The organism is Arthrobacter sp. SD76, assembly GCF_049726125.1.
Taxonomy (GTDB): domain Bacteria; phylum Actinomycetota; class Actinomycetes; order Actinomycetales; family Micrococcaceae; genus Arthrobacter; species Arthrobacter nitrophenolicus.
In genome coordinates this window covers 1,198,562-1,256,232 of record NZ_JBNBLR010000001.1, presented here as the reverse complement: position 1 = coordinate 1,256,232, position 57,671 = coordinate 1,198,562, and the positions used below count along the sequence as shown (strand labels likewise).

Sequence of the window (57,671 nt, the reverse complement as noted above, 5' to 3'; positions counted from 1 at the left end):
GAAGCCCTGGACCACGGTATCCGGCGAGTACGCAACGTAGCAGTCCTTGCCTGCCGCGATGTCCGCCAGGAGTTCGAACACTGCCGGGTTGGCTTCCTGGATGTCGTCCACCACCACGAGCTGCAGCCGGTCCCGTTCGGCTGCGAGGAATTCCGGCGCGTCCTGGAAGATGTGGCGTGCCGCCGTGATGATTCCGGCGGGGTCGAAGGCCTCCGGCATCCTCAGGTCCAGGACGTCCCGGTACTCGTTGTAGAGGGCAGCCGCGGCGATCCAGTCGGGCCTGCCGCACTCGCGGCCAAGCATTTCAAGGTCCTCCGCAGTACGGCCGGACTCGATGATCCGGTCGAAGAGCTGCCGCACCTCCTGGCGGAACCCGCGCGTTTCGAGCGCGCCGTTGAGATCCTCAGGCCACGGCAGTTCCAGGCCGGGAAGGCGGTGCCCATCGAGGAGCTCCTTGATGATGAGGTCCTGTTCGGGGCCTGACAGGAGCCGCGGCGGCCTGGCCAGCGGGATGACGCCCTCGGCCTTGGCGCGCCTGATGAGGTCGAAGGCATAGGAAGCCCAGGTGCGCGCTGGGGTGGTGCTGAGGCTTCGGTCCAGCCGGGCTGTGAAGCGGTCCCGCAGGAAATCAGCGGCGAGGCGGCTCGGGGCAAGGATCAGCATGCGCTCGGGATCGATACCATCGCGCTGGACACGTTCCACGGCAGCCTCAATGAGAACGGTGGTTTTGCCGGTCCCTGGGGCGCCTGGAACCAGAACCGGCCCGGTTCCCTGGGGAACACTGACGGCGGACTGCTGGTCGGCGGTCAGGGACGGCGCAGCCGCATGTACCTGGCGCGGCGCGAGCAGCCGCAAAGCGGCAGCCGGAGACCTTCCTGCACTGGCGTTCGAGCTGCTTCCTGCGGTGGCGGCGCCTTGCCCGAAAGCGGGCTCCTGACCCGCTTGGGGGTCAGGCCGGTATTCGTCGCGTGGTTCCGTGAAGGGAAGAGTTACTGTCACACCGACATTCCATCATCAGCCACCGACAATCCATGGAGCCGACGCTCCAGCGCCGCGGCGATGGTGTCCACCCTGTCCAGTTCCCCGTCGGTCGGCTGCCAGCGTGCCGCGGACAGATCGACGCGCCAGCGGCCCTCTCCGGTGCGGAGGAAGGACCCGTAGTCGCCGCGGAGCGGGGTTGCCTCATCAAGGTAGCGGCGGAGGGCCCCCGCTTCGTGCCCCTCGGGAGCATGTCCGCTCGCCTTCAGCACACGCCACCAGGGGACGCCGCTGCCATAATGGCTGAGTACGGCCCCCACCTGCCGCGGGCCCCCGGAGCCGAGCAGTTCGGAAACGTCACCGTAAGACACAGCGGACCCGGCCGGTACCAGCTCAACAACGGCCAGCACCGCCTCCACATACTCCATCCGCATTGATCCAATGTATCCGCAGTGGCGCTCCCCGGAATTGTCCGGGTTCCCCTTAGCGTTGAAGCATGAGCACCTGGAATACCCTTCCCCGAGCAGCCTTCGACCTCGAAACCACCGGACGGAACTCCCGCGCGGCCCGGATTGTCACAGCGTCGGTGACGGTCGTGGACCACCAGGGCGAGGTCATCAAGGAGCATGAGTGGCTTGCGGATCCGGGGGTGGAAATTCCCATTGAAGCCAGCGATGTGCACGGAATCACCACGGAACAGGCCCGGCGTGACGGGCGCCCCGCCCATGAAGTCACCAGGGAACTTGCGGGGGTCCTGCAGGAGTTGTTCGACGACGGCGTCCCCGTCATTGCCTTCAATGCCAGCTACGACTTCACAGTGCTGGCGGCGGAGTCGGCCCGGTACGGGTCCCGCAGCTGACGAGGTTCCCGGTGCTTGATCCCTACATCATGAACAAGCAGGTGGACCGCTACCGGAAGGGCAAGCGGACCCTTACGGCCCTGTGCGAGGAGTACGGCGTGGTCCTGGACAACGCCCACACGTCTGCCGCTGACGCCCTGGCCACGCTGAAGGTACTGGATGCGATGGCCGGCAAATTTCCCAAGCTCATGATGCCGGCGAGCCAGCTCCACCAGCTCCAGGTAGATTGGGCCGTCAGCCAGGCCGCGGACTTCCAGGGCTACCTCCGCAAGACCAAGCCCACCGCCGTGATCGAGGGCGATTGGCCGGTCCTGCCTCCGCAGGATGCCACGGCCGGGGGATTTTAGGCTTCAGCAGGCCCTCCCCCGCCGCAATGCGAGGCAAGTCACAGTTCGTTCACCGCGCATTTCGGCCTTGCCGGGGCATCGTGAATTCGTTGGATTACCCGGCGCCCTCCCTGTCGCGCGCACAGAACGGCTAACTGGCCGAATTAAATGCGGCAATGGCATCGCCTGCCCGTCCTTGGATTTCCTTAACAGCGCATTTTCGATGAAGTGAGACAATAAAGTTTTGCGGTCACCCCTGCCCTGGCCATGCTCGACCAGCACGGGGCAGGTGCCAGGCGCCATCAGCGCAGCCTTGCGGCCCGGTTGACTTATGACTCAATGAAAGTGACAACCTGATGAAAATCAAAGCGATGAAGTGGCTGACTACCGCTCCCGTTGCTCTGGCCCTGGCGGTTTCCCTGGCCGCCTGCGGTTCAGGGGCCTCGGAGCCCGCGGGCACCCCCACCGATGCCCTCGCCGGCAGCGACCAGCAGACGCTGGACAAGTACACCACTGCCGATGTCACCCCGATCGACCAGATCGACAAGACCAAGCTCGGCCTCAACACCGAAGGCAAGCTCGAAGTGGGCACGCTCTCGGACGCGCCGCCGAACATCTTCATTGACCCCTCCGGCAAGTTCACCGGCTACGACAACGAGCTCCTGCGTGCCATCGCCGCCAAGCTCGGCCTCGAGGTTGAATTTGTTGCCACGGACTTCTCGGCGCTCCTGTCCCAGGTGCAGACCAAGCAGTTCGACGTCGGATCCTCCTCGATCTCCACCACCGAAGCCCGCCGCGAGAACGTCGGCTTCACCAACGGTTACGACTTCGGCTACATGGCCGTTGTCGCCAAGACCGACGGCGACGTCAAGAGCTTCGACGACCTCACCTCCGACCTGCGCATCGGCGTGGTCCAGGGCACCGTCCAGGACGACTACGTCACCAACACGCTGAAGATGGAACCGATCCGCTTCCCGGATTACGCCACCGTCTACGCGAACGTGCGCAACGGCCAGGTGGACGCCTGGGTGGCTCCGTCCCAGCAGGCTGAAGGCCAGGTCAAGGAAGGCGACGGCACCGCCATCGTCGAGTCCAAAATCAACACCGAGAACTTCACCGCCTACGCCGTGGCCAAGGACAACCAGCCGCTGATCGACGCGCTGAACTCGGGCCTGGACGCCGTGATCGAGGACGGGACCTGGTCCAAGCTGACCAAGGAGTGGTACCCGGACCGCGAAATGCCGACTGACTGGAAGCCGGGCAGCAAGGCCGCCACGGTTCCCCAGAGCTGATTGAGCCGGGACGTTTATGGATCTCCTGGACCAGCTTGCCGACACCTTTTTCAACTGGGAGGAAATGGCCAAAGTCATTCCCGCCCTGTTCATGGTGGGCCTGCCCAACACCCTGATGCTGGCCGTCGCCTCAGGCATCTTCGGATCCCTGCTGGGGCTGCTGCTCGCCATGATGGGTATCTCCCGCAACGCGGGGGCACGGTGGGCGGCGCGCATTTACACCGACATCTTCCGCGGCCTGCCGGCCATCCTGGTGATCCTGGTGATCGGCATCGGCCTGAGCCCGATCGCCAGGGAAATCACCGGTTCGCGGAACCCCTATCCCCTGGGCATCCTGGCCCTGACGCTGATCGCCGCCGCCTACATCGGCGAGATCTTCCGGTCGGGCATCCAGAGCGTTGAGAAGGGACAGCTGGAGGCCTCGCGGGCCCTCGGGTTCAGCTACGGCAGTTCCATGCGGCTGGTGGTGGTGCCCCAGGGCATCCGCCGGGTCCTTCCGGCCCTGGTGAACCAGTTCATCTCGCTGCTGAAGGACTCCTCGCTGGTGTTCATGCTGGGCCTGGCCGCCTCGGACCGGGAGATCTTCCGGATCGGAAATGACGCCATGGCCAACACCGGCAACCTGTCACCGCTGGTCGCGGCGGGTGTCCTGTACCTGATCCTGACCGTTCCGCTCACCCACTTCGTGAACTTCATCGACCACCGGCTGCGCACTGGCAAGCCGGAGAAGAAGGAGCCGGACGAACTGGCAGCACCTATCGGCAAGGGGGCACAGGCATGACGGAATTCGCTTCCGGAACCCTGACCGGCAAGAACCTGCACCTGTCCTTCGGGCATAACCACGTCCTCCGCGGCATCGACCTGCACGTGGAGAAGGGCACCACGGCCTCGGTGATCGGCCCGTCCGGGTCCGGCAAGTCCACGCTCCTGCGTGTCATGAACCGCCTGATCGAGCCTGACCAGGGCGACATCCTGCTGGATGGACGTTCGGTCCTGAAGGACAACCCGGACGAGCTCCGGCAGCGGATCGGCATGGTGTTCCAGCAGTTCAACCTGTTCCCGCACAAGACCGTGGTGGACAACGTGTCGCTGGCCCTCCGCAAGCTCCGGAAGCTGCCCAAGGACCAGGCCCGCGCCGAAGCCCTGGAGCAGCTGGACCTGGTGGGCCTGAAGCACAAGGCAGATTCCCGTCCGGCCAACCTGTCCGGCGGCCAGCAGCAGCGCGTGGCGATTGCCCGGGCGCTGGCCATGAAGCCCGAGGTCATGTTCTTCGACGAGGCCACGTCCGCCCTTGACCCCGAACTGGTCAAGGGTGTCCTGGCCCTCATGACGGACCTTGCGAAGGGCGGCATGACCATGGTGGTGGTGACCCACGAGATGGGTTTCTCCCGCAACGTCTCGGACACCGTCACGTTCATGGACGCGGGCGTGGTGGTGGAGTCCGGTCCGCCGGAGCAGATCTTCACGGCACCGCGCACTGACCGGCTCAAGGGCTTCCTCTCGGACGTCCTCTAGCCGAAAGACAAAAAATCCCCGCGTCCCGGGCCTTCTCCCACACATGGTGGGTGGGTTGGTCCGGGACGCGGGGATTTGTCGTTAAGCCGGCGCCGGAACTACGGGCGGGCCGCAGCAGCCGCCTGCGCCGCGGCGGGCAGGGCATCGAAGATCCGGTTCATGGCGGCGTCGTCGTGCGCGGCGGAGAGGAACCAGGCCTCGAACACCGACGGCGGCAGGTAGACGCCGGACTCCAGCATGGAGTGGAAGAACGGCGCGTACCGGAAGGCCTCCTGGGCCTGGGCGTCGGCGTAGTTGTGGACGCCGTGCGCGGAGGTTCCGAAGGCCACCGAGAACAGGTTGCCGGCGAACTGGATGGAGTGGTCCACCCCGGCGGCATCCAGGGCGCTGGACAGGGCCGAGGACAGCTCCAGGGAGCGGGCGTCGATGTAGGAGTAGACATCGCGGGTGGCGTTGGTCAGCGTGGCAACTCCGGCGGCCATGGCCACGGGGTTTCCGGACAGCGTTCCGGCCTGGTACACGGGCCCGGTGGGAGCCAGGTGGTCCATGACATCGGCACGTCCGCCAAGTGCCGCCGTCGGCATGCCGCCGCCAATGACCTTGCCGAAGGTAAGCAGGTCCGGGTCCAGGGGTCGGCGGCGTCGGGCGCTCCGCCGGTCAGGCCCCAGTAGCCCGAGTAGCCGGTGCGGAAGCCCGTCAGCACCTCGTCCACGATGAGCAGGGCACCGTGTTCCCGGGTGATCCTGGAAAGGCCGAGGTTGAAGCCCTCTTCCGGGGTCACCACGCCCATGTTGGCGGGCGCGGCCTCGGTAATGACGGCTGCAATGTTGGGGCCGTGCGCGGCGAATGCTTCCTTGACCGCGGTGAGGTCGTTGTAGGGCAGGACCAGGGTTTCAGCGGCGGTCGCCTCCGTGACGCCGGCGGAACCGGGCAGGGCGAGGGTGGCAACGCCGGACCCTGCGGATGCCAGCAGCCCGTCCAGGTGGCCGTGGTAGCAGCCCGCGAACTTGATGATCAGGTTGCGCCCCGTGAAGCCGCGGGCCAGCCGGACGGCGGTCATGGTGGCTTCGGTGCCGGTAGACACCATCCGGAGGCGTTCGACAGCGGGCACGCGTTCCTTGACGATTTCGGCCAGGTTGGCCTCGTCAGGGGTGGAGGCGCCGAAGGACAGCCCCCGGTCGACGGCGGCGTGGACCGCATCCAGCACGGCCGGGTGTGCATGGCCCAGCAGGGCAGGGCCCCAGGAGCAGACCAGGTCCACGTATTCCTTGCCGTCCGCGTCCGTCAGGTAGGCGCCCTTGGCGGCCACCATGAAGCGGGGCGTTCCGCCCACGGAGCCGAAGGCGCGGACGGGCGAGTTGACGCCGCCCGGCATCAACTGGCGGGCGCGGTCGAATAATGCCTCGTTGCGAGGATTGCTGGAAGTCATGGTTCCTATTCTCTCAGTTGGCCGGCATGTCAGCTGCCGAGCAGTTCCGCCACCTTGGGCGCCACTGCCGTTCCCATCAGTTCAATCGAGCGCATCATTGCCGAATGCGGCAGGGGCCCGCTGCTGTACTTCAGGTCGAAGCGGTCCACCCCCAGGTTCTGCTTGAGCAGGGCAATCTTCCGGGCCACCGTCTCCGGCGATCCGACGTACAGGGCGCCCTCAGGCGCGCACATCGCATCGAACTCGGGCCTGCCGGCAGGGCCCCAGCCGCGTTCGGCGCCCAGTCTGTTCCGGAGCGTGAGCCAGTGCGGATAGAACTCCTCGCGGGCCTCCTCGTCCGTGGGAGCGACGTGCCCCGGCGAATGCGTCGCCATCTGCTGCATTGGATGCCCGTACTTGGCCATGGCCTCGCGGTACAGGTCAGCCAGCGGACGGAAAGCACGCGGCTGGCCGCCGATGATGGCGAAGATGATCGGGTAGCCGTAGTGGGCGCAGCGGAGCACCGATTCGGGAGTGCCGCCGACGCCGATCCAGGTGGGCAACAGGTGGTGCTCCATGGGTGGGTAGACGCTCAGTCCGGCCAGGGCCGGCCGGGTCTCGCCCTTCCCAGTGGACCGGCTGCTGCAGCCGCACCTTGCTGAACAGCTCCAGCTTCTCCTCGAAGAGGACTTCGTAGTCGGCCAGGTCGAATCCGAAGAGGGGGAACGATTCCACGAACGAGCCGCGGCCCAGCATGACCTCGGCGCGGCCGTTGGAGATGGCGTCCACCGTGGAGAAGCGCTGGAAGACCCTGATCGGATCGTCCGAGCTGAGGACGGTGACGGCCGAGCCCAAGCGGATCCTGGTGGTGCGGGCCGCCGCTGCAGCCAGGAAGACTTCAGGGGCGGACACCGCATAGTCCTTCCGGTGGTGCTCCCCCACGCCGAACGCGTGAAGTCCGACGGCGTCGGCAAGTTGGGCCTGTTCCAGCAGCTGCCGCAGGACTTCGGCATGCGCCTGCGGGTGCCGTCCGGTTTCACGCCCACATCACCGAAGGTGTTGAGACCAAGCAGGATGCGGTCCTCCCCCACGGGTTCGGTGGGTCCCAACGGCAGCTCGGTCATCAGGATTCCTTCAGCCAGCCGGCCAGCTCCGCGGCCCAGTAGGTTAGCACCATGCCCGCACCGGCCCGGCGGATGCCCAGCACGGACTCGGTGATGGCGGCCCTCCGGTCGATCCATCCGTTGGCTGCAGCGGCCTCGATCATCGCGTACTCGCCGGAGATCTGGTAAGCCGCCACCGGCACCGGGCTCATGGCGGCGACGTCCGCCACGATGTCCAGGTAGCTCATGGCCGGTTTGACCATGACGATGTCGGCGCCCTCGGCCAGGTCCAGTTCCACTTCGCGCAGCGCCTCGGTGCGGTTTCCTGCATCCATCTGGTAGGTCCGCCGGTCGCCCTTCAGCTGGGAATCCACCGCCTCGCGGAACGGGCCGTAGAAAGCGGACGCGTATTTGGCCGAGTAGGCGATGACTGACGTGCCGGTGTGGCCGGCTTCATCCAGGGCGGTCCTGATGGCGGCGATCTGTCCGTCCATCATGCCCGAGGGGCCCAGCATGTGGGCGCCGGCATCGGCCTGTGCCACGGCCATCCGGGCGTAGATTCCCACGGTGCGGTCGTTGTCGACGTACCCGTCGTCGTCGAGCACCCCGCAGTGGCCGTGGTCGGTGAACTCGTCCAGGCACACGTCGCTCATGATCACCAGACTGTCCCCCACCTCGGCGCGAACGTCGCGGATGGCCTTGTTCAGGACACCGTCGGGGTCGAGAGAGGCCGAGCCTTCGGCGTCACGGATTTCCGGGATGCCGAACAGCATGATGCCGCCCAACCCCAGTTCGGCAGCCTCTGCTGCGGCACGCTTCAGGGTGTCCGTGGTGTGCTGCACCACGCCCGGCATGGACGTGATGGGGTTCGGTTCGGTGAGCCCTTCCCGGATGAAGGCGGGAAGGATGAGCCCGGCCGGCGCCAGGCGGGTTTCGGCGGTCAGCCGGCGCATGGCGGGCGTGGTCCGAAGGCGGCGGGGGCGTTGGCTGGGAAAGTCATGGTCCTGTCCTTCACGTTGTTCCGGGTAGGTTCGGGTTCGGCGCCCCGGCGGGACCTGCGGTCCCCAGGGCAGCCCCGACGGCATCCGCGAGGCCCTCGGGCGTCGGCTCAGCTGCCACCGCAGCCACCTGCAGGCCGAGCGCTGCGGCCTGTTCCGCCGTCGAACGCCCGATGGCCACAAGCCGGCAGCCGTGCAGCGGCGCCAGGTCGGCGATCCGGCGCACGGCGCTGGGTGAGGCTGCCAGGACGGCGTCGATGCTTCCGTCAGCGATGCCTGCCCGGGCCGCGGCCGGCGAGAGCAGGGAGTACGACGGCGGCACCTGGCCGGGCCCCCGTCCTCCACCGGAACGGCGAGCCTGCGTTCGGCTGCCGCCGGGTAGTCGACCGTCCGGTAGGCGGCCACCACGGTGACTTTGCTGCCTGCGGCCCCGAGCCCCTCTGCAAGCGCGGGCGCCGCAATGTCAGCCTGCGGCAGCAGGACCCGTCCGCCGCCGGGCCATACCTCGAGCAGCCCGGCGGCGGACTGCTCGCCGCGGGGCGTCAGATCCACGCCGAGGCCGTTGGACTCGAGCAGCCTGCGGGTGGCCGGTCCCACGGCGGCGATCCGGATGCCGGCCGGGATCCACTGGCGCAGGGAAAGCCCGCGGTCCCGCGCCTTGCCGAGGAGCACATGGCCGGTGGTTGCGCTGGTGAGGACCAGCCAGTCGAACGCCCCGGCTCCCAGTGCGTCACAGGCCACATCCAGGGAATGCTGGTCCGGTGCCCGTTCGAAGTCGATGAGCGGCAGGAGCATGGCGGTGGCGCCGGCCTTTTCCAGCGCAGCCACCAGTTCCAGTGACCGCTCCGGGCTGCGCGTGATCAGGACCCGGGCCCCTGCCAGCGGCTTGCCCTGCCCCGATGCGCCCGTTGGCATTCCCATGGGCAAGGTCAGGATGCCTGGAGGTCTGCGATGTCGGCAGCACCGGCGGCCAGGAGGACCTCGGCCAGTTCGATGCCCAGAAGGGTGGCGCCCACTTCGGTCAGCCCGTCAGTTGCCCGCTTGTCACGGACGGATGCGGTGCCGTCCACCGCGCAGACAACGCCTTCGAGGTGCAGCATGCTGCCCTTCCGGTAGGCGTATGCGCCCACCGGGGCCGCGCAGCCGGCTTCCAGCCGGGCCAGCATGGCCCGCTCCGCCGTGACTGCGAGCCGGGTGTCCGGGTCGTCCAGCGCCGCGAGGGCCTGGGCCAGCACCGCCTGGGATCCTTCGGTTGAGCCGGGCTTCCGCGGAGCGTCGGCGGTGCGGCACTCGATGGCCAGGGATCCCTGCCCGGCGGCCGGGAGCATGACGTCGGTTTCCAGGAATTCGCTGACGGCATCCAGCCTGTTGATGCGCTCCAGGCCTGCGGCAGCAAGCACCACGGCGTCGAGGTCGCAGGACTTGCCGGGCACTACCTGGTCCGTGGTGTTGCCCGGAAGCCCGGGAACCCGGCCCAGGCGGGTGTCCACGTTGCCGCGGATGTCCAGGATCTCCAGGTCGGGCCGGGCAGCCCGGAGCTGTGCTGCACGGCGCGGCGAACCGGTGCCCACCGTGGCGCCGGCCGGGAGATCCGCCAGTTTCAGCCCGTCCCGTGCGCAGAGGACGTCGCGGACGTCAACGCGGCGCGGGGTGGCCGCCAGGCCAGCCCCACGGCTGCCCCGGTGGGAAGGTCCTTCAGGGAATGGACGGCCACATCGCATTCGTTCCGCAGCAGCGCGTCCCGCAGCGCTGCCACGAAGACACCGGTGCCGCCCATCTGGGACAGCGAGCCGGTGAGGACGTCGCCGTCGGTCCTGATGTGGACGAGTTCGACGGGGAAGCCCCCGACGGCGGCCAGCTGGTCGGCGGTCTGCTGCGTTTGTGTCAAAGCCAGTTTGCTGGCGCGGGTTCCGATCCGGACAGTCACTGCTGTGCTGCTCCTTGTGCTTCCGGCTGCCCCGGCGACGCGGGGTAGGGGTCATGGCCCGTCCCCACAGTGGTGTCGGCGCCGGCGATGGTGGGTTTTTCGCCGCGGAAGTTCGCGCAGCAGCCCGGCCGGCAGACGTCGTACCAGGGGCCGAGATCCGTCACTGCCGGACGGTCGCTGATGTTGTTAGCCTCGGTGCGTTCGCAGATGAGGTCCACCATGCCGTTGACGAACTTGCGGTGGGTGCCGGGCGTGGGAACGCGGGTGGCGGCCAGGCCCAGGTTGGCGCACGTCTCCAGCGCTTCGGTGTCGAGGTCCCAGACAACCTCCATGTGGTCGCTGACGAAACCGAGCGGCACGATGACGATGCCCTTGGTCCCCTTGCCGGCGAGTTCCTCGATGGCGTCGTTGATGTCGGGTTCAAGCCACGGCACGTGCGGGGCGCCGGAGCGTGACTGGTAGACCAGCGACCACGGCGCCGTGAGGCCGGATTCCTCCTCCACCCGCTGCATGACGGCCGCGGCGGTGGCGAGGTGCTGCGCCACGTAGGCCGAGCCCTCCTCGAATTCGCGGGGCTCGCCCTCCGAGCGGCCGGCGGCCTCGGCGTCCCGGGTGGGAATGGAGTGGGTGGCAAAGAGGATCTGGACGGGAGCGTCCGGGGTGCCGGCTTCGGCCAGCTTCGCACGGACCTCGGCGAGGCCGGCGGCGGTGCCTTCAACGAACGGCTCCACGAATCCGGGGTGGTCGAAGTACTGGCGGACCTTGTCCACTTCCAGGCGTCCGTCCAATCCGGTCTCTGTCAGTGCCATGCCGATGTCCTCGCGGTACTGGCGGCAGCTGGAGTAACAGGAGTAGGCACTCGTGGTGATCATCAGCAGGCGGCGGTGGCCGGCGTCGTACGCGTCCTGCAGTGTCTCCGGGATGTAGGGGGCCCAGTTGCGGTTGCCCCACAGCACGGGGAGGCTGATGCCGCGGGCGGCCAGTTCAGCTTCCAGTGCCGCCTTGAGTTCGCGGTTCTGCTGGTTGATGGGGCTGATGCCGCCGTTTGCGCGGTAGTGGTGCGAGACCTCCTCCAGGCGCTCGTCCGGGATTCCGCGGCCGCGGGTGACGTTGCGGAGGAAGGGAATCACATCATCCTGGCCCTCGGGACCGCCGAAGGAGGCGAGGAGGACGGCGTCGTAGTTCTTGGGGGCCATCCGGCCCGCCTCCGTCACCGGATTGACGGCGGTGCTGCCTTGGGGATCGCGGGGGCTCATGCCAGCACCTCGGCTACCTCGTCGGCGGAAATTCGGCGGCCGGTGTAGAACGGGACTTCCTCGCGGACATGGTTGCGTGCCTCAGTGGCGCGCAGGTGGCGCATGAGGTCCACCAGGTCAACGAGTTCGGGAGCCTCCAGGCCGAGGATCCATTCCCAGTCGCCGAGCGCGAAGGAGGACACGGTGTTGGAGATGACCTGCGGGAATTCGCGGCCGAGCAGGCCATGCTCGCGGAGCATCGCGCCGCGCTCCTCCTCGGGCAGGATGTACCACTCGTAGGAGCGGACGAACGGGTAGACGCACAGCCACTCTGCCGGCGTGACGCCGCGCGAGAACGCAGGCGTGTGGTTCTTGGCGAACTCCGCCTCGCGGTGCACGCCCATGGCGGACCAGACGATTTCGGTTCCGGCGAAGAGCGAGCTGCGGCGGATGTCGCGGATGGCCTGCTGGAGGGCCTCCGGCTTGGGGCCGTGGAGCCACACCATGACGTCGGCATCGGCGCGCATTGCGGAGACGTCGTAGCTGCCGCGGTGGGTAACGTGCCCCTCAGCGAGGCGCTGCAGCAGGGCCTCGAAATCGGCGGCAGCATCGGCGCTGCGGACTACTGCCTCCGACCGTTTGAAGACAGTCCAGAGGGTGAAAAACTGCTCGGCTGATTCCTCGGTTTTAGTGACAGATTCGGCAGAAGTGTGGCTCATGGTTACAAGTTTGCCCTTTAGTACCCGCCAAGTCGAAACCAACAACTTCTACAACGCGTAGAAGTCGCCAAGATCACACCGACCGGCGTTTCCCGGCGGTCCGGGTGCTCCGGCGCTAGAGGTTGCGCAGCCGGAAGAGCACCAGGCCGGCCGCACCTGCGACGCCCACCAGTCCGGACCCGAGCCACACCATGGCACTGCGCGGCTCCGGCTGCGAGTTGAGCGTGGCGCTGCTCCGCAGGCCGGTGCCGGTGCTGTACGGCGTCCACGCCGGGTGGGCCTGGTATGCGCTGTACAGCGGCGCGCCGCCGGCCTGGCTTTCCGCTGGTGCAGCTGCCGCCGGGCTTGCGGCTGGCGTAGTGGAAAGGGGCCGTTCCGCGGCCGGAACTTCGCTGGATTCACCGGACGCGGCGGCGCCGGAATCTGCGGGCGTCTGGCCGGCATCCGCAGCGGCGGGGGCCTCTGCGGTTGCCGGAGCCGTAACCGCCGGAGCAGTGGGGACTGCCGTGGTTGCGGCAGCGGCGGGCGACGGCGCCGCGCCGGTCTGCGATGCGGCACTATATGTCGTCGGCGTCTGCGCCGGAGCCGGTGCGGCGCCGGTGGATGCCGCTGAAGTGGGGTACTGCCCGTCGGAGCAGGGGAAGCTGACGGCGTCGGGGTGGGTACCGCCGTCGCTGTCGGGGAAAGGGTGGCCGTTACCGCCGGAAAGAGGGCCGGCGGCAAAGACAGCAGCAGGGCAGGGGCTGAAGCGGACGCAACCGGGCCAGCCGTTTCCCGGATGGATGCGCCCGTTCCCTTGCTGCCCGGCTCTTCACGGTCCTGCCCGGGCGCCGCCTGCAGGCCATCCCCGGGGTTGTCCCGGGATGGCTCGGTCGGCAGGGAGCCTGTTTCCTGCGCCAGCGGAATTGTCGGGCTGCCGGGATCAGCCAGCCCTTCGTCTGCTTGGGACGCTGTGGCGCCTGTGGCTAGAACCAGTACCGCTCCGATTGCCGCTGCATAACCGCCGCGCCGGATTCCCCCATGGATACCAGTCCGGGACATTGAAAGCTCGGACCTGTGTTGAACCATAGTCATCGACCCTAGCCATGGAGCAGAGGGAATTGAAAGCTGGTGAAACGGGGCTGGGACACCCGCCGGAACCGCTGCCGGCACCCAACCCCGTCCTGACCAGCGAAGACGTTCAGCCTGCCAGATTCCGGATCTGTTGCTGCGTGTCGGACACCACGGCGGCCAGGCCGTTGCCAGCAGCCCAGCCACCCACCACGGCAAGGCCGCCCGCACTGTCGCAGGCCTCGCGGATGGCAGCCACCCTCGCACGATGGCCGACGGCGGCGAACGGCAGGGCCCCGCGCCAGCGGACCACGTCCCAATCCACGATGCTTTCCCGGCTGATGTCCACGCCCAGCAGGGCTGAGGCGTCCCGCAGTGAGGCAGCCAGGAGTTCATCGTCCGTCCCGGGGCCGGCTGGCAGTCCCCCAACGCCGTCCACCCGGCCGTAGGACAGCCGCAGGACGTGCCGGCCCGGGCCGGCGGCTGCGGCCAGCCAGTCCCATTTGCCGGTGGCGTGCGTCAGCGCCTTCGCTTCAATTCCCGGGGTCTGCGGCGCCACCAGGATGCCCGTGCCGCGGGGGCGGCGGTCCAAGGCGGGATTGTCCAGGACCAGTGTGACCAGCTTGACGTCGGGCCCGGCTGCCGGCTTCCTGCCGGCGACGGCGGGCACCGGCCCGGCCAGGAGGTCGACGGCGGCCGGACCGTCCACCGCGACCACGAGCAGGGCGGCGTCGAAGTCAGCACCGCCGGCCGCAACGCGCCAGCCTTCCGGTGTGCGGCGGACGGCGACGGCGGTTGTCCCGGACAGGAGCGTGACATCCCGTTGACGGAGGTCCTCCAGGAGCGCGCCCACCAGGGTGTGCATGCCGCCTTCCAGGCCAGCGACGGCGGATCCTGCCTTGGCGGGTCTGCTATTGACGGTTGCCGTGCCCTGCGCGGGAGGTGCACCGGATCCCTTCCGCTGGGCGGCGACGGCTCCGGCGAGGGACCCGTGTTGCCGGAGCCGGGTGCGGAGGCCGGGGGCCACCATGTCGACGTCCAGCAGCCCGGGATCGGCCGAATGGACGCCTCCCACTACGGGGGCCACCAGCCGGTCCAGGACGCGGGCGCCCATCCGGGCCTTGACCAGGGCTGACACGCTGGTGACTTCCTGCCCGGTACCCACCGAGGCCGGCAGGATCCGGTCCAGGGACGCCCGGAGCGAGCCGAGCAGCCCGAGGGAACGGCGTACTTCCGGGTCCCAGGGATTGGCGGGAATGCCCAGCACGCCGGTCCGGGGCAGTTCCCGTGGACCCTCCGGCAACTGGACCCAGGCGCCTCCCGGCCGGGGCGACACAATCTTTGCCGCCAGCCCAAGCTCGGAGGCCAGCTTCGAAACCGCGTCGGACCGGGTGGCGAAGGACTCTGCGCCGCTGTCGAGCACCAGGCCGGCCACCACGTGGCTCCCTACACAGCCGCCCCAGGCATCGCCGGCTTCAAGGACGGTGACCCTGTAGCCGGCCGCTGCCAGCCCGCGCGCGGAGAGCAGCCCGGAAATCCCGCCGCCCACCACCAGCGCGGTCTGTGCCGAAGCCGGCGCGCTCTCCACGGACTACTCCGGGGAGATGGAGTGGATGAGTTCCACCACCCGGGTCAGGACATCGGGGTCCGTCTCGGGCGGCACGCCGTGGCCCAGGTTGAGGACGTGTCCGGGTGCCGACGAGCCTGCCGCGATGACCTCACGGACGTGGGCTTCAAGGATTTCCCAGGGGCCGGAAGCAGGGCGGGGTCAATGTTGCCCTGCAGCGGTACTGTTCCGCCCAGGCGGCGGTTGGCTTCGTCAAGGGGCAGCCGGTAGTCGACGCCCACCACATCGACGCCGACATCCTTCATGGCCACCAGGAGCTCCGAGGTGCCGGTGCCGAAGTGGACCAGCGGGGCACCGAGGTGGCGGACGTGGTCCAGCGCGCGGGTCGAGGCAGGCGCGACGTACCGGGTGTAATCGGCCAGGCCCAGGGATCCGGCCCAGGAATCGAACAGCTGGCCGGCGGAGGCACCTGCCTCGAGCTGTGCCTGGAGGAACATCCCGGACGCGTCGGCAGCCCAGTTGGCCAGGGCAGACCAGGTTTCCGGGTCGGCGTGCATCATGGTGCGCGGCCCGAGGTGGTCGCGGGAAGGCTTGCCCTCCACCATGTAGGCAGCCAGCGTGAACGGGGCGCCGGCGAAACCGATCAGCGGGGTCTTGCCAAGCTCGGCCACCGTCAGCCGGACCGCTTCCCGGATCGGTTCCAGCGCCTCCCAGGTCAGCTGCGGCAGCGCCGCGACATCGGCTGCCGTCCGGACGGGCTTGTCCAGGACGGGGCCCACTCCGGGAACGATGTCCACGCCCACGCCAGCAAGCTTCAGCGGAATGACGATATCGGAGAAGAAAATGCCTGCGTCAACGTCGTGCCGGCGGACCGGCTGGAGGGTGATCTCGGACGCCAGCTCCGGCCGCAGGCAGGAGTCCAGCATCGCAATGCCCTCACGGACCTTGAGGTACTCGGGCAGGGAACGCCCCGCCTGCCGCATGAACCAGACAGGACGGCGGGAGGGTTTGCCGCCGCGGTAGGCAGTGATCAGCGGAGAGTCCGCGGTGCGGCCGTCCAGCAGCGGATGGTCAGCGGCAAGGGCGCCGGCAGCGGAGACGGCAGGGCTAGAAGTCATGCCTTTGATTGTGCCGAAGATCAGCGCCAAAAGATAACGACAGCCTGTCATCCCCGGGACAGGATTTCCCGTCGTGGCAGGAATCACAGGCACGGATACCTCCCTGACCGGGGAGGGAGTTGTTCTACCGAGGAACGAAAAAGCTATGATTGGTCTGCTGTGGTTCTTTTTTTCATTGGTGGCTACACACGCCGACATCGATCTTGAGACCGTTGCTCAGTTGAGCAACGGTTCCTCCGGGATTGCCACGAACGCCCTCACCGGTTCACCGGCGGTGACGGGCGCGGTTGTCCTTGCCACCTGCAACCGCTATGAGATCTACGGCGAGGCGCCCCATCCGGATGATGTAGAGGCAGCCCGCGCAGCCCTTGTCGCCCAGATCAGTGAAGCCAGCGGCCTGAGTGAGCCGCTCGTGTCCCGCTCCTTCAGCACCCGAACCGGCCCCGAAGTAACCCAGCACCTCTTCGCCGTCAGCGCCGGACTGGACTCCGCCGTCGTTGGGGAACGGGAAATCGCAGGCCAGGTACGCCGCGCACTGATCACCGCCCAGCATGAAGGCACCGCCAGCGCGGGGTTGGTCCGGCTCTTCCAGGCCGCCTCCAAAACGGCAAAGGACGTAGGCGCCCAGACTGCGCTCGGTTCGCGCGGCCTGTCCATCGTGTCCGTCGCCCTGGACCTTGCAACGGATCTTTCCGAAAACCCGGACTGGTCCAGCAAGAAGGTTGTGGTCTTTGGGACCGGAGCCTACGCCGGCGCCACCATGGCACTGCTCCGCGAACGCGGCTGCACGGACATCTCCGTCTTCTCCTCCTCCGGCCGGGCCGAAGGCTTCGTCGCCACGCGGGGCGGCACCGCCCTCGACGACGATTCCCTCAACCCCGCCGTGGCCGCCGCGGACGTCATGATCGGCTGCAGCGGTTCGGATAGCCGGGTGGAAGCGGACGAGCTCGCCCAGGTCCGCGCCAACTCCCCGCAGCCGCTGATCGCCATCGACCTGGCGCTCACCCACGACTTCGACCCCGCCGTCGGCGAGCTGGACGGCGTCGAACTCCTCACCCTTGAATCCGTCCGCCTGGCCGCGCCGCAGGAACAGGCCGATCCCTGGCGCAGGCAAGCAGCATCGTCAAAGGTGCCGCCACGGCTTTTGAACAGGAACGCGAGGCCCGGTCCGTGGATTCCGCCATAGTTGCCCTTCGCCGCCACACCATGAACGTCCTGGACGCCGAAATGGAAAAGGTCCGGGCCCGGCACGGCTGCACCGCCGCTGCCGAGGAAGTGGAATTCGCACTCCGCCGCATGGTCAAGCAGCTGCTGCACGTCCCTACGGTCCGCGCCAGGGAACTGGCGGCCAACGGCCAGCAGGACGAGTACGTGGCGGCCCTGGAGGCCCTCTACGGCATCACCGTGGAGCAGCCCGCCGCCCGTCCGTCCGCCCAGGCTGAATGCCCGGTGGACCACCGGGGTCTCGAAAGCGCCTGAACCCCACTTGCTCTATCAGATATGGCTCCCAAAACACTGTTTTGGGAGCCATATCTGATAGAGCATCGGGTCAGTAGACCGGCTTGTGGGGTTCCACCTCGCGCACCCACGAGAGGATGCCGCCGTCGAGATGGCTGACCCGCTGGTAGCCCGCCTTCTGCGCCGCTGCCAGGACGTTGGCTGACCGTGTCCCTGCCTTGCAGAGGAACACGATGTCCCGGTCCTGCGGAATCTCCGCCCATGCGTCGCCGGCCAGGATCCGGCCCTGCGGGATCAGCACCGCGCCGTCGATCCGGACGATCTCGAATTCACCCGGCTCCCGGACATCCACGAGCTCGAAATCCTTCAGCCCGGCCTTCCGTGACGCCAGCATGGTGGCCAGCTGCGTTGCGGTGACGGTGTGTTCGGTGTCCGACGGCGCTGCCGGTGTGATGCCGCAGAAGGCCTCGTAGTCCGTCAGCTCCGTAATGGGTGCCGCCGCGGGATCCTTGGATACCCGGATCTCCCGCCAGCTGCCGCCCAGGGCGTCGAACAGCGCCACCCGGCCCAGGAGGGAACGTCCGACGCCGGTGATCAGCTTCACTGCCTCAGTCACCATCATGGACCCCACAGCCGCGCACAGCATGCCGAAGACCCCGCCCTCGCCGCAGGAGGGAACAGAGCCGGCGGGCGGCGCTTCGGGGTAGAGATCGCGGTAGGTGGGTCCGTGTTTTTCCCAGAACACGCTGACCTGGCCGTCGAACCGGAAGATGGAGCCCCACACATACGGTTTGCCCAGGATGGCCGCGGCATCGTTGACCAGGTAGCGGGTGGCAAAGTTGCTCCGCCCCGTCCAGGATCAGGTCGTAGCCGGCAAACAGGTCCAGGGCGTTGGAGGCGTCCAGGCGGACATCATGGAGGCGGACGTCCACCAGCGGGTTGAGCGCGGCGATGGCGTCCCTGGCGGACTCGATCTTGGGCCTGCCGACATCCGCCACCCCATGGATGACCTGGCGCTGCAGGTTGCTGAGGTCAACGGCGTCGTCGTCGATGATCCCGATGGTTCCCACACCGGCAGCCGCCAGGTACAGCAGCGCCGGCGATCCCAGGCCCCCCGCGCCGATTACCAGGACCTTCGCGTTCTTGAGCCGCCGCTGCCCGATGGCCCCGATCTCGGGAATGATGAGGTGCCGGGAGTAGCGCTCCACCTCGGCAGGGGTCAGCTCACCCGCCGGTTCCACCAGGGGATCCAGGGAAACAGATGAAACATTTGCGGTGAAAGTCGAAGCCATACTTCAATGTATGCCCCGGGATACCGCCGGGTCATATTACCCCGCAGTAAAGTGGAGCTAACCGCAATGGAAAGAAGGACAACCGTGGTCCCTGAAGCACGGGCTGACCGCCCGCCCGCCGCCGAACAGCAGGCGGCCCCGCGTCCGGCAGGCCAGCGCTCCGCCCGGCTGCCGCGCGACGAGCGCCGCGCCCAACTCCTTTCCGCAGCGCAGGAAGTCTTCGTGGCCAACGGCTACCACGGTGCCGCCATGGACGAGATCGCCGAGACGGCCCACGTCAGCAAACCCGTCCTGTACCAGCACTTCCCGTCCAAGCGGGAACTGTACCTGGCGCTGCTGGAAAGCCACCTGGCGTCCCTCACCGACCTGATGCTGGGTGCGCTGAACTCCACCACGGACAACAAGGAACGCGTGCAGGCCGTGATGCGGGCCTACTTCCGCTTCATCGCCAATGACGACCAGGCCCACCGGCTGGTCTTCGAATCGGACCTCATCAACGATCCGGATGTCAGCTCCAGGCTGGAAACATTCAACCGGACCTTCGCGGACGCGATCGCACGTGTCATTGCCGAGGACACCAAGCTCCCCCATCTCGAAGCCGAGCTCCTGGGCCGGGACTGGCCGGAATGGCCCAGGTCAGCGCGCGGTACTGGCTCGAAACGGACGGCAACCTGGACCTCGATGTGGCCAGCGACCTCATCTACCGTTTAGCTTGGCGCGGAATCTCTCGCTTCCCCAAAGAGTCCTAGACTACAAATAAGACAACACCTCGTGGAGAAACACGAGTACTTTGACTGGCTGGGAGGCCCCTGTGGAAATTAAGATCGGCGTTCAGAACGTTGGCCGTGAGATTGTGCTGGAATCGACCCAGGACGCCGAGACGGTGGCCAAGGTTGTGGGCGAAGCCATCAATGCCGGCAGCGAGCTGCGGCTGACCGACGACAAGGGACGCCTGATCATTGTTCCCGGAAATGCCCTTGGCTATGTGGAAATCGGCGCCGAAGAGGTCCGCCGCGTAGGGTTCGGCCAGTTCTAGCCCCGGCACCGCGAACGTTCCTAGGAGATCCATGCTTTCCCTGACCATCGTTGTGCTCGCAGCGATTGCCGCAGGCTTCGTCGTCTGGGCGAATGACAGGCGGCATGCCAAGTACGGCGCCGCCCTGCCCGCCGGCGTTGCCGTCGTTGCCGGGGCCCTGACCTGGATCATCCTGATGGCGGCAGGCTTTGGGTACCGCCCGGGCCTGACGTGGCTTCCGTGGGTACTGCCCATCGTGCTGGGAGCTGCGGCCGCCGTGGCCGCCGTCCTTTACCTGGGCCGCAGCCGGGCCCGCCAGGACACGCAGCGCCTCACTGCCATCCTCCGCCGCTAGGAGAGGAACAACCCGCAAACGCGCGTGGCCGCCGCCCTCCGGGGCGGCGGCCACCTTCGCTTAACGGATGACGAGTTTCCGGACAGGTAGCGCGAGGGTTCCGCATTCGCCCCGACGGCGGCCGCAGCCTCGCTCGCTCCTGCCGCGGCGGCGAGGTCCCGTTCTGTCACCTGCCCGCCTGCGTCGTGCGACGAGTAGCGGATGAAGACGCGGTTGTAGCGCCAGTCCAGGTCCGGGTGGTGGTTCTGTTCCTCAGCAAGGCGTCCGACGGCGGCAATCAGCTCGAGTGCGGCAGCCGCCGTCGGCGTCTTGAAGACGGTGACCAGGCCGCCGTCGTGGTACCGCCAGCCGGGCAGCCCTGCCAGGGCCTGGTCGATCTGTTCCCGGGGAAGGGCATCTTTGCCGGCCACTGCTGCTCCTTGGTCCAGGGGCATCAACCGGCGTGTGCCGGGCTAGAGGAACTCGGCCCGGCCTTCCATTGCCGACGATGCCAGCGCGTGTTCGCGGCGGGGAATGCGGCCCGCCGCTTTCGCCAGCCTACCGGCGATGACGGCGTGTTTGAATGCCTCCCCCATCAGGGCCGGGTTCTGTGCGCGGGTCACCGCCGTGGCCAGCAGCACGGCGTCGCAGCCGAGCTCCATGGCAAGGGCAGCGTCGGAGGCCGTACCGATCCCGGCATCCAGGACCACCGGGACCGAGGCGCGGGAGACGATGAGCTCAATGTTGTGCGGGTTCAGGATTCCCAGCCCCGTGCCGATGGGAGCCCCCAGCGGCATCACGGCGGTGGCGCCGAGGTTCTCCAGCCGCAGCGCCAGGACGGGTCGTCGTTGGTGTACGCAAACACCTTGAAGCCGCGGTTGACCAGCTGTTCGGTGGCCTCCACCAGCTCGACGGCGTCGGGAAGGAGCGTGTGTTCGTCGGCAATGACTTCGAGCTTCACCCAGTCCGTTTCCAGCGCTTCGCGGGCGAGTTCGGCGGTGAGGACGGCGTCCCGGGCGGTGAAGCATCCGGCGGTGTTCGGCAGGACCCGGATGCCGTGGTCCACCAGGAGCTGGAACAGCGAGCCCGTTTCCGCAGTGGAGTAGCGCCGCATCGCCACGGTGGTCAGGGACGTGCCGGAGGCGAGGAGCGCCGCGCCAAGCCCGTCCAGGCTCGGCGCGCCGCCGGTTCCCATGATGAGCCGGGACGCCAAGGGGCACGCCGTCGATGACCAGGACATCATCCAGGCCGGGTGCAGCCGTGGAGGTCAGGGTGGTGGATTCCGTCATGGTGTCAGCCTCCCTGCACTGCCGTGACAAGCTCGACGTCGTCACCGTCGGCGAGCGCCGTCGCGAACCATTGGCTCCGGGGAACCACCTGTGCGTTGTGCGCCACGGCGACGCCCAGCCTGTTCCCGTCGCTGGCCTGGCCGTCAGCCCCCACGGTGCGGCCGGTGACCTGGCTGACGAGCGTGGTGATGCACGCCCCCTCAGCCACCGTATGGTGGTTTCCGTTCAGGGTGATGTTCATGCTGTCTCCTTGATGTTGACGCTTGCAGCGGAGGATTCGCGGCCGGAGAAGCGGCCAGGGTTGAACGGCTCCCAGCGGGGGTCCGTTGTGCCGTCCATCAGGTCCCGGCAGATGGCACCGGCTGCGGGTGACAGGAGGACGCCGTGCCGGAAGAATCCGGTGGCGATGACCAGGCCCGCGATGTGCCCGCCCGGGGTGGAGCCTGGAGCGGCGGGCACCCTGCCCAGGAGCGGGGCGTTGTCCGGGGTCGCCGGCCGGGCCCGCGCCGTACACTCCAGCAATTCCAGCTCGGCGACGGCGGGGACCAGGACCTGCGCGTCCCGGAGGAGCTGGTAGACACCGCCGGCGGATACCGTTCCGGCAGCGGACCGGGCAGCTTGTGGGGCTGCAACGCCCCTGGCGGGGGCATCCTCACGCTGGGTGGCTCCGATCACCACCGTCCCGTCCTCCCGGGGGACGATGTACACGGGTACACCGCGGACCAGTCCGCGTACGGTGGCCGTGACCAGCGGCTGGAGGTGCTGCGGTACGGCGAGCCGGAGGATGTCCCCGTGCACCGGCCGCAGCGGCAGGTGCAGGCCCTCAGGCAGGTCCGCCAGCGCAGCGGCATCCAGTCCGTTGGCCACCACGGTTTCTCCGGCCAGGACTGTACCGCGTCCGGCAAGCCGGACTCCCGCAACAGTGCCATCAGCCCACAGCAGTCCAACGGCCCTGTCCGGCACGGCATACCCATCCACTGCACCCGCAGCTGCGCGGCCGCTGCTGGCAGTTTCCCCCGCCAGGGCGTTGCGAAGGCAGGACACCAGGCGCCTGGGATCGACCTGGTGGTCGGCGGGGGTGTCAAGTGCGCAGGCGATGGCGGGGCTCAGCAACGGTTCCCGCCGCCGCGCCTCGCGGACGGTCAAAGGCTCAACAGCCAGGCCGTTGGCCTGCTGGACCGCGCGCAAATCCATCAAGGCCCGGCGGTCGGCGGCGTCGGCACCCACGGCGAGGGTCGGCGTCGTCAGGTATCCGGTCCTTTCGCCGGACGCAGCGGCCAGGTCGGCGATAAAACCGGGCCACCGGGCCGAGGATGCGAGCATCAGGTCGAGGAGGTCCTCTTCCTGGTAGTGCAGCTCGCTCACCGGCGCCAGCATCCCTGCGGCGGCCCAGCTGGCGCCGCTGCCGGGTGCGTCATCGATCAGCGCGACGCTGCGGCCCGAGCGCAGTGCCTCCCAGGCGATCACGTGGCCCACAACTCCGCCGCCAATGACCGCGACGTCGGCCCTGACGGTGCCGTTGGTGGGTTGCGGGGGTGCCGTGTTGGGGGTGCCCATGTGTCTCCTTCCCTACGCCGGCATTACCCGGATCAGGTCAAGCGGTCGGCTCTGACGCCCTCTCAGCCCGGCGCTTTATGACAGCTGCCGCAGGCTCCCGCAGTACGAGGCAAGTGTAGAGGAACTAGGCTTGCAGCCATGAATGTGTCCCACTCCCCTTCCGCTGCCGGCGCCTCCGCAACCGATGCCTTCACCACCGCCGGGGGAACCGCCGGGCTCAAGACTGCCCGTCTCTACCTCTGTACTGACGCCCGCCGTGACCGCGGCGACTTCGCGGAGTTCGTGGATGCCGCGTTCGCCGGCGGAGTGGATATCATCCAGCTCCGCGACAAGGCCATCGAGGCTGCCGAGGAACTGGAACTGCTGGCCGTCCTGAAGGAAGCCGCGCAGCGCCATGGCAGGCTGTGGGCAGTGAACGACCGCGCCGACATCGCCGTGTTGTCCGGCGCTCCGGTGTTCCACATCGGCCAAAAGGACCTCCCCCTGCCCGCGGCCCGCACCTTGCTGAACGGCAACGCCGCCATTGGACTCTCCAGCCACACTCCGGACCAGGTGGATGCGGCCCTCGTTGCCACGGCCGGACCTGCCGGGCTGGACTACTTCTGCGTGGGGCCGGTCTGGGCCACCCCCACCAAACCGGGTCGGGCCGCCGTGGGACCCGACCTGGTGAAATACGCTGCGGCAGCCACCGCCAAAGCCGCTAACGAGGTGCCGTGGTTCGCCATCGGCGGCATCGACCACTCCAACGTCAGCGAGGTGGTGGCAGCGGGAGCCCGGAGGATTGTGGTGGTGCGGGCCATCACCGAAGCGGCGGACCCCGCCGCAGCGGCGGCCTCACTCCTGGCCGCCCTGGATGCTGCCGGCTCCTGAACTGGCGGGTCCTGAACTGCCGGCGGGGCAACACGGCCCTGCCGTTCATCCCGCCGATGGCCTGCATAATCGGCGGTCTTCGGGCTAGGCTGATTTTCGTGTCACACCATCGGCTGGCTCCCAACGTCCACGAGCACAACAATGCGCTGGAAGAGGCCCTGGGCGCGCTGCGGAGCGAGCTCGAGCTTCCCGGGCCGTACCCCGAGCATGCGGTCCGTGACGCCGAGGCGGCCGTGGCTGCGCTGGAGCTTCCGCCCCATGACCTGACCGGCGTCGATTTCGTCACCATCGATCCGGCATCGTCCACGGATTTGGACCAGGCGCTGTTCATAGAGGCCGACGGCGGCGGCTACCACGTGCTGTACGCCATCGCCGACGTTCCGGCGTTCGTGAAGCCGGGCGGACCGCTGGACCAGGAAACGCGCCGCCGCGGGCAGACCTTCTATGCCCCCGACGGCCGGATTCCGCTGCATCCGGAGGTCATCAGCGAAGGGGCAGGGAGCCTGCTGCCCGGCCAGGAGTGCCCGGCCTTCGTCTGGGACTTCCGCCTGGACGGCAACGCCGATGTCACCTCGGCCTCCGTCAGGCGGGCACGGATGCGCAGCCGCGCCAAGCTGAGCTACAAAGGCGCGCAGGCCCAACTGGACGCAGGCGGCGCATCCCCAGTCCTGCAGCTGCTGAAAGAGGTTGGGCTCAAGCGCGTGGAGCTGGAACGTGCCCGTGACGGCGCCAGCCTGAACATGCCGGAGCAGGAGATCGTCCAGCTCCCCGACGGTGGCTACCGCATCGCTGCCGCGCCGCAGCTGCCCGTGGAGGACTGGAACGCGCAGATCTCGCTGATGACGGGCATGGCCGCTGCGCAGATCATGCTGGACGGGCAAGTGGGCATCCTCCGGACCATGCCCGCGCCGGACGAACGCTCCCTGAACCACTTCAAACTCCAGACCGAGGCGCTGGGAAAGCCGTGGGACGGCGAGGTCAGCTATGGCGAGTACCTGCGCAGCCTGGACCCGACCGAACCGCGGCAGCTCGCCATCATGCACTCGGCGGGGATGCTGTTCCGCGGCGCCTCCTATACAGCTTTTGACGGCAGCGTCCCGGAGGCCGCCATCCAGGCCGCCATCGGTGCGGCCTACGCGCACACCACCGCTCCCCTGCGGCGGCTGGTGGACCGCTTCGTGCTGGTGATCTGCGAGGCCCTCAGCAATGGCGGCAACGTTCCCGGCTGGGCGCGTGAGGCCCTTCCGTCGCTTCCCGAGATCATGGCGGGATCGGACCAGCTGGCGTCCCGGATGGAGCGGATGGCGCTGGACACCGTGGAGGCCGCGCTCCTGGTCAACCACATTGGCCAGGAGTTTGATGCCATCGTGATCTCCGGGTCGAAGCCGCAAAAAGACAACGGCAATGGCAACAACGGCAGGAACGGAAACGGCAAGAACGGCAACGGCAAGAACGGCAACGGCAATGGCGGTTCCGGCATCATCCAGGTGGCTGAACCTGCCGTCACGGCCCGCTGCGCAGGCGACCTGGAGTCCGGCACCAAGGTCCGCGTCCGCCTGCTTTCGTCCAACATCGCAACCCGTGAGGTCCACTTCGAACTGGTCGGCTGAGGTCCGCTGCGGGCCCGCATACCCGCCCCCGGGGGTGCAAAAGCCGGTATTGCGGCCTTGTACGGCTAGACTGGAGAAGTAGAAATGGATGCCCGGTCGTTGATTTCCTTGATTTGAAACCAACAAGCCCGCCCCTACGCGATCTTGAGATTTGCCCGCTGGTCACCAGTGCCAGCATTTAGATAGCCCGCGATCGGCTTCCACTGGAATTGCTTGTGCGCCCGAGCGTGCTCCGGACCGGCCTGCCGGCCGGCCCGTTGAGCAGGCAGCGCCAATGCCCAAATGAATAAGGAAACTCCCTGTGAGTGAATTGCATACCCACCAGCTTCTGACGGACGAGACCGGCACCGAGACCATTGAGCCGGAAGAGACCATCATCTCGGACGAGAAGCCGCACGAAATCGCGGAAAAGTCCTTCGCCGACTACAACGTCCGCGAGGACATCGTGGAATCGCTGGCCGACGCCGGCATCACGCACCCCTTCCCCATCCAGGCCATGACCCTGCCGGTGGCATTGTCCGGCCACGACATCATCGGACAGGCCAAGACCGGCACCGGCAAGACCCTCGGCTTCGGCATTCCCGCCCTGCAGCGCGTCATCGGCCAGGACGACCCCGGCTACGCGAAGCTCGCCGTACCGGGCGCACCGCAGGCCCTGGTGATCGTCCCCACCCGCGAACTGGCAGTGCAGGTGGCCAATGACCTGCAGACTGCATCCCGCAAACGCAACGCCCGCATCGCCACCATCTACGGCGGCCGCGCCTACGAGCCGCAGGTGGAAGCGCTGAAGCAGGGCGTCGAAGTTGTGGTGGGCACCCCGGGGCGCCTCATCGACCTGTACAAGCAGAAGCACCTGAGCCTCAAGAACGTCAAGATCGTGGTCCTGGACGAGGCCGACGAAATGCTGGACCTCGGGTTCCTGCCCGACGTCGAGACCCTGATCGCGGCCACCCCCGCTGTCCGGCAGACGCTGCTGTTCTCCGCCACCATGCCCGGCCCGGTCATCGCCATGGCCCGGCGCTACATGACCCAGCCCACCCATATCCGCGCCGCAGACCCGGACGACGAGGGCCTGACCAAGCGCGACATCCGGCAGCTCATCTACCGTGCGCACAGCATGGACAAGACCGAGGTGGTGGCCCGCATCCTGCAGGCCAGGGGCCGCGGCCGCACCATCATCTTCACCAAAACCAAGCGCACCGCCGCGAAGGTGGCAGAGGAACTGGTGGACCGCGGGTTCGCCGCCGCCGCCATCCACGGCGACCTGGGCCAGGGTGCCCGCGAGCAGGCCCTGCGCGCCTTCCGCAACAACAAGGTGGACGTCCTGGTGGCCACCGACGTCGCTGCCCGCGGCATCGACGTGGAGGATGTCACGCACGTCATCAACTACCAGTGCGTCGAAGACGAAAAGATCTACCTGCACCGGGTGGGCCGCACCGGCCGCGCCGGCAACAAGGGGACGGCCGTCACCTTCGTGGACTGGGACGACGTTCCCCGCTGGGCCCTGATCAACAAGGCCCTGGGCCTCAACGTTCCCGAGCCGGTGGAAACCTACTCCTCCTCGCCGCACCTCTTCACGGACCTGGACATTCCTGAGGGCACCAAGGGCCGCCTCCCGCGGGACAAGCGCACCCTTGCCGGTGTGGACGCCGAGGTCCTCGAAGACCTGGGCGAAACCGGTAAGAAGAACAGCCGCGGCGGCCGCGGGGACGGCCGTGAACGGGCCGGCCGTGGACGCCGGGATTCCGGCAGCCGCGAAGATGGCCGCGGCGGCGAGTCCGCAGGCCGCTCCGGTGAGCGCCGCCGTCGTACGTCAGGCCCGGCGGCCGCATCTGCGCCTGCCGGCGAGGCCGGACAGAACGACGGCGAGCAGCCCACGCGTGCGCGCCGCACCCGTACCCGCACCCGGCGCCGCAACGGCGAAGTGGTTGCCGGCGCTGACAAGGGCACACAGCCGGGCGCCGAGGGCGAACTGCCCCGATGACTGACACTGTTTGGGCGCCGGACGGCGGCAGCCTGGTGGTGCACGCGGACAACGCGGAGTACCTCCCCACGCTGCCGGACGGCGCCTTCACACTGATTTATGTGGATCCGCCCTTCAATACAGGCAGGCCGCAGCGGCGCCAGGAAACCAGGATGGTGGCCAATGCCGAGGGCAGCGGCGACCGCGTCGGCTTCAAGGGCCGCTCCTATGACACCATCAAGGGCGCCTTGCACCGCTACGATGACGCGTTCAGCGACTACTGGTCCTTCCTGGAACCGCGGCTCGTCGAGGCGTGGCGCCTGCTGGCGGAGGACGGGACGCTGTACCTGCACCTGGACTACCGAGAGGTCCACTACGCCAAGGTGATGCTCGATGCCATCTTCGGCCGGGAATGCTTCCTGAACGAGATCATCTGGGCCTACGACTACGGCGCCCGCGCCAAGAACCGCTGGCCCACCAAGCACGACAATATCCTCGTCTACGTCAAGAACCCCGCCAAGTACCACTTCGACAGCGCCGAAGTGGACAGGGAACCCTACATGGCCCCCGGCCTGGTCACTCCCGCCAAGCGGGAACTCGGCAAGCTGCCCACGGACGTCTGGTGGCACACCATCGTCTCCCCCACCGGCAAGGAAAAAACCGGCTACCCCACGCAGAAGCCGGAGGGACTGGTCCGGCGCGTCGTCGCCGCGTCAAGCAGGCCCGGCGACTGGTGCCTGGACTTCTTCGCCGGCTCCGGCACCCTCGGCGCGGTGGCGGCCAAGCTGGGCCGCAAATTCGTCTGCGTGGACCAGAACCAGCCCGCGGTGGACATCATGGCCAGGCGGCTGGGCGCACACGCCACCCTCGCGTCGTTCCCACCGCACCCTGCCGCGCAGGTGTCCTTGTAGGGGGCCGTTAAGGACACCTGCTGCGGCTTTTTGCGCCTGCGGTTCCGCTAGCAGGTTTCCAGCAGCTGGATTCCGTGGTCCCCCTGGCGGTTGTCCAGGACGGCTCCGCTGGATTCGCAGATGGCGTTGACCAACAGGGCATAGCCCTCGCCGTTCTGGAAATTGCCGTCGTCGCCTGCGCCTTCCGGGACGGTTCCCGGGGGCAGGAACACCCAGGCACCAGCTTCCAGCACGTAAGCCCAGTTGCCCTGCACATGGACGTGGATGTCGGGGCCGGGTATGAACACGTAGTCGCTGCCCGTGTAGGCCGACCGGCTGACGTTGGCACAGTCCAGCGCATTGGCTGCGGTGGGGACAAACATGAAAACGACGGCCAGACCAGCCGCGGCAAGTGATTTCCTGAACATGATTCTTCTCCGTCTACCGTACGAAATATTGCATGGTGACGAGACTCTTTTGGCACCGAAAGCCACCCCGGCAAGCGAAAGACTACTCAGGCGGGACCATTAGTCAAGGTGCGCGGAGCTTCCCCGCACAACGGCGGTCCCGTGCCCAGTTCCTCGATCCTGGCCAGGGCTTCCCGGGACGTGAGGTTCTCGCCCAGCAGGTTGGGTTTGCCGGTGCCGTGGTAGTCGGAGGAACCCGTTACCAGCAGGTCGTGCTTCGCGGCGAGCCGCCGGAGGAAGGCCCGCCCTTCCTCCGGGTTGTCCCGGTGGTCGATCTCCAGGCCAGCCAGGCCGGCGTCGATCATTTCCCGGTAGGTGCGCTCCCCCACCGTCCTGCCCCGCGCGGTCGCCACCGGATGGGCAAAGACAGGCACGCCGCCGGCGGCGCGGACGAGCTCGACGGCGGTGGCGGGGTCGGGTGCGTAGTGCTGGATAAAGTAGCGCGAGCGTGAGGTGAGGATGGTGGCGAAGGCTTCGGAGCGGTCCTCCACCACACCGGCGGCCACCAGCGCGTCGGCGATGTGGGGACGGCCGAGGGTCGCGCCGGGCGCCACATGGTGGATGACGTCGTCCCAGGTGAGCGGATAGTCCTCGGCGAGGAGCGTGACCATCCGCTCTGCACGCGTGAGGCGGGCGTCCTTGGCCTTGGTGATCTCCTCCAGCAGGCCCTCGTGCGCGGGGTCGTGCAGGTAGCTCAGGAGGTGCACGCTGATGCCTTCCGAGGTCCGGCAGGACACCTCCATCCCGGGCACCAGGGCCACTCCGTGCTCAACGGCTGCAGCGGATGCTTCCGCCCAGCCGTCCGTGGAGTCATGGTCGGTCAGTGCCACCACGTCCAGCCCGGCGCGGGCGGCGGAGGCCATCACGTCGGCGGGTTTCTCCGTGCCGTCGGAGACATTGGAGTGGGCATGCAGGTCAATCCTCACCTGTCCAGACTAGTTGACCGGCCCCGCCCCCGGCGGAAGCCCGTTCGCATCGCCGCGGAGCTGGTGAGACGATGGTGCCGTGAACGATGCCGAAAACACCCTGAACTCTGCTTCCCAGCCGCTGGAAGAGCGTGTCAACAACCGCTCGCAGCGGCCCAGTTCCGACGCCTTCAAGGCCTTCATGGCCAGCAACTGGGCACCGTCCAGCGAGGAGCTGCCGGACCGTGACGCCGTTGCTGCCTACGCCGCAACCCGGCGCAAAGCCATCTCCGCCAAGTTCAAGGGCGAACGCCTGGTGATCCCCGCGGGGCCATTGAAGGTCCGCTCCAACGACTGCGACTACCGGTTCCGGCCGTTCTCCGGTTTCGCCCACCTGACCGGCCTGGGCCTGGACCACGAGCCGGACGCGGTCCTGATACTTGATCCCGTCGGGGAGGGTAAGGGCGACGACGGCGGGCACCACCGTGCCACGCTCTACTTCCGTCCGCTGGCCGGCCGGGATACGGAGCAGTTCTACGCCGACGCGCGGTCCGGGGAATTCTGGATCGGCGCCCGGCCCACGCTGGCCGAGTTTGAGGCACGTCTGGGCCTGGCGACGGCCCACATCGACCAGCTGGAAACAGCCGTCACCAAGGATGTTGGTGCCCCGGAAATCGGCGGCATCTCCATCCGGCTGGTGCGCAAAGTGGATGAAAACATCGACGCACTTGTGGACACCGCCCGGTACAACACCGCCAGGGACCCGGAAAACCTTGACCTGGGCGTGTTCGACGCCCTGGACGAAAAGCTCAGTGAGGCCCTCTCCGAGCTGCGCCTGCTCAAGGACGAGTGGGAGATTGAACAGATGAAGACTGCCGTGGCTGCCACCATTGAAGGCTTCGAGGAAGTGGTGAAGTCACTGCCCCGCGCCCTGACCCATGCCCGGGGTGAACGGGTAGTGGAGGGGGCCTTCTTCGCACGGGCACGAGAGGTGGGCAACGAACTGGGCTACGACACCATCGCGGCCTCCGGCAACAATGCCACCGTGCTGCACTGGACCCGCAATACCGGGAAGATCCACGCGGGCGAACTGCTGCTGCTGGACGCCGGCGTGGAGGTGGACTCCCTGTACACCGCTGACATCACGCGCACCCTGCCGGCCAGCGGGGTCTTCAGCGACGTGCAGCGGAAGGTCTACCAGGCAGTGCTGGACGCCGCGGATGCAGGGTTCGCCGCGGCCCGGCCCGGCGCCAAGTTCCGCGACATCCACACTGCCGCCACTACCGTGCTGGCCGAACGGCTCGCCGAGTGGGGCCTTCTGCCTGTCAGCGTGGAAGAGGCCATCAGCACCGACGGCCAGCAGCACCGGCGGTGGATGCCCCACGGCACCAGCCACCACCTCGGTCTGGACGTCCATGACTGTGCCCAGGCCAAGCGGGAACTCTACCCTGGACGGCATCCTCACCGAAGGCATGCTGTTCACTATCGAACCCGGCCTGTACTTCAAGGCCGAGGACCTGGCGATCCCGGAGGAATACCGCGGCATCGGTATCCGGATCGAGGACGACATCCTGATGACGGCCGACGGACCGGTCAACCTCAGCGCCGCCCTGCCCCGCAAGCCGGCGGACGTGGAGGACTGGATGGCCGGGATCTACCGCGAAGCTGACAGCGCACAGTAGTACCGATATACAAAAGCGGGGCCACCCGGGACTGGATCAGTCCCCGGGTGGCCCCGCTTTGTTGCGAACGGGACGCGCCTACTGGCGCGGATCCGCCGGCCGCTGCGGTCCTTCAGGGCCATGGCCGCCCTCGGTACCCGGCAGGTTCTCGCCCTGGGCCGTTTCCTCGGGGTGTCCCGAAACGGGAGCAGCGCCGGGCTGGGCAGGCCCGGCGGCGGGAGCCTGGGCAGCCGGACGCCGTACTGCGGCCGGCCATCCGGCAGGTCCGGGTAACGGACCGAACGCGCCGGCGCGGGTGCCTGCTCCTGGCGCGGGCCGCCGTCGTAATCCTGGCCGCCCTGCTGCTGGCCGCCTGGGTGGCCGCCGTCCTGTGCGGAAGACCCCGTGGACTGGCCGTACGGGTCCTGCCAGCCGGACGGGCGTGCAGGTCCCTGCCCCGGCTGCTGGTGGTGCTGGTCCGGCTGGTACGGCTGGTTGTAGTAGTCACGCTGCGTGTAGGGTCCGCTGCCGGCGGCCGCATCGGAACGGGTCATCGGGAGCTGCTGCAGCAGCCGGCGGGCCTCATGGGCGGCCTCCGGCGACACGATGACGTCGTAGCTGGTGGCAACCACCTGGCTGGTGGAGGTGAAGTCCCGCTTGCCGCGCTGCATGGCGTAGGTGACGATGCCAAACAGCATGAAGAACGCAGCGCCCATTAGCACGGAGGTAAGGATGGAGAAGTACCCCGGCGACGGTGCGAAGAAGGACAGCAGCACACCGACGAACAGGCCGAACCACATGCCGCTCAACGCTCCCGAAAGAGCCACCCGGGGGTAGCTCAGGCGCCCCGTCACCCGCTCCACCATCTTCAGTTCGTTGCCCACGATGGATACCATCTGAACCGGGAACTGCTGGTCCGCGAGGTAGTCCACCGCCTTCTGGGCATCCAGGTAAGAGTTGTAGGAGCCGACGGTGTCGCCGGTGGGAACGGCCCTGGCTTCGTCCATGCCGTTGGGGCCACCTGCCTTGGGAGCACCAAAAATGTTTGCCATACCCCCATTCTTGCCCATCAGCATGCATGCTGCCTGGGAATTCAGCTAAAAGAGAGCAGACTCGGTAGCCTGTAGGAGTGAGCACAACACCTACCCGCGTCTTCGTTGCGCGCCTGCTGGGACTCGACGTCTTCGACCCGCTGGGTGACCGGCTGGGCCGGCTGCGCGATGTTGTTGTGCTGTCCCGCGGAACCCAGGGCGCCCCGCATGTGGTGGGCATCGTGGTGGAGGTGCCGGGGAAGAAGCGTGTGTTCGTTCCGATGACGCGCATCACCTCCATCGACCAGAGCCAGATTATCTGTACCGGCCTGGTGAACCTGCGGCGCTTTGAGCAGCGCGGTGCGGAAACGCTGGTGGTGGCCGAGATGTTCGACCGCCGCGTTACCCTGCGTGACGGCAGCGGCGACGCCACCATCGAAGACATCGCCATGGACCAGGGCCGCTCCGGCGACTGGTTCGTCAGCAAGCTGTTCGTCCGGCGCGGACATTCGCTGTCCCCCTCAGCCGGCTGCGCCGCAACGAGACCCTGATCATTGACTGGGCAGACGCCTCGCAGGGCCCGCGCACGGAGCCGCAGGCCGCCACCCAGTTCGTGGCAAACCACGAGGACCTCAAGCCCGCAGACTTCGCCGAGGCCCTCCAGGAAATGAGCGACAAACGCCGCTTCGAGGTGGCCAGCGAGCTCCAGGACGAGCGACTGGCCGACGTCCTGCAGGAACTCCCGGAGGACGACCAGGTGGAGATCCTCTCCGCCCTGGACGTCCAGCGCGCCGCCGACGTGCTGGAAGAGATGGATCCGGATGACGCCGCAGACCTCCTCGGCGAGCTTCCCTCCGCGCAGGCGGAGGAGCTCCTGCAGCTGATGGAGCCGGAGGGCGCCGAGGACGTCCGGCGCCTGCTGGAATATGACGAGGACACCGCGGGCGGCCTGATGACGCCGGTGCCGGTCATCCTGCCGCCGGAGGCCACCGTGGCAGAGGCGCTGGCGCATGTCCGCCGGGAGGAACTGTCCCCGGCCCTGGCCTCCTCCATCTTCATTGCCCGGCCGCCGCTGGAAACCCCCACGGGACGTTTCCTGGGCGTGGTGCACATCCAGCAGCTGCTCCGCTTTCCCCCGTACGAGCCCCTGGGAAACCTGGTGGACAAGAACCTGGAGCCTTTGTCCGACCAGGCACACATCAGCGAGGTGGCCCGGACCCTCGCAACGTACAACCTGAACTCCCTCCCGGTGGTCAACCACACCGGCCGCCTTGTGGGGGCGGTGACTGTTGATGACGTCCTTGATCATCTGTTGCCGGATGATTGGCGCGCCCATGATGGCGAAGCCCCGATAAGAAAGCTCGGTGGACGCATTGGCTGACAGCAGCGCTCCAAAGAACCCGAACCAAGGGTCCCGGCCGGGGTACGGCGAAGGGCGGCAGCCTGGACACGCCGCTGAGCGGACGCCAGCGGATCCTGCCCAGTTCTCCCCGGATCCGGACGCTTTCGGCCATGCCACCGAAGGTTTCGCCCGCTTCATGGGAACGCCGCAGTTCCTGGTCTACATGACGGTGTTCGTCGTCGTCTGGCTCGCTTGGAACACGTGGGCTCCGCTGGAGTGGCAGTTCGATTCCAAGGACCTCGGGTTCACCCTGCTGACCCTGATGCTGTCGCTGCAGGCCTCGTACGCTGCGCCCCTGCTGCTGCTGGCCCAGAACCGGCAGGACGACCGGGACCGGGTGTCGCTGCAGCAGGACCGTCAGCGTGCCGAACGCAACCTGTCCGACACTGAGTACCTCACCCGGGAACTGGCGTCGCTGCGGATCGCACTGCGTGAGGTGGCCACCCGCGACTACGTCCGGGCCGAGCTGCGGTCACTGCTCGAAGACATCTTGGAGGCGCAGGAGGAACTGCGCAGCCATGACCAGACGGGCCCGGGCAGCCACGAGTCCCCCAAGGACAAGGTCAAGGACAAGCTGCGCGAGCAGCGCGACCGGCAGCGCAATCCTCGAACGCAGCAGATCCCCCGGATTAAGCCCGGCCACTCCAACCAGGACCGTTAATGAATGAACGTACCGCCAACTCCGGGTTGGCCGATGCAGTCACGGCTGCGCTTTCCACCGTCATCGACCCCGAGCTGAGGCGTCCCATCACGGAACTGGGAATGGTGGACTCGGTAACGGTCTCCGACGACGGCAGGGTCAGCCTGACCGTTCTGCTCACCATTGCCGGCTGCCCGCTGAGGGACACCATCACCGCCGACTCCGAAAAGGCGCTGGGGGCTGTACCGGGCGTCACCGCCGTCGACGTGGACCTGAAAGTCATGGACCAGGCGCAGCGGGACGCCCTCAAGGAAAAGCTCCGCGGCGCCGGCGGCCAGCGTGGCATCCCGTTCAACCAGCCCGAATCCCTCACCAAGGTCTTCGCCGTGGCCAGCGGAAAGGGCGGCGTGGGGAAGTCTTCCGTCACCGTGAACCTTGCGTGCGCCATGGCCGCCCAGGGCCTGCGGGTGGGCATCGTGGACGCGGATGTCTATGGCTTTTCCGTTCCTGCCCTGATGGGAATCACCCAGTCACCCACCCGCGTGGACGACATGATCCTGCCGCCCGTCGCCTACGGCGTGAAGGTGATCTCCATCGGCATGTTCGTCACGGGCAACCAGCCCGTGGCCTGGCGCGGGCCCATGCTGCACCGCGCCCTGGAGCAGTTCCTTACGGACGTCTACTTCGGCGACCTGGATGCCTTGTTCCTCGACCTTCCGCCCGGCACCGGGGACATCGCCATTTCGGTGGCCCAGCTGCTGCCCAAGGCCGAGATCCTGGTGGTGACCACTCCCCAGGCCGCGGCAGCGGACGTCGCCGAACGCGCCGGCGCCATCGCCACCCAGACGGGGCAGAAGGTGGCAGGCGTCATCGAGAACATGTCCTACCTGGAGATGCCCGACGGCGGCCGGATGGAATTGTTCGGAAGCGGCGGCGGCGCGGTCCTCGCCGAAAGGCTGACGGCCACCGTGGGCGCGGAGGTGCCGCTGCTGGGACAGATTCCCCTGGACATCCAGCTCCGTGAAGGGGGCGACACGGGAGTTCCGATCGTGATTGGCCAGCCGGGAACGCCTGCGGCTGCTGCCTTGTCAGGGATCGCCGGCCGGCTGGCTGCGGTGCCGCGGGGCCTGGCGGGCATGAAACTGGGGCTCCAGCCGCGCTGATAATCGGGCCGGTCCGAGGCCGCGGATGGTGAAGCGCGGGATTCCTAGGTGGCTTCGGTATCGTACGGCGCGGCTTCGCCTGGCGGGAGGGACTGCACCACGCGCTGCGGCCGTGCCGGAGCCGCATCCACGGCGGCAACGGCTGCCGCTCCGGAGACGGCGGCCACTGCGGCGGGTGCTCCCGCACTGACGGGTTTGGAATCGTCGTCGAGAAGCGCTTCCTTGATGATGCGCCGGGGATCGTACTGGCGGGGATCGTACTTCTTCCAGTCGACATCATCGATGTCGATGCCCACTTCTTCCTTGATCTGCTCGCGGGCGCCGGACGCCATGCGGCGGACTTCCTTGACCAGGTTCGCCAGTTTCTGGGTGTATTCGGGCAGCCTTTGGGGGCCGATCACCAGGATGCCGATGAGCAGCAGAAGAAAGAACTCCGGGCCGTTGATTCCAAACACTTTAGGAAGATTACCCTCTCCGGGCTGCCGGTGACGATTTCCGTCCCGCGGGTACGGACCATACCTGTATCACCGGGTAAGAAGGGCAACGATGTTGTTGATCCCGCGCTGCATCCGTGCGCCGAGGGACTCCCCGTGTCCGGACCCGTCCGGTTCCTGGCCGGCGGCGGCCGCCACCCCGGCAGTGGACTGGTTGCCCAGCTGCTGCAGGATCGGCACGGCGTCATCCGCCTGGTCTGCGGGGAGGTTGGACTCGTAGGTGAAAGTGCGGGCAGGTGTCCGGTAGGTGGCCGTCCATGGCGAGGTCCCGCCCAGTTGCAGCGGGCTGCCGTGCTGGCCGGAGACGGCCTGGCCCTGGGCGCCGGTGGCGTGCTGCTCGGTGACGGTGGCGTAATGGGAGCCGTCGGTGAGCCGCAGGGACACAGCGGGCTGGCCGTCGACGACCACTGCCCTGGCGGACTCGAGATGGAAGCCCATTGCTTCCAGCTCCGGGCACGCCCAGCCCTCGGCCCGCAGCCTGCCGAGCTGTTCCTCCGTCAGCGCCCGGCCGTCCGCGGGAGTCTGCGAGGAGACCTGGGACAGCGCCGCCGAGGTGGCTGCGCCGGCCGTGGGTTCCGGGTCGCCGGCGGCAGCGAAGGCGCCTACGGCCAGGACGCCGGCGGCCGCAACAGTGCTTCCGGCCGTGACTGCCAGCATCCGGACTGCAGTCCGCGGCGCCGGAGCGTGCGTGGCCACTGGCAGTGGCTCTGCAGCCAGTACCGACGTGCGTGCGAGCAGGCGCGCGGTCAGGTCGTCGCTGGCCGGGGGGATGGGCGCCTGCCTCAGCCGCTCCAGGTACTGGCGTTCACGGCGCACGGCAGAGGCACATTCATGGCACGCCGAAAGATGGCCGGGGGTTCTCTGGTGCCTGCCGCCGAGGGGGAAACGGGACCTCATGCGCCGATCAGAGGATGCCTGCTATGCGCGGCATGGAAAGCTTGCGCCGCGTCTGCTGCGGACGCGGGTCCCGGTGGGCGAGCTTCTCCCGGAGCATGGTGCGGCCGCGGTGGATGCGGGACCGGACGGTGCCCAGCTTCACGCCCAGCGCCTCCGCCACCTCGTCGTAGGACAGTCCCTCCAGGTCGCACAGGACAACGGCGGCCCGGAAGTCCGGCGGCAGTTCTTCCAGCGCAGCCTGGACGTCCAGGTCCAGGTTGTTCAGCTCAAAGCTCTGCTCCGGCCCCGGCTCGCGCCCCGGCAGGCGTGACTCCGCGTCCTCGGCCAGCGCATCGAACCGGATGCGGGTCTTGCGCCGCGCCTGGTCCAGGAACAGGTTGGTGGTGATGCGGTGGAGCCAGCCGTCGAGCGTTCCGGGCTTGAAGTTGTCCAGCGACCGGAACACCCGGACGAACACCTCCTGGGTGAGGTCTTCGGCGTCGAACTTGTTGCCTGTCAGGCGGTAGGCCAGCCGGTACACTTTGGCCGAGTGGTTGGTGACTACCTCTTCCCAGGTAGGACGGACCCAATCGGCGTCGGGATTATTTGTTGCAGGGACAGGTGCCACAACTGAAGATGACATCGTCCACTCCCCTCGTGGAATGCTAACGCCCGGATACTGTTGACATCTCTGATTCGGCGCCGATCACCTTTTGGATGAGCGGATAATTATCATTTCAAACTTGGCTGGGAATTTCCTGACTGCCGGACATTTCAGCCGTGGGCGCAACAGCCCGCCTCCGCTGCCGTTTCGCCGGAACACAGTAGGCTGTAGGAGACACTCCCCCCTTCCGCCCAGAAAGCGAATATTCATGAGCGCCGACAAGTCCATCAGCTGGTCCTATGCAGAAGATCTGCCCGCTGAGGATGAGGTCATGCTTCGGGCCAGGGAGCGCTCCTTCGAACTGGGGGTCACGCCCATCGGGCCGGGCGTCGGGGCTGTCCTCACCGTCCTCGCCGCGGCCTCGAAGGCGCAGACCGCCGTCGAAATCGGCACCGGCGCCGGGGTGTCCGGCGTATGCCTCCTCCGCGGGCTTGGTCAGCAGGCGGTCCTGACCACTATCGATGTCGACGTCGAACACCTCAAGGCTGCCCGTGAGGCTTTCGCCGAGGCCGGCAGCCCCGCCAACCGCACCCGGACCATCTCCGGCCGCGCCGGTGATGTGCTGCCGCGGCTGACGGACGCAGCGTACGACCTGGTGTTCATCGATGCGGACAAGCCGGGCCTGCCCGGTTATGTGGAGCAGGCCATCCGGCTCCTGAAGCGGTCCGGGCTGCTGATCATCAACGATGCCCTGGACAAGGACAAAGTGGCCAACCCTGCGGGACGCGAGGCAACCACGGTGGTGCTCCGCCAGGTGGGGAAAGCCATCCGCGACGACGAACGGCTGGCGTCGGCAATGCTTCCCACCGGAGACGGCCTGCTGGTGGCCGTCAAGAAATAGCGTCCGTAACAGGCGCAATAGAAAGGACAGGGTCCGCAGCTGCAAGCTGCGGACCCTGTCCGGCACGATTATTCGGTAACGCCTACCAGGCATTCCTTGAGGTTTGCCGCCTCGGCAGCGTTCAGTTCGACCACAAGGCGCCCGCCGCCCTCGAGCGGGACGCGCATGATCAGGCTGCGGCCCTCCTTGGTGACTTCCATTGGGCCGTCGCCGGTGCGTGGTTTCATCGCCGCCATGAGGAATTCCCCTCCATTTTGTCCCAGGACTGATCAGCCCGGGCGGGCTGTGTCCGCATGTCGATCAAGCCGCTATGGCGGGCTGCTTTTACCGCCAAGGCTGCGCGTATTCTGAATGCTTTTTGTCCTTGCTTACTTACCATTATCGCGGAATTACCCGCACGTAGCTAATCGATGGAGATTTTCGGTGTGCCTATATTCCCGCGCTGACCTGCGGGGGGAGTTTCCGGAACTAGGGCGGGTAATCTCCGCCGCCCGGCAATTGCGCCCAAGCCCAAAGCCACACGATCCACACGATCTGGAGCAGCAGGAACATGGTGACCACCGTTCCCCGATAGGCCCTTGACCTGGACAGCAGCACGGCCCCGAGCGCGAGCGGAAACAGCGGGAGCAGCATGCGGAAGGTACTGGTTTGCGGATGCAGGAATGCCACGAGGTAGCCCATGTAGCAGGCGCACCACAGCCGGAGTTCGACGCCGAGGCGCACCACGGGCGGAAGGAACAGCATCAGCCCGAACAGGGCAACGAAAACAAACGGCGCAAGGAGCCCCAGCACGGGACCGAAAAGGTCGACGCCGGCATCGAACCACGGCTTGAACGGCACCAGGTCGTGTCCCCGCCAGGCCGTTTCAGTCTTGGTGTAGGCCTGGAAGTCGCCCGTCGCGGCCCAGGCCGCTGCGGGCCAGGCAAGGGCCGAGACCCCTGCAACAGCGGTCAGCACAGCCAGCGAGATAAGGTCCCGGATGGAGTGCGCTTCCCCTGCATCTACGCGTGAGCCCGCTCCGCGGAGACCCCCGGACAGGGGGAACCGCTGCAGGAACCGGAAGACGATGACGAGCCCGAGCATGAGCGCGAAGGGTACGCCCACGGGACGGGACAGGCAGAGCAGCACCACCACCGGAACAGCCCACAGGTACTGCCGGCGCACCACCAGCAGCAAGGCGCCCGCCAGGAGCAGCAGGGACAGCGGCTCCGCGTACGGCACCTGCAGCACTGCCGATACCGGGAACGTGGCGAAGAAGGCGACCCCCCATAGCGCAGCAGCATGGGGTGCCTTGTGGCGGAACAGGGTGTAGACCAGCAGTGCCGCACCCCAGCCGGCCAGCATGGCGATGATGGTGAGTGAGGCCGCGGGGCCCAGTCCCGTAAGGCGTCCCAGCCCTCCTGCGAGCGCGGGAAACAGGGGGTCAGAAAGCCCAGGCGTTCTCCTGCACGGTGCCGGAGGCGTCTGTGGGCAGGACCGACGGATAGCCGTTGGCGATCACCTCGCCGTACCAGCGGGCGTCCCAGATGTTGATGAAGTTCCAGTAGTCCGGCTTCGCCGGGAAGCAGGGGTTGGGCCCCTGGTGGAGTGCGGCCGCCATGAAGATGCACGCACTGACCAGCCTGGCACTGATGTAGATGGCCGAGACCTGGGCCCACCACGGCCAGCTGCGCATCGCTGCTCCGGCCCGGTCCGCCAGCGCCTGGGCGGAAGAAGCGATGCCCGTCCTGCGCCGGGCCACGGTACTCACCGGCCGTCCTCGCCTGAGGTGGCCTTCCCGCCGTCGGGCGTTCCGGCGGACCCGCCGCCGTCCGATCCCCCATCCAATCCCCCGCTGCCGGCGGCAGGCTGCTTCTCACAGGCCTGCAACCGGGCGCGCAGCTCTTCCACCTCCTGCTCCCTGGCTGCCAGCTGGTCGCGGAGCTCGTCGAGGACCTGGTCCACCTGGTCCATCCTGTAGCCCCGGAGGCCCAGCGAGAAGCGGACGCGGTCCACGTCCTCGGGGGCGGCACCGGCAGGCAGAAGCACCGGGGGAAGATTGGCCGGGGGCTGTTCGAACCCGCCGTCCAGCAGCACCGGCAACGGCCGGTCACCGGCACCCCTGGCACGGCGCCCCAGGCTGGCCCAGGCAACTGCCCCAACCAGCACAATGGCAAGGAAAACCAGAAAGAAGCTCACCGTTCCATCGTGCCAGACCCGGCCCGCCGTCCTGGACTGCCTGTAAAGCTACTCCGGCCGCTGCTCGCCGTTAAGGGACGGCGTAATGCCCGCCTGCAGGACGCGGTTCACAGCCTCGCCGGGATCGTCCACCAGCTGTATCAGGTCCAGGTCCTTTTCGGAGACCATTCCTTCGGCCACCAGGGTTCCCCGGATCCAGTCGATCATGGGCCCCCAGAATTCGACGCCGAGCAGGACGATGGGGAAGGACGTCACCTTCCGGGTCTGCACCAGCACCATGGCCTCGAACAGTTCGTCGAGGGTTCCCAGGCCGCCGGGGAGCACGATGAACCCCTGGGCGTACTTGACGAACATGGTCTTGCGGGCAAAGAAGTACCGGAAGTTGATGCCCAGGTCCACCCACTGGTTCAGGCCCTGCTCGAACGGCAGCTCAATGCCCAGCCCCACGGAAACGCCGTTGCCTTCAACCGTTCCGCGGTTCGCGGCCTCCATGGACCCGGGTCCCCCGCCGTGATGACCGCGACGCCGGCCTCCGCCAGCTTCCGGCCGACCTCGACGCCCATTTCGTAGTAGGCGCTGCCCGGCTTGGTGCGTGCCGAACCGAAGACGCTGACCGCCTTGCCGATGTCCGCAAGCGCACCGAACCCCTCCACGAACTCGCTTTGGATTCGCAGGACCCGCCACGGATCCGTGTGGACGAACTGCCCGGGGCCCTTGGTATCAAGCAGATGCTGGTCCGACATTTCCACCGCCGCCTGCTTGCGGCGCAGCTCGAGGGGCCCCTTACGGCGCGGCTGGGAGTTCTTGGCCGGATCTGCATTGATGCTCATTCCCCTAGGCTAACCTCCCGTGGCAGGTATCTCTTGAATCACGATCCGCAGGAACCTGGGGTGATTCCCGTCATAACCACCCGCAGTTCGCTAGATTCTTCCTATGACTACTCTTGTGCCCGGCGATACCCTCGTTTCCCTGCAGGCCGTCAATAAGCATTACGGCCAGCTGCACGTTTTGAAGGACATTAATCTTCAGGTCCGCAAGGGCGAGGTGGTTGTGGTCATCGGGCCGTCCGGCTCCGGTAAGTCCACGCTGTGCCGCGCCATCAACCGCCTGGAAACCATCGAAAGCGGAACCATCAGCATTGATGGGAAGGTGCTTCCCGAGGAGGGCAAGGAACTCGCCCAGCTCCGTGCCGACGTCGGAATGGTTTTCCAGTCGTTCAACCTCTTTGCCCACAAGACCATCCTTGAGAACGTCACGCTTGGTCCCATCAAGGTCAAGGGTGTTCCCAAGGGCACCGCGGACAAGGACGCCATGGCGCTCCTGGAACGCGTGGGCGTTGGCACCAGGCGCCCAAGCTTCCGGCACAGCTTTCAGGCGGCCAGCAGCAGCGTGTTGCCATCGCCCGTGCCCTGGCCATGAAACCCAAGGTGATGCTCTTCGACGAGCCCACGTCGGCGCTGGACCCCGAGATGATCAATGAGGTCCTGGACGTCATGATCCAGCTCGCCAAGGAGGGCATGACCATGATCGTCGTCACCCATGAGATGGGCTTCGCCCGCAAAGCCGCGGACCGCGTTGTCTTCATGGCCGACGGCCAGATCGTCGAGGACGACACCCCGGAGGAGTTCTTTACCAACCCCAAGAGCGACCGGGCCAAGGATTTCCTTTCCAAGCTCCTCACGCACTGAAACCCGCGCCACCCAACACCCGAACCCACCACACTCAAGTTCGCACCCAGGCCGTGACCCACGGCCATCAATGAAAGGAATGTCATGAAGGCATTTACCAGGCGGAAGTCATTCTTCGTGGCGGCTACCGCTGCCCTCGCCCTGTCCCTGAGCGCCTGTGGCGGCGGCGGCACCGGGACCACGGATGATCCCACTGTGGCGGAAAAGCCCACGTTCGCGGCAGGCACCACCATGGAGAAGCTGTCATCGGCCGGCACCATCAAGATCGGCACCAAGTTCGACCAGCCGCTGTTCGGCCAGGTGGGCCTTGACGGCAAGCCTGTTGGTTTCGACGTCGAAATCGGAAAGCTTATCGCCGCTGAGCTGGGCATCCCCGCGGACAAGATTGAATGGTCCGAGACCGTATCCGCCAACCGCGAACCGTTCATCGAGCAGGGCAAGGTTGACCTGGTGATCGCTACCTACACCATCAACGACAAGCGCAAGCAGGTTGTCGACTTCGCCGGCCCTTACTACGAAGCCGGCCAGGCACTGATGGTCAACAAGGACAACGACACCATCAAGACCCCCGAAGACGTCAAGGGCAAGAAGGTCTGCTCGGTGACCGGTTCCACCCCCCGCTGCCACCATCGTGGACAAGTACGGGGCTGAACTCGTTCCGGCGGCTACCTACTCGGCCTGCCTTGAACCGCTGCGCAACAAGCAGGTGGAAGCCATCACCACGGACAACGTGATCCTGGCCGGTTTCGTGGACAAGGAGCCGGACGCCTTCAAGCTCGCTTCCGACGAGACCTTCACCAAGGAACCGTACGGCATCGGCCTGAAGAAGGGTGACACCGAGTTCCGCAACTGGATCAACGACCAGCTGGAGAAGTTCGAGGAGAACGGCTCCTACGAGAAGGCCTGGGAAGCAACCGCAGGTTCAGTCATCAAGACGGCTCCCGACCTGCCCGAGATTGACCGCTACTAAACCAGCCGCACGTTGCCGGGGCCGCCTGACGGCCCCGGCAACGTCCGCTTCCCCGTCCACGCCCACAGCCGAAGGATCCAATGGACGTCATTCTTGAAAACCTCCCCCTGTATTGGAACGGTTTTCTCCGCACACTTTTCCTTTCCGCCGTTTCCGGGGTCATCGCGCTGGTGCTCGGCACCCTGCTCGCGGCAGCCAGGGTTTCCCCGGTGGCTGCGCTCCGCGGCTTCAGCACGGTTTACGTGGAGGTACTCCGCAACACTCCGCTGACCATCGCCTTCTTCTTCGCAGCGATCGTCCTCCCCCGGCTCGGGGTCAAGTTCGAACAGTTCGAAGTCGCAGCAATCATTGCCCTCAGTACCTACACCGCAGCGTTCATCGCCGAAGCTGTCCGCTCAGGTGTCAACAGCGTCCCGGTGGGGCAGGCCGAGGCCGCCCGCAGCATCGGGATGAAGTTCGGCCAGGTCCTGAACCTGATCATCCTTCCGCAGGCGCTGAGGACGGTGGTCCCGCCGCTGATCAACATCCTGATCGCCCTGGTCAAGAACTCCTCGGTGGCCGGCGCGTTCTTCGTCCTCGAACTGTTCGGCTACGGACGCCAGCTGGCCAACGCCAACGGTGACGCCGTCATCGCCGTCCTGCTGGGCACTGCATTCTTCTATCTGCTCCTCACCGTTCCGCTGGGCATCCTGGCCAGCACGGTGGAACGAAAGGTGGCGATCGCCCGATGAGCTCCGTCCTTTACGACGTTCCGGGTCCCAAGGCCCGCCGTGTTTCCCTGATCGGTTCCATCGTGGGCTCGCTGCTGATCCTTGGCCTGCTTGCGTGGATCATCATGACCCTGGCCCAGCAGGGCATCTTCGAAGGCCGGCGCTGGCAGATCTTCACCCGCGCCGACGTCTGGACGCTCCTGGCCAACGGCCTGGGCGCGACACTCAGTGCGGCAGCCCTGGCGGCCGTCATCGCCTTCCCCCTGGGCCTGCTGCTGTGCCTGCTGAGGATTTCGGATGCGGCCATCATCCGGATCCCCACCCGGGTGGTGCTGGAGTTCCTCCGCGGCATGCCCGTGGTCCTGATGATGCTGTTTGTCCTGCTGGGCTTCGGCACGTCACCGTTCATCGCGGTGGTCACCGGCCTGGTGCTGTACAACGCAGCGGTCTTTGCCGAAATCATCCGCGCCGGCGTGCAGTCCCTGCCCCGCGGGCAGCGGGAAGCGGGCCTGGCTATCGGCCTGACCAGCTTCAAGTCGCGCATGCTCATTGAGCTTCCGCAGGCCATCCGCCGGATGATGCCGTCCCTGGTGGCACAGATGGTGGTGCTCCTGAAGGACACCTCGCTCGGCTACATCGTGGCCTACGGCGAGCTGCTGCGTGCCGTCCAGGTCATGGCGGACTTCCTGGGCACGCAGTTCCTGTTCCCGATCTTCTTCGTGGCGGCGGCGATCTACATCGCCATCAACATCCTCGTCTCCCGGCTTGCCGTCTGGATCGAGCGCCGCGGTTCCAAGAAGGCCGCCGGAGGTGTGGCCAAGGCTGAACCCGAAAAGGCCGAGGCCCCGGTTCCCTAACAGTTCCAAACGGAATGGCCCGGACCGGCAGGTCCGGGCCATTCCCAGTTAATCCAGAGAGTTTTATCGTCCGTTTGTCCCCGCCAGCCAGTCCTGCAGGGCCGCGAGGCATTTGCGGATGGCGTCGGCGTGGACATGTTCGTTGTCCTTGTGCGCCAGCAGCGCGTCCCCGGGACCGAAGTTCACGGCCGGGACGCCCAGCTCACTGAAGCGTGCGACGTCGGTCCAGCCGTATTTCGGCTTGGGCTCGCCTCCCACGGCGGCAATGAAGGACGCGGCGGCCGGGTGCTGGAGGCCCGGCCGGGCGCCTGCCGCGGCATCGGTACGGACCACATTGAAGCCGTCCAGCAGTCCGCGCACCACCGCTTCCGCCTGGTCGGGCGTCTTGTCCGGGGCAAACCGGTAGTTGATCTCCACCACGCAGCGGTCCGGAATGACGTTGCCGGCGGTTCCGCCGTTGATCCTCACGGCGTTGAGGCTTTCGCGGTAGTCAAGGCCGTCGACGGTGATGGTCTGTGGCTCGTAGGCTGCCAGCCGGGCGAGGATGGGCGCCGCGGCATGGATGGCGTTGCTGCCCATCCAGGCCCGGCCGAGTGTGCCGCTTCCCCCACGGTTGTCGCTTCGAAGCGGCTGGTGCCGTTGCAGCCACCCTCTACGGTGCCGTCTGTGGGTTCCAGGAGGATGGCGAAGTCGCCGTGCAGCAATTCTCCGTGGTTGCGGACCAGGCGGCCGAGGCCGCTCTTCACCGCTTCCACTTCCTCGTTGTCGTAGAAGACGAAGGTGACGTCCCGCCCGGGCTGCGCGCCGCCGTCGAACATTGTTGCCGCCAGGGCAAGCTGCACCGCCACCCCGCCCTTCATGTCGGTGGCGCCGCGGCCGTAGAGGACCCCCTCCCCCCGGATGCCGGACTCCCAGCTGGAAGGCACAGTGCCCTTCGCGTTCTCGGCAAGCGGCAGCGGGACGGTGTCCAGGTGCCCGGCCAGGATGACCCGCTCGGAATGCCCCAGCTCGGTGCGGGCGATGATGGCATCACCGTCGCGGACAACGGTGAGCTGGGGGATCTGCAGGAGGGCCGCTTCGACAGCGTCCGCGAGTTCTTTCTCGTTTCCGGAGACGCTGTCTATGTCCATGATGGCCGCAGTCAGCAGCGCCACGTCCTGCCGGAGATCCAGCCGGGCCGGCGCGGCGTGCCGGCTGGGTCCTGGGTGGAGAGGGCTGTGGCGGGGTCCGGAGCGGTTTCGGCAGTCACGAAGCCAGTCTAGTTCGAACCCGGCGCCCGGCCCTCGATAGACTGGAGCACATGACTGAGACCGCTTCTTCTGCCGTGCCCGAAACCTTGAACTCCTCCACCGACGAACGCTCCGCCTATGGCTTCGGCGTGGCCACCGTCGCCACCGCCAACGGCGAGGCAACGGTGCTGGACGTCTGGTTCCCTGCACCGGCCCTCGGTGTTGCCGCCGAAAACCTGCGTTCAGTGGAGAACGCCGACGAGGCCCTGACGCAGATCGCGGAAAACGGCACCGACGAGGACCGCGGCACGGAGCAGAAGGTGGTCTTCGTCCAGGTCAACCTCGACGAGGCTCCCGCCGACACCGCCGACGCCTACCTCCGGCTCCACCTGCTCTCGCACCGCCTGGTCCGGCCCAACACGATCAACCTGGACGGCATCTTCGGCAAGCTGCCCAACGTCGTCTGGACCAACTTCGGCCCCGCCGCCGTCGAAGGCTTCGAACTGACCCGCGCCCGGCTGCGCCGCCGCGGCCCCGTCACCGTCTACGGCATCGACAAGTTCCCGCGGATGGTGGACTACGTGGTCCCCGCCGGTGTCCGCATCGCCGACGCCGACCGCGTCCGCCTCGGCGCACACCTCGCCGCCGGCACCACGGTCATGCACGAGGGCTTCGTGAACTTCAACGCCGGAACCCTCGGCACCTCCATGGTGGAAGGCCGCATTTCGGCTGGCGTCGTCACCGGTGACGGCAGCGATGTGGGCGGCGGCGCCTCCATCATGGGCACCCTCTCGGGCGGCGGCAAGGAAAAGATCACCATTGGCGAGCGTGTGCTGCTGGGCGCCAACTCCGGCGTCGGAATCAGCATTGGCGACGACTCCGTGGTGGAGGCCGGACTGTACGTGACGGCAGGCACCCGTGTCCGGGTGCCTGGCCCGAGGACGAGGTGGGCGAGGACACCACCAAGATCGTGAAGGCCGCGGAACTCTCCGGGGTCCCCAACCTGCTGTTCCGCCGCAACTCCACCACCGGTGCCGTGGAGGTTCTTCCCCGTAAGGGCCAGACCGTGGAACTGAACGACGCACTGCACGCCAACTGATTCCCGGTGGCACGCAGACGCGGCCTGCACCGCCTCGCGGTACTCCTGCTGGCCCTCGCCCTGGTAGCAGGCGGCATCTATGCAGCAGTGTTCTTCGTGCAGCGCTCCGAGACCCTTGTCTCGGAGCGCTGCACCGCCGTGGTCGGTGAACGGACGGCCGAACTGGCTCCCGACCAGGCCGTAAACGCCTCCCTGATTACCGCCGTCGCGGTCCAGCGGGGGCTGCCGCCGCGGGCGGCCAGTATCGCCCTGGCTACCGCCATGCAGGAGTCCAAGCTGCGGAACATCGGCCACGGCGACCAGGCCGGGCCGGACTCGCGGGGACTCTTCCAGCAGCGGCCGTCGCAGGGCTGGGGCACCGAGGAACAGGTCATGGACCCCTACTACGCCGTCAACGCCTTCTATGACGCGCTGGTCCGGATTCCGGGCTACGAAACCATGGAGATCACCGACGCCGCGCAGCAGGTCCAGCGCTCCGCCTACCCCACTGCCTACGCCCAGCACGAGGACATGGGCAGGTTCTTCGCCTCGGGCCTGTCCGGCCAGGCACCGGAGGCGGTGCACTGCACGCTGCGTTCCAGCGAATCAGCCGGTGACGCTACCGCTGTCTCGGCCGAACTTGACCGCGCCTACGGTTTGGGCAGCACGGTTGAGGGGCAGACCGTGGTGGTGGAAGCCAGCGGCAGCCAGGCCTGGTCTGTGGCGCACTGGGCGGTGGCCAACGCCAAGGGCCTGGACGTGACCCAGGTGGAGGTGGCAGGCCGCAGCTGGGACCGTACCGAACGCAACGGTTGGCAGGATCTGCGGCCCCGGAAGGCCAGGTCCGGATTACGGTGGCGGCGCAGGACGCCTGAGCTTCGGCCCTGGGCTGGCTGAACTCCGGCCGCACCGGCTAGACGAGGATTTCGACGACGGGCTGCACGTAGCTGCGGAAGAGCTCCGGCTGGCTCATGAGTTTACGGCTCATGATGATCTTGTCCGGTTCCAGGTACCACGCGCGGTCCTCGTTGAGCGGCAGTTCAATGATGGTCAGCGTGAAATCACGCGAATCCCGGCCCACCTCCAGGAGCCGGTCATCCACCATGTCCTCCAGCAGCTGGTTGGTTCCGCTGGCAACCCGCTCCGCCTCCAGCTCCGCGTATTCGCTCCGCCGTTCACGGGCCCAGGTGAGGGCTGCGCCGAAGTGGGCCTGCAGGACGCGCTGGAGTGCCGGTGAGTTGCCGAACGCAGCGAAGTCGGGTGGCGTGAGTTCGGGCGAGGTCTGGGGGTGGGCCTTGAGGAGCTGCTCCCACCACGCCTCCCACTCTGTCTTGAGCGCGCTGAGGCCGCCGACGTCGGCCGTAAGGTGTGTGTGGTCGGCGGGGCGAATCTTGGGTGAGGCATGGGACAGTGCCGGGTGGCCGGCGCCGTTCAGTCCAGCGGTGTCGCGGACGTACAGGGCGATCATCATAGGCCCGGACGTGTCCGTGGTGATCTGCCAGCCTGTACCCGTTGCCTGATGCATCCCTAATCCCTTCCCTGACGCGCCTCTGCCGGGTCTGGTGATCCGGTTCTGCGCCCTCCCCCGGCTATCAGTCTATTCCCGCTCCCTGCCCACGTTAACGCCCCCGGGCTCCCAACCCGTTAAGGTGCCGCTCCAAAACGCCGTCGACCATCTCCGAGGTGATCCACCCGGGGTGGAGCAGGGCGTGCAGGCACAGCCCGTCGAGGGTGGCCAGCAGCCGTTCGGCTTCCAGCACCACGTTGTCCTCCGCTTCCTCCGCCGGCACCAGGGTGGCCACCACTTGGCCAATGATGGCGGCCACTTCCCGGTGGCTCCGGTCCGCGACCGGCGCGAGGAAGGGCCGGATCCTGGCGGCGTTGCGGAAGGCCAGCCAGGCACAAACGTCGAGTGCCCGCGCCTCGTCCAGGGGCAGGGCGCCACCCAGCAGGGCCAGTACCGCCGCACGCTGCCCGCTGCTGCCATGCGCCGCAGCCGCGAGGTGGTGCATGCCGTCCCGCAGCCGCGCCACGATGCGGTCCACCACCGTGGCGAAGGAGTAGGCCAGCAGTTCGTCACTGTTCGCGAAGTAGTGCCGGACGGAGCCGACTGCCAGGCCGGCCTCGTCCGCGACTTCGCGCAGCGACGCCCGTTCCAGCCCGTCCACTGCGATGATGCGCAGGACCGCTTCCACTACTTCCTGGCGGCGGGCATGGGCGTCAACAATTTTAGGCACCCCTCTTATTTAGCACACTTGTGCTTCCATCACGGCCGCGCGTGGCCTGCCCGGCATCCGGAACGCGACGGTGGCAGCGTGCCCCGTGGGATAGCGTGGAGGCATGAAGATTCTGGTTACCGGGGGCACCGGTTACATCGGTTCCCACACTGTTCTTTCCCTGCAGGAAGCCGGCCATGACGTGGTGGTCCTCGACAACCTGGCCAACTCCAGCGAAGAGTCCCTGCGCCGGGTGGCCGAACTCAGCGGCAAGGCCACCGAGTTCCACCACGTGGACCTGGTGGACGAAACCGCCGTCGAACGCGTCTTCGCCGCCAGCGCCATCGACGCCGTCATCCACTTCGCCGGCCTCAAAGCCGTCGGCGAATCAGTCCAGGAACCGCTGAAGTACTACTACAACAACCTGGTCGGCACCCTGAACCTGATCCGCGTCATGGACCGGCACGACGTCCGCTCCATCGTCTTCAGCTCCTCCGCCACCGTCTACGGCGAACACAACCCCATCCCCTACGTCGAAAAAATGGAAATCGGCGCCAACAACCCCTACGGCCGCACCAAAGAACAAATCGAAGACATCCTCTCCGACCTCGGCGCCGCAGACCCCCGCTGGCACATAGCACTGCTGCGCTACTTCAACCCCGTCGGCGCCCACCCCTCCGGCCGGATCGGCGAAGACCCCCAGGGCATCCCCAACAACCTCGTCCCGTTCATCGCCCAGGTCGCCGTCGGCCGACGCGAAAAACTTCTGGTCTTCGGCGGCGACTACGACACCCCCGACGGGACCTGCCTGCGCGACTACATCCACGTCGTCGACCTCGCCCAAGGCCACGTCGCAGCCCTGGACCACGTCACAGCCCGCGCCGGCGTCTTCCGCTGGAACCTCGGCTCCGGCAAAGGCTCCTCCGTCCTGGAAGTCCTGCACTCCTTCGAAAAAGCAGTCGGCAAACCCATCCCCTACGAAATCACCGCCCGCCGCGCCGGAGACCTGCCCGCCTTCTGGGCAGACGCCACCTCCGCCCTCGCCGACCTCAGCTGGTCCACCACCAAAACCATCGACGAAATGTGCGAAGACCACTGGCGCTGGCAAAAAAAACAACCCCAACGGCTACAACAACTGATCGGACCGGTGGTTGAGCCTGTCGAAACCCTGCATCTCGACAAGCCCGATCACCGATGGCACCACGCAAACGGCCGCCCACCTTGGAAAGGTGGGCGGCCGCCGTCGTACTATCCGGACCTGGCCGGTGCGTTAGCGTGCCGGGTAGTCCCGGCCGGTTCGCCGATGTAGAGCTGGCGCGGACGGCCGATCTTCGTGTTGGGGTCGCTGATCATTTCACGCCACTGGGCGATCCAGCCGGGGAGGCGTCCGATTGCGAACAGCACGGTGAACATCTTCTCCGGGAAGCCCATGGCCTTGTAGATCAGGCCGGTGTAGAAGTCCACGTTCGGGTAGAGCTTGCGCTGGATGAAGTAGTCATCGTTGAGCGCCTTCTCTTCCAGGCGGAGGGCGATGTCCAGCAGTTCGTCGTTGCCGCCGAGCTTCTCGAGGATCTCGTGCGCGGTGGCCTTGACGATCTTGGCGCGCGGATCGTAGTTCTTGTAGACACGGTGCCCGAAGCCCATGAGGCGGACGCCGTCCTCCTTGTTCTTGACCTTCTCCATGTAGTCCTCGGGCTTGAGGCCCTCGGCCTGGATCTGCCGGAGCATTTTCAGCACAGCTTCGTTGGCGCCGCCGTGGGCCGGGCCGAAGAGGGCGTTGATGCCTGCGGAGACAGAGGCGAAGAGGTTGGCGTTGGAGGAGCCCACCAGGCGCACGGTGGAGGTGGAGCAGTTCTGCTCGTGGTCCGCGTGCAGGATGAGCAGCAGGTCCAGGGCCTTGGCCACGATCGGATCGACTTCGTAGTGCTCGGCCGGCAGGCCGAAGCTCAGGCGCAGGAAGTTCTCCACGAGGTTGTGGGAGTTGTCCGGGTACAGCATGGGCTGGCCGATGGACTTCTTGTGCGCATAGGCGGCGATGACCGGCAGCTTGGCCATGAGCCGGATGGTGGAAACTTCCACCTGCTCGGCGTTGAACGGGTCCAGCGAGTCCTGGTAGAACGTGGACAGCGCGGACACTGCGGAGGACAGGACGGGCATCGGGTGCGCATCGCGGGGGAAGCCGCCGAAGAAGCCCTTCAGCTCCTCGTGGAGCAGGGTATGGCGCCGGATCTTCTGGTCGAACTCATCCAGTTCCGTGGGCGTAGGCAGGTTGCCGTAGATCAGCAGGTAGGACACCTCAAGGAAGCTGGAGTGCTGTGCCAGCTGCTCGATGGGGTACCCGCGGTAGCGCAGGATGCCCGCATCGCCATCGATGTAGGTGATGGCCGAGGTGGTTGCCGCGGTGTTCATGAAGCCGGGGTCAAAGGTGACTGCGCCCGTCTGCTTCAGCAGCTTGGAAACGTCGTAGCCTTCGTTTCCTTCAATAACCGGGATGCGCGGGAGCTTGAGCTCCCCACCTGCGTGCAGCAGGGTCGCAGCGTTGTTGGTCTCAGTCATGGAGTCCCCTTCATGAGGCGTCTGGGCCTCTGTCGAAAGCTTGATCCAATATCAGGTGAGCCGCGCACTGACCCTGAGGACACAGGTTCCAACACCCGGGCTGCCTTCTTGTAGAAAGCCACCATTGATCAGTTAAAAAGACCGCCCCTTGGCGGGTGTCACTAATTCGAGACAGCCTGATTCCCCCTGAAATGCCCGCGATGTGGCGCGAGTCACACGATTGTTACGGGGGTGCGTGCGCCTCCGGCTTAGCGGAGGCGGTCCACCGCAGCGTCGATCCGCTCGTCGGTTCCCGTCAGGGCAACCCGGACATAGCCGTTGCCGGACTCGCCGTAGAAGACCCCGGGGCCCACCACGATGCCGCGCTCCGCCAGCCGGGCCACGGTGTCCCAGGTGTTCTCCCCCGCCGTGGACCAGAGGTACAGGCCGGCGTCGGAATCCTTGATCTCCAGGCCGAAGTCCAGGAGCGCAGGAACCAGTCGCTCCCGGCGTCCGCGGTAAAGGTCCTTCTGCGCCTCGACGTGCGTGTCGTCTCCCAGCGCCACGCGCATGGCCTCCTGCACGGGATAGGGAACGATCATGCCGGCGTGCTTGCGGCTGTTGACGAGGTTGGGCATCAGGTCCTGATCGCCGGCCACGAAGGCGGCGCGGTAGCCTGCGAGGTTGGACTGCTTGCTGAGCGAATAAACGGCGAGCAGGCCCTGGTGCGATCCGCCGGCAACCCGCGGATCCAGGATACTGGGGACGCGCTGGCCGCCGCGCTGGACGTCCCAGGTTCCCCAGCCCAGTTCGGCGTAGCATTCATCGGACGCCACCACCGCACCCAGTTCCCGGGCCTGCACAACGAGGGCTTTCAGGGAGTCGGCGTCGCGGACGCTGCCGGTGGGGTTTCCTGGGAATTGACCCAGATCAGGCGCACCCGGGAGCGCGTGGCGTCGTCGAGCTCGTCCAGGTTGTCCGTCGCAACAGAGGTGGCCCCTGCCAGCGTTGCGCCGATATCGTACGTCGGATACGCCACCTTGGGGCGTACGACGACGTCCCCCGGCTTCAGGCCCAGCAGCAGCGGCAGCCACGCGACCAGTTCCTTGGAACCGACCGTGGGCATGATGTTGCGGGGTCCAGCCCGGCCACTCCCCGTCGGCGCTCGAACCAGCCCGCGATGGCCTCGCGGAGTGCGGGTGTGCCGTGCACGGTGGGGTATCCCGGTGCGTCAGCAGCGGCCTTCAGCGCATCCTGGATCAGTGCCGGGGTGGGATCCACCGGTGTCCCGATGGACAGGTTCACCACTCCGCCAGGATGCTCCGAGGCCTTCGCGAGGTACGGCGCCATGGCCTCCCACGGGTAATCGGGCAGGTCAAGGCCGAACGAATTCACTGCTGCAGTCATCTTCCCGCGGGCGTCAGTGGTCTTGGTTCTGCGGCGGCAGGGCGGCGATCATCGGGTGGTCCTTGCCGGTGTTGCCGATCTTGGCGGCACCACCCGGTGAACCGAGGTCGTCGAAGAACTCGACGTTGGCCTTGTAGTAGTCTGCCCACTCGTCCGGAGTGTCATCCTCGTAGTAGATCGCCTCAACCGGGCATACGGGCTCGCAGGCGCCGCAGTCGACGCATTCGTCCGGATGGATGTACAGCGAACGCTCACCTTCATAGATGCAGTCGACGGGGCATTCTTCGATACATGCCTTGTCCTTGACATCCACACACGGCTGCGCGATTACGTACGTCACGTCCCTGGCCTCTCCACGTTGGTTCCGGCGACCCGCCGGTTCTTGCATCCGGCAGCTGCGGCCGGACTCTTGACATCTGAGCCGATTATCTCCCAGCCCGTTCCCGCGAACCTAGCCGGCACCCCTAGTATGAACTGGTGAGTCAGCCGCCTACCCCCGCAGGGTTCCTTGCCGCAGCCAAACCCGGAACACGGGTGGTGGTCCGCTACCGGTTCGAGGACGGCCTCACGGACGCCCTGGGCCACCTGCGTCTCCTGCGACGCCGGTGCCTGCACCATCCGAACCCGGCAGGCCGACGTCGTAATTCCCCTTGGCCTTGTGGTGGCGGCCAAGCAGGTTCCCCCGGCGCCCGAACGCCGCCGGCCGCGCGGCTAGGGTATCTCTCACTGCGCCGGGACGTCCACTGCGCGCCGATGCCCGCTGTCACTGCGCACTGCGGTAGGTGGCAAGTGCCCGCTGCACCATCAGCACGAACTCCTGCGGCTTGCCGGCAAGCATCTCAAAGGTCACACGCAGCGTGGGGACGCCGCGGACGACAGTGACGTTCCACCGCCTCCTGTCCTCGCGGTATGCAGACCGGCTGCTGTGGTGGTCAAAGCCGTCGGTTTCGATCCCCAGGAGGCCATCGACCAGGAGGTCCAGGTGGCCCATACCGGGAATCTTTACCTGCATCTCGACCGTCAGGCCCGCCTCTTCCAACAGATAGCGGGCCATCGTCTCGATAATGGAGCCGGATTGGGGCCTGATTCTGGCCACCAGGCTGAGGATTGACTTTTCCCGCAGGGCCGGGAAGCGTTCCCGCAGGACCGGCAGCTGAATCAGCCCCTTCTTGACGGCGGATTCTGCAACGACCAGTCCGTCCAGCGGCGGCAGGCAGCGCAGCGCCTGGCACACAACGTCCAGGTACGTAGGCGGAACACTGCCCCATTAACCACGCAGCCGGGGATCCTACGTCCGTGCCGCGCGGCAAGATGCGGCACGTCGGGCGTGCTGACCACCCACAAACCCGCCGCCGCAGCAGCGGTGACGCACGCCGGCACGGCGTGATGGCGGGCGGCATGGACGAGCAGCGGGTCGGCATCGGGCAGCGCGTAAACACCGCGCGCGATCCTCTGAACGGAAGCATCCAGCACGCCCGCTTCAATGCTCCCGCGCGGGACACCGGCTTGCCTGAGGTTGCTGGTGCTGCCCACTCCGCCCATCGCCGCCAAGACATCGGTAACAGTTCTCATGGGTGCATGCTGCCGGTTCCGGCCTCCCGGACGCAGCGGGAGCCACGCCTATGTGGAAAGCGGCAGGGCGCAGGGCCGGCGAAGCTCGATGCGCCGGGACTTCCGCTGCGGCCCAAGGGCCCGTTTCACTCCGCACAGCGGTATGAAGAAAGCCACCGGCAAGTTGCCGGTGGCTTTCTTCGGGAACTGCGGTCTTGCTACGCCTTGGCGCGGGCGCGGTTTGCCTTGGCACGCTCGTTGGTGTCCAGGATGACCTTGCGGATGCGGATGGCTTCCGGGGTCACCTCCACGCACTCGTCCTCGCGGGCGAATTCCAGCGACTCTTCGAGGGTGAGCTCGCGCGGCGGCGTCAGGTTCTCGAAGGTATCGGAAGAAGCGGCACGCATGTTGGTGAGCTTCTTTTCCTTGGTGATGTTCACGTCCATGTCATCGGCGCGGGAGTTCTCGCCAACAATCATGCCCTCGTACACCTCGGAGGTGGGCTTGACGAAGAACGAGCCGCGTTCCTGCAGGTTGATCATGGCGAACGGGGTCACAACACCTGCGCGGTCGGCAACCATGGAACCGTTGGTGCGGTACTCGATGGGGCCGGCCCACGGCTCGTAGCCTTCGGAAATGGAAGCCGCAATTCCGGCACCGCGGGTATCGGTGAGGAACTGGTGCGGAAACCGATCAGGCCACGGGCCGGAACGATGAACTCCATGCGGCACCAGCCGGTGCCGTGGTTGGCCATGTTGGTCATGCGGCCCTTCCGGGCTGCCATCAGCTGCGTCACCGCGCCGAGGTACTCTTCCGGCACGTCGATGGTCATGTGTTCCATCGGCTCGTGGATCTTGCCGTCGATGGTCTTGGTGACAACCTGCGGCTTGCCGACAGTCAGCTCGAAACCTTCACGGCGCATCTGCTCCACCAGGATGGCGAGGGCGAGCTCACCACGGCCCTGCACTTCCCAGGCATCCGGACGCTCGGTGGGGAGCACCTTGATGGAGACGTTACCGATCAGCTCCTTGTCCAGGCGGTCCTTCACCTGGCGGGCAGTCACCTTGGCGCCCTTGACCTTGCCGGCGAGCGGCGAGGTGTTGATACCGATGGTCATGGAGATCGCGGGATCGTCGACGGTGATCAGCGGCAGCGGCTGCGGGTTTTCGACGTCGGTCAGGGTCTCACCGATGGTGATGTCCTCGATGCCGGCGACGGCGACGATCTCACCGGGGCCTGCGGATTCGGCAGGAACGCGCTCCAGGGCCTTGGTGGCCAGGAGTTCCGTGATCTTCACGGTCTTCAGCTCGCCGTTCTGGCGGGCCCAGGCAACCTGCTGGCCCTTGCGGAGCGTTCCGTTGTAAATGCGGAGCAGGGCGAGGCGGCCCAGGAACGGGGAGGCGTCCAGATTGGTGACGTGCGCCTGCAGCACACCTTCAGGGTTGTACGTGGGTGCAGGAATGTGCTCAATGATGGCCTTGAACAGCGGTTCCAGGTCCTCGTTGTCCGGAGCGGAGCCGTTGGCGGGCTGCTCCAAGGAAGCCCGGCCAACCTTTGCGGCGGCGTAGACGACCGGCACTTCGAGGACCTTGTCCAGGTCCAGGTCCGGCACCTCGTCGGCGAGGTCGGAGGCGAGGCCCAGGAGCAGGTCCATGGACTCGTGGACCACTTCGTCGATGCGGGCGTCGGGCCGGTCGGTCTTGTTGACCAGCAGGATGACCGGCAGGTGCGCGGCCAGTGCCTTGCGCAGCACGAAGCGGGTCTGCGGCAGGGGTCCTTCCGAGGAGTCCACCAGCAGCACCACGCCGTCAACCATGGACAGGCCGCGCTCCACCTCGCCGCCGAAGTCGGCGTGGCCCGGGGTGTCGATCACGTTGATGGTGATGGTCTCGCCGTTGGAGGACGGACCGTTGTAGGCCACCGTGGTGTTCTTAGCCAGGATGGTGATGCCCTTTTCGCGCTCAAGGTCACCGGAGTCCATCACGCGGTCTTCGAGGTGGTTGTGCTCGGCGAAGGAGTTGGTCTGCTTGAGCATGGCGTCGACCAGGGTGGTCTTGCCGTGGTCAACGTGGGCCACGATCGCGACGTTGCGCAGGTCACTGCGCGATGCAGTGGCTACCGCGGTGTTGGTGGTGGTTTCAGACATGCGTAATGGCTCGATTCAGTGGAGTCAGCTGTTGTATCGCGCCAATTCCTAACCGGAACGCACGACGGATCAGGCCCTTTGCACAGGGCGCCTTCCCCCATCTTACCGGCACTGGCATTTATTGGCCTAAAAATCAGGGGTTCCGATGGCTTGCCCTGCAGCCGCATCTCCGCCACGCCGGAAAAAAAGTGAGCAAAATCACTGGCCAACCGTTCCGGCATGCCACATGATTACTCTGACACCACGCAACGACGCACTGAGCAGGCCCGGAGACTTCATATGAATAGAGCCTTGGCAGGCGGCAGCCTTGGCACCTTCGGAGCCGCCGCCGTCGTTGCACTGTGCGCCTTGGTTTCCTTAGCGGGATGCACCTTGCCGGCCCCTTCCCCGGCAGCGCCTGCCGTCCAGGCCGCGGCCGCCCCAGGCCACGCGGCAGCCGCCGAAGCACCGGCTACGGGCTCCAGGGTCCGGAATCCTGCCAACGGCCGGCTCGAGGCGGTGGTCCCGGACATCAGCCGGACGGCACTCCTGATCGGCGACTCCCAGTCGGAACCCCTCGACGGATGGCCCCGCCAGGCTCTGACGGCAG

Annotated in this window: 36 protein-coding genes, 25 pseudogenes and 1 riboswitch (2 of these 62 running past the window's edge); of the genes and pseudogenes, 26 read left to right on the top strand and 35 right to left on the bottom strand. The window is 66.9% G+C overall.

Translation table 11 applies throughout. The annotated features are described in order from the left end of the window. On the bottom strand, positions 1-855 hold the beginning of the coding sequence (locus tag ACPEE0_RS06255; protein WP_407710450.1) for an ATP-dependent helicase. It extends 2,370 nt beyond the left edge of the window; the window shows 855 of its 3,225 coding nt (coding positions 1-855); the start codon lies at positions 853-855; the stop codon falls past the left edge of the window. A 140-nt stretch (positions 856-995) separates the two neighbouring features. Next, on the bottom strand, positions 996-1,412 hold the full coding sequence (locus ACPEE0_RS06250) for an MGMT family protein (protein ID WP_035752566.1): 417 nt from the start codon (positions 1,410-1,412) through the stop codon (positions 996-998). Positions 1,413-1,474: 62 nt separating this feature from the next. Between ACPEE0_RS06250 and ACPEE0_RS06245 the strand changes: the two are divergent. From ACPEE0_RS06245 to ACPEE0_RS06230, 4 genes and pseudogenes are all read left to right on the top strand, one after another. Then, positions 1,475-2,184 (top strand): annotated as a pseudogene (locus tag ACPEE0_RS06245) (3'-5' exonuclease). Between the two features lie 335 nt (positions 2,185-2,519). Further along, positions 2,520-3,455 (top strand): substrate-binding periplasmic protein, encoded by a 936-nt coding sequence (locus ACPEE0_RS06240; RefSeq protein WP_407709714.1) that lies wholly within the window; start codon positions 2,520-2,522, stop codon positions 3,453-3,455. A 16-nt stretch (positions 3,456-3,471) separates the two neighbouring features. Beyond that, positions 3,472-4,236 carry an amino acid ABC transporter permease gene (locus ACPEE0_RS06235; protein ID WP_133346066.1) on the top strand — a complete coding sequence of 255 codons (765 nt, stop codon included), beginning with the start codon at positions 3,472-3,474 and terminating at the stop codon, positions 4,234-4,236. Then, positions 4,233-4,970, top strand: a complete 738-nt coding sequence (locus ACPEE0_RS06230) for an amino acid ABC transporter ATP-binding protein (RefSeq protein ID WP_009357689.1) — start codon at positions 4,233-4,235, stop codon at positions 4,968-4,970. The genes ACPEE0_RS06235 and ACPEE0_RS06230 overlap by 4 nt, the downstream gene beginning before the upstream one ends. Positions 4,971-5,068: 98 nt before the next feature. On the opposite strand, the pseudogene hemL reads toward ACPEE0_RS06230, so the two are convergent. From hemL to hemE, 10 genes and pseudogenes are all read right to left on the bottom strand, one after another. Beyond that, a pseudogene (hemL, locus tag ACPEE0_RS06225) lies at positions 5,069-6,399 on the bottom strand (glutamate-1-semialdehyde 2,1-aminomutase). A gap of 29 nt (positions 6,400-6,428) precedes the next feature. Next, positions 6,429-7,502, bottom strand: a pseudogene (locus ACPEE0_RS06220) (LLM class flavin-dependent oxidoreductase). Beyond that, positions 7,502-8,476 (bottom strand): annotated as a pseudogene (gene hemB, locus ACPEE0_RS06215) (porphobilinogen synthase); the annotation flags it as partial. The pseudogenes hemB and ACPEE0_RS06220, both read right to left, overlap by 1 nt. A gap of 16 nt (positions 8,477-8,492) precedes the next feature. Further along, a complete protein-coding gene (locus ACPEE0_RS06210) occupies positions 8,493-8,801 on the bottom strand; it encodes a uroporphyrinogen-III synthase (protein ID WP_424575246.1) in 309 nt (102 codons plus the stop codon). 116 nt (positions 8,802-8,917) lie between these two features. Continuing rightward, a pseudogene (locus ACPEE0_RS06205) lies at positions 8,918-9,274 on the bottom strand (uroporphyrinogen-III synthase); the annotation flags it as partial. Between the two features lie 134 nt (positions 9,275-9,408). Continuing rightward, positions 9,409-10,406: pseudogene (hemC, locus tag ACPEE0_RS06200) on the bottom strand (hydroxymethylbilane synthase). Then, a complete protein-coding gene (locus ACPEE0_RS06195) occupies positions 10,403-11,662 on the bottom strand; it encodes a ferrochelatase (RefSeq protein ID WP_424574158.1) in 1,260 nt (419 codons plus the stop codon). The pseudogene hemC and the gene ACPEE0_RS06195 overlap by 4 nt, the downstream one beginning before the upstream one ends. Further along, positions 11,659-12,360 (bottom strand): hydrogen peroxide-dependent heme synthase, encoded by a 702-nt coding sequence (gene hemQ / locus ACPEE0_RS06190; RefSeq protein ID WP_133346057.1) that lies wholly within the window; start codon positions 12,358-12,360, stop codon positions 11,659-11,661. Before hemQ ends, ACPEE0_RS06195 begins: the two co-directional genes overlap by 4 nt. A gap of 1,180 nt (positions 12,361-13,540) precedes the next feature. Then, the gene (gene hemG, locus ACPEE0_RS06185) at positions 13,541-14,998 is read right to left on the bottom strand and encodes a protoporphyrinogen oxidase (protein WP_424574157.1); all 1,458 of its coding nucleotides are present in this window, start codon (positions 14,996-14,998) and stop codon (positions 13,541-13,543) included. A 3-nt stretch (positions 14,999-15,001) separates the two neighbouring features. Then, positions 15,002-16,095, bottom strand: a pseudogene (hemE, locus tag ACPEE0_RS06180) (uroporphyrinogen decarboxylase). 145 nt (positions 16,096-16,240) lie between these two features. Between hemE and ACPEE0_RS06175 the strand changes: the two are divergent. Continuing rightward, a pseudogene (locus ACPEE0_RS06175) lies at positions 16,241-17,574 on the top strand (glutamyl-tRNA reductase). 70 nt (positions 17,575-17,644) lie between these two features. On the opposite strand, the pseudogene moeB reads toward ACPEE0_RS06175, so the two are convergent. After that, a pseudogene (gene moeB / locus ACPEE0_RS06170) lies at positions 17,645-18,845 on the bottom strand (molybdopterin-synthase adenylyltransferase MoeB). Positions 18,846-18,929: 84 nt separating this feature from the next. On the opposite strand from moeB, the pseudogene ACPEE0_RS06165 reads away from it, so the two are divergent. From ACPEE0_RS06165 to ACPEE0_RS06155, 3 genes and pseudogenes are all read left to right on the top strand, one after another. Next, positions 18,930-19,594, top strand: a pseudogene (locus ACPEE0_RS06165) (TetR/AcrR family transcriptional regulator). Positions 19,595-19,656: 62 nt separating this feature from the next. Next, positions 19,657-19,881: a DUF3107 domain-containing protein gene (locus ACPEE0_RS06160; RefSeq protein WP_009357701.1), complete on the top strand. Its 225-nt coding sequence runs from the start codon at positions 19,657-19,659 to the stop codon at positions 19,879-19,881. Positions 19,882-19,912: 31 nt separating this feature from the next. Further along, on the top strand, positions 19,913-20,215 hold the full coding sequence (locus ACPEE0_RS06155) for a hypothetical protein (protein WP_424574156.1): 303 nt from the start codon (positions 19,913-19,915) through the stop codon (positions 20,213-20,215). Here ACPEE0_RS06155 and ACPEE0_RS06150 read toward each other — a convergent pair. The 4 genes and pseudogenes from ACPEE0_RS06150 to thiO all read right to left on the bottom strand — a co-directional run bounded on the left by ACPEE0_RS06150 (position 20,212) and on the right by thiO (position 23,040). After that, positions 20,212-20,625 carry a 4a-hydroxytetrahydrobiopterin dehydratase gene (locus ACPEE0_RS06150; RefSeq protein ID WP_424574155.1) on the bottom strand — a complete coding sequence of 138 codons (414 nt, stop codon included), beginning with the start codon at positions 20,623-20,625 and terminating at the stop codon, positions 20,212-20,214. The genes ACPEE0_RS06155 and ACPEE0_RS06150 overlap by 4 nt on opposite strands. Positions 20,626-20,667: 42 nt before the next feature. Then, positions 20,668-21,483, bottom strand: a pseudogene (locus tag ACPEE0_RS06145) (thiazole synthase). A 4-nt stretch (positions 21,484-21,487) separates the two neighbouring features. After that, positions 21,488-21,724, bottom strand: a complete 237-nt coding sequence (gene thiS, locus ACPEE0_RS06140; protein ID WP_424574154.1) for a sulfur carrier protein ThiS — start codon at positions 21,722-21,724, stop codon at positions 21,488-21,490. Beyond that, positions 21,721-23,040, bottom strand: a complete 1,320-nt coding sequence (gene thiO / locus ACPEE0_RS06135) for a glycine oxidase ThiO (protein WP_424574153.1) — start codon at positions 23,038-23,040, stop codon at positions 21,721-21,723. The genes thiS and thiO overlap by 4 nt, the downstream gene beginning before the upstream one ends. After that, positions 23,033-23,151: riboswitch (TPP riboswitch) on the bottom strand. (Overlaps the previous gene by 8 nt.) Before the next feature lie 27 nt (positions 23,152-23,178). Here thiO and thiE point away from each other — a divergent pair. From thiE to ACPEE0_RS06115, 4 genes are all read left to right on the top strand, one after another. Continuing rightward, a complete protein-coding gene (thiE, locus tag ACPEE0_RS06130; protein ID WP_424574152.1) occupies positions 23,179-23,910 on the top strand; it encodes a thiamine phosphate synthase in 732 nt (243 codons plus the stop codon). Positions 23,911-24,008: 98 nt separating this feature from the next. After that, complete coding sequence (locus ACPEE0_RS06125; RefSeq protein ID WP_424574151.1) at positions 24,009-25,520, top strand: RNB domain-containing ribonuclease; 1,512 nt, start codon at positions 24,009-24,011, stop codon at positions 25,518-25,520. 301 nt (positions 25,521-25,821) lie between these two features. Beyond that, complete coding sequence (locus tag ACPEE0_RS06120; protein ID WP_424574150.1) at positions 25,822-27,504, top strand: DEAD/DEAH box helicase; 1,683 nt, start codon at positions 25,822-25,824, stop codon at positions 27,502-27,504. Next, positions 27,501-28,394 (top strand): DNA-methyltransferase, encoded by an 894-nt coding sequence (locus ACPEE0_RS06115; RefSeq protein ID WP_009357709.1) that lies wholly within the window; start codon positions 27,501-27,503, stop codon positions 28,392-28,394. Before ACPEE0_RS06120 ends, ACPEE0_RS06115 begins: the two co-directional genes overlap by 4 nt. A 47-nt stretch (positions 28,395-28,441) precedes the next feature. On the opposite strand, the gene ACPEE0_RS06110 is transcribed toward ACPEE0_RS06115, so the two are convergent. Both ACPEE0_RS06110 and ACPEE0_RS06105 read right to left on the bottom strand, forming a co-directional pair. After that, positions 28,442-28,801 (bottom strand): hypothetical protein, encoded by a 360-nt coding sequence (locus ACPEE0_RS06110; RefSeq protein WP_009357710.1) that lies wholly within the window; start codon positions 28,799-28,801, stop codon positions 28,442-28,444. Between the two features lie 86 nt (positions 28,802-28,887). Then, positions 28,888-29,766 (bottom strand): PHP domain-containing protein, encoded by an 879-nt coding sequence (locus ACPEE0_RS06105; protein ID WP_424574149.1) that lies wholly within the window; start codon positions 29,764-29,766, stop codon positions 28,888-28,890. Between the two features lie 79 nt (positions 29,767-29,845). On the opposite strand from ACPEE0_RS06105, the pseudogene ACPEE0_RS06100 reads away from it, so the two are divergent. Further along, positions 29,846-31,427 (top strand): annotated as a pseudogene (locus tag ACPEE0_RS06100) (aminopeptidase P family protein). A 78-nt stretch (positions 31,428-31,505) separates the two neighbouring features. On the opposite strand, the pseudogene ACPEE0_RS06095 reads toward ACPEE0_RS06100, so the two are convergent. Continuing rightward, positions 31,506-32,458, bottom strand: a pseudogene (locus ACPEE0_RS06095) (general stress protein). Between the two features lie 77 nt (positions 32,459-32,535). On the opposite strand from ACPEE0_RS06095, the pseudogene ACPEE0_RS06090 reads away from it, so the two are divergent. The 3 genes and pseudogenes from ACPEE0_RS06090 (at position 32,536) to ACPEE0_RS06080 (ending at position 35,642) form a co-directional block, all read left to right on the top strand. Beyond that, a pseudogene (locus ACPEE0_RS06090) lies at positions 32,536-33,818 on the top strand (magnesium transporter MgtE N-terminal domain-containing protein). After that, entirely contained in the window at positions 33,802-34,500 is a 699-nt protein-coding gene (locus ACPEE0_RS06085) for a DUF1003 domain-containing protein (RefSeq protein ID WP_424574148.1), read from the top strand. Before ACPEE0_RS06090 ends, ACPEE0_RS06085 begins: the two are co-directional and overlap by 17 nt. After that, a complete protein-coding gene (locus tag ACPEE0_RS06080) occupies positions 34,500-35,642 on the top strand; it encodes an Mrp/NBP35 family ATP-binding protein (protein WP_009357715.1) in 1,143 nt (380 codons plus the stop codon). The genes ACPEE0_RS06085 and ACPEE0_RS06080 overlap by 1 nt, the downstream gene beginning before the upstream one ends. 44 nt (positions 35,643-35,686) lie before the next feature. On the opposite strand, the gene ACPEE0_RS06075 is transcribed toward ACPEE0_RS06080, so the two are convergent. The 3 genes from ACPEE0_RS06075 to sigE form a co-directional block, all read right to left on the bottom strand. Then, positions 35,687-36,097 (bottom strand): twin arginine-targeting protein translocase TatB, encoded by a 411-nt coding sequence (locus ACPEE0_RS06075; RefSeq protein WP_009357716.1) that lies wholly within the window; start codon positions 36,095-36,097, stop codon positions 35,687-35,689. A gap of 69 nt (positions 36,098-36,166) precedes the next feature. Continuing rightward, on the bottom strand, positions 36,167-36,952 hold the full coding sequence (locus ACPEE0_RS06070) for a hypothetical protein (protein ID WP_009357717.1): 786 nt from the start codon (positions 36,950-36,952) through the stop codon (positions 36,167-36,169). 88 nt (positions 36,953-37,040) lie between these two features. Further along, entirely contained in the window at positions 37,041-37,655 is a 615-nt protein-coding gene (gene sigE, locus ACPEE0_RS06065) for an RNA polymerase sigma factor SigE (protein ID WP_035752576.1), read from the bottom strand. A 229-nt stretch (positions 37,656-37,884) separates the two neighbouring features. Between sigE and ACPEE0_RS06060 the strand changes: the two genes are divergently transcribed. Continuing rightward, a complete protein-coding gene (locus ACPEE0_RS06060) occupies positions 37,885-38,517 on the top strand; it encodes an O-methyltransferase (protein ID WP_009357719.1) in 633 nt (210 codons plus the stop codon). Between the two features lie 68 nt (positions 38,518-38,585). Here the strand turns inward: ACPEE0_RS06060 and ACPEE0_RS06055 are convergent, their stop codons facing one another. The 4 genes and pseudogenes from ACPEE0_RS06055 to ACPEE0_RS06040 form a co-directional block, all read right to left on the bottom strand. Beyond that, complete coding sequence (locus ACPEE0_RS06055) at positions 38,586-38,753, bottom strand: DUF3117 domain-containing protein (RefSeq protein WP_009357720.1); 168 nt, start codon at positions 38,751-38,753, stop codon at positions 38,586-38,588. Positions 38,754-38,985: 232 nt separating this feature from the next. Further along, a pseudogene (locus tag ACPEE0_RS06050) lies at positions 38,986-40,267 on the bottom strand (hypothetical protein). After that, positions 40,264-40,695, bottom strand: coding sequence for a DivIVA domain-containing protein (locus tag ACPEE0_RS06045; protein WP_009357722.1), 432 nt, complete (start codon positions 40,693-40,695; stop codon positions 40,264-40,266). The pseudogene ACPEE0_RS06050 and the gene ACPEE0_RS06045 overlap by 4 nt, the downstream one beginning before the upstream one ends. 48 nt (positions 40,696-40,743) lie before the next feature. After that, positions 40,744-41,525 (bottom strand): annotated as a pseudogene (locus tag ACPEE0_RS06040) (TIGR00730 family Rossman fold protein). Positions 41,526-41,628: 103 nt separating this feature from the next. Here ACPEE0_RS06040 and ACPEE0_RS06035 point away from each other — a divergent pair. From ACPEE0_RS06035 to ACPEE0_RS06020, 4 genes and pseudogenes are all read left to right on the top strand, one after another. Then, positions 41,629-42,383, top strand: a pseudogene (locus ACPEE0_RS06035) (amino acid ABC transporter ATP-binding protein). 84 nt (positions 42,384-42,467) lie between these two features. Next, positions 42,468-43,353: pseudogene (locus ACPEE0_RS06030) on the top strand (glutamate ABC transporter substrate-binding protein). A gap of 80 nt (positions 43,354-43,433) precedes the next feature. Further along, positions 43,434-44,084 (top strand): amino acid ABC transporter permease, encoded by a 651-nt coding sequence (locus ACPEE0_RS06025; RefSeq protein WP_009357725.1) that lies wholly within the window; start codon positions 43,434-43,436, stop codon positions 44,082-44,084. Next, positions 44,081-44,920: an amino acid ABC transporter permease gene (locus ACPEE0_RS06020; RefSeq protein ID WP_133346000.1), complete on the top strand. Its 840-nt coding sequence runs from the start codon at positions 44,081-44,083 to the stop codon at positions 44,918-44,920. The genes ACPEE0_RS06025 and ACPEE0_RS06020 overlap by 4 nt, the downstream gene beginning before the upstream one ends. 63 nt (positions 44,921-44,983) lie before the next feature. Here the strand turns inward: ACPEE0_RS06020 and dapE are convergent. Then, positions 44,984-46,092 (bottom strand): annotated as a pseudogene (gene dapE, locus ACPEE0_RS06015) (succinyl-diaminopimelate desuccinylase). A gap of 128 nt (positions 46,093-46,220) precedes the next feature. On the opposite strand from dapE, the pseudogene dapD reads away from it, so the two are divergent. Both dapD and ACPEE0_RS06005 read left to right on the top strand, forming a co-directional pair. After that, positions 46,221-47,248: pseudogene (gene dapD / locus ACPEE0_RS06010) on the top strand (2,3,4,5-tetrahydropyridine-2,6-dicarboxylate N-succinyltransferase). A gap of 6 nt (positions 47,249-47,254) precedes the next feature. Next, positions 47,255-48,102, top strand: a pseudogene (locus ACPEE0_RS06005) (hypothetical protein). A gap of 38 nt (positions 48,103-48,140) precedes the next feature. On the opposite strand, the gene ACPEE0_RS06000 reads toward ACPEE0_RS06005, so the two are convergent. Both ACPEE0_RS06000 and ACPEE0_RS05995 read right to left on the bottom strand, forming a co-directional pair. Continuing rightward, on the bottom strand, positions 48,141-48,752 hold the full coding sequence (locus tag ACPEE0_RS06000) for a hypothetical protein (protein ID WP_009357728.1): 612 nt from the start codon (positions 48,750-48,752) through the stop codon (positions 48,141-48,143). Positions 48,753-48,846: 94 nt separating this feature from the next. Then, complete coding sequence (locus ACPEE0_RS05995; protein ID WP_035752580.1) at positions 48,847-49,464, bottom strand: TetR/AcrR family transcriptional regulator; 618 nt, start codon at positions 49,462-49,464, stop codon at positions 48,847-48,849. A gap of 103 nt (positions 49,465-49,567) precedes the next feature. On the opposite strand from ACPEE0_RS05995, the pseudogene galE reads away from it, so the two are divergent. After that, positions 49,568-50,582, top strand: a pseudogene (gene galE, locus ACPEE0_RS05990) (UDP-glucose 4-epimerase GalE). 131 nt (positions 50,583-50,713) lie between these two features. Here the strand turns inward: galE and ACPEE0_RS05985 are convergent. From ACPEE0_RS05985 to fdxA, 3 genes and pseudogenes are all read right to left on the bottom strand, one after another. After that, positions 50,714-51,999 (bottom strand): annotated as a pseudogene (locus ACPEE0_RS05985) (citrate synthase). A 248-nt stretch (positions 52,000-52,247) separates the two neighbouring features. Further along, a pseudogene (dapC, locus tag ACPEE0_RS05980) lies at positions 52,248-53,385 on the bottom strand (succinyldiaminopimelate transaminase). A gap of 13 nt (positions 53,386-53,398) precedes the next feature. Then, positions 53,399-53,725 (bottom strand): ferredoxin, encoded by a 327-nt coding sequence (fdxA, locus tag ACPEE0_RS05975; RefSeq protein WP_009356972.1) that lies wholly within the window; start codon positions 53,723-53,725, stop codon positions 53,399-53,401. Positions 53,726-53,893: 168 nt separating this feature from the next. Between fdxA and ACPEE0_RS05970 the strand changes: the two genes are divergently transcribed. Then, positions 53,894-54,100 (top strand): hypothetical protein, encoded by a 207-nt coding sequence (locus ACPEE0_RS05970; RefSeq protein ID WP_424574147.1) that lies wholly within the window; start codon positions 53,894-53,896, stop codon positions 54,098-54,100. A 48-nt stretch (positions 54,101-54,148) separates the two neighbouring features. On the opposite strand, the gene ACPEE0_RS05965 is transcribed toward ACPEE0_RS05970, so the two are convergent. Together ACPEE0_RS05965 and typA are read right to left on the bottom strand one after the other, a co-directional pair. Beyond that, on the bottom strand, positions 54,149-54,619 hold the full coding sequence (locus tag ACPEE0_RS05965) for a hypothetical protein (protein WP_424574146.1): 471 nt from the start codon (positions 54,617-54,619) through the stop codon (positions 54,149-54,151). A 535-nt stretch (positions 54,620-55,154) separates the two neighbouring features. Next, positions 55,155-57,082 (bottom strand): annotated as a pseudogene (gene typA / locus ACPEE0_RS05960) (translational GTPase TypA). Between the two features lie 372 nt (positions 57,083-57,454). Here typA and ACPEE0_RS05955 point away from each other — a divergent pair. After that, positions 57,455-57,671: the beginning of an SGNH/GDSL hydrolase family protein gene (locus ACPEE0_RS05955; protein WP_338058377.1), read on the top strand. The gene runs 548 nt beyond the window's last position; the window shows 217 of its 765 coding nt (coding positions 1-217); the start codon lies at positions 57,455-57,457; its stop codon lies off the right edge, out of view.

Excerpts from the sequence above, each read along its gene's own strand:
- ACPEE0_RS06250 (WP_035752566.1), bottom strand. The coding sequence starts at position 1,412 with ATGCGGATGGAGTATGTGGAGGCGGTGCTGGCCGTTGTTGAGCTGGTA.
- ACPEE0_RS06240 (WP_407709714.1), top strand. The coding sequence starts at position 2,520 with ATGAAAATCAAAGCGATGAAGTGGCTGACTACCGCTCCCGTTGCTCTG.
- ACPEE0_RS06235 (WP_133346066.1), top strand. The coding sequence starts at position 3,472 with ATGGATCTCCTGGACCAGCTTGCCGACACCTTTTTCAACTGGGAGGAA.
- ACPEE0_RS06230 (WP_009357689.1), top strand. The coding sequence starts at position 4,233 with ATGACGGAATTCGCTTCCGGAACCCTGACCGGCAAGAACCTGCACCTG.
- ACPEE0_RS06195 (WP_424574158.1), bottom strand. The coding sequence starts at position 11,662 with ATGAGCCCCCGCGATCCCCAAGGCAGCACCGCCGTCAATCCGGTGACG.
- hemQ (WP_133346057.1), bottom strand. The coding sequence starts at position 12,360 with ATGAGCCACACTTCTGCCGAATCTGTCACTAAAACCGAGGAATCAGCC.
- ACPEE0_RS06155 (WP_424574156.1), top strand. The coding sequence starts at position 19,913 with ATGCTTTCCCTGACCATCGTTGTGCTCGCAGCGATTGCCGCAGGCTTC.
- thiS (WP_424574154.1), bottom strand. The coding sequence starts at position 21,724 with ATGAACATCACCCTGAACGGAAACCACCATACGGTGGCTGAGGGGGCG.
- thiO (WP_424574153.1), bottom strand. The coding sequence starts at position 23,040 with ATGGGCACCCCCAACACGGCACCCCCGCAACCCACCAACGGCACCGTC.
- thiE (WP_424574152.1), top strand. The coding sequence starts at position 23,179 with ATGAATGTGTCCCACTCCCCTTCCGCTGCCGGCGCCTCCGCAACCGAT.
- ACPEE0_RS06115 (WP_009357709.1), top strand. The coding sequence starts at position 27,501 with ATGACTGACACTGTTTGGGCGCCGGACGGCGGCAGCCTGGTGGTGCAC.
- ACPEE0_RS06110 (WP_009357710.1), bottom strand. The coding sequence starts at position 28,801 with ATGTTCAGGAAATCACTTGCCGCGGCTGGTCTGGCCGTCGTTTTCATG.
- ACPEE0_RS06080 (WP_009357715.1), top strand. The coding sequence starts at position 34,500 with ATGAATGAACGTACCGCCAACTCCGGGTTGGCCGATGCAGTCACGGCT.
- sigE (WP_035752576.1), bottom strand. The coding sequence starts at position 37,655 with ATGTCATCTTCAGTTGTGGCACCTGTCCCTGCAACAAATAATCCCGAC.
- ACPEE0_RS06060 (WP_009357719.1), top strand. The coding sequence starts at position 37,885 with ATGAGCGCCGACAAGTCCATCAGCTGGTCCTATGCAGAAGATCTGCCC.
- ACPEE0_RS06055 (WP_009357720.1), bottom strand. The coding sequence starts at position 38,753 with ATGGCGGCGATGAAACCACGCACCGGCGACGGCCCAATGGAAGTCACC.
- ACPEE0_RS06025 (WP_009357725.1), top strand. The coding sequence starts at position 43,434 with ATGGACGTCATTCTTGAAAACCTCCCCCTGTATTGGAACGGTTTTCTC.
- ACPEE0_RS06020 (WP_133346000.1), top strand. The coding sequence starts at position 44,081 with ATGAGCTCCGTCCTTTACGACGTTCCGGGTCCCAAGGCCCGCCGTGTT.
- ACPEE0_RS06000 (WP_009357728.1), bottom strand. The coding sequence starts at position 48,752 with ATGCATCAGGCAACGGGTACAGGCTGGCAGATCACCACGGACACGTCC.